53 protein-coding genes and 1 pseudogene (3 of these 54 only partly in view) are annotated in these 56,880 nt (G+C 65.6%); 38 read left to right on the top strand and 16 right to left on the bottom strand.

Annotated features, from left to right (window positions below):
* The 8 genes from pucL to AC4D2R_RS04135 all read right to left on the bottom strand — a co-directional run.
* On the bottom strand, positions 1-659 hold the 5' portion of the coding sequence (gene pucL / locus AC4D2R_RS04170) for a factor-independent urate hydroxylase (protein WP_490937792.1). 298 nt of this gene lie to the left of the window's left edge; only the first 659 of its 957 coding nucleotides appear in the window; it begins with the start codon at positions 657-659; the stop codon falls past the left edge of the window.
* 2 nt (positions 660-661) lie between these two features.
* The gene (uraH, locus tag AC4D2R_RS04165) at positions 662-997 is read right to left on the bottom strand and encodes a hydroxyisourate hydrolase (RefSeq protein ID WP_490937790.1); all 336 of its coding nucleotides are present in this window, start codon (positions 995-997) and stop codon (positions 662-664) included.
* Complete coding sequence (uraD, locus tag AC4D2R_RS04160; RefSeq protein ID WP_490937788.1) at positions 994-1,488, bottom strand: 2-oxo-4-hydroxy-4-carboxy-5-ureidoimidazoline decarboxylase; 495 nt, start codon at positions 1,486-1,488, stop codon at positions 994-996. Before uraD ends, uraH begins: the two co-directional genes overlap by 4 nt.
* 235 nt (positions 1,489-1,723) lie before the next feature.
* A complete protein-coding gene (locus AC4D2R_RS04155) occupies positions 1,724-2,872 on the bottom strand; it encodes a Gfo/Idh/MocA family protein (protein ID WP_490938361.1) in 1,149 nt (382 codons plus the stop codon).
* A 35-nt stretch (positions 2,873-2,907) separates the two neighbouring features.
* Positions 2,908-3,966: a zinc-binding dehydrogenase gene (locus AC4D2R_RS04150; RefSeq protein ID WP_490937786.1), complete on the bottom strand. Its 1,059-nt coding sequence runs from the start codon at positions 3,964-3,966 to the stop codon at positions 2,908-2,910.
* A 172-nt stretch (positions 3,967-4,138) separates the two neighbouring features.
* Positions 4,139-4,882, bottom strand: a complete 744-nt coding sequence (locus tag AC4D2R_RS04145; protein WP_490937784.1) for a ThuA domain-containing protein — start codon at positions 4,880-4,882, stop codon at positions 4,139-4,141.
* A complete protein-coding gene (locus tag AC4D2R_RS04140; RefSeq protein ID WP_490937782.1) occupies positions 4,879-6,168 on the bottom strand; it encodes an MGH1-like glycoside hydrolase domain-containing protein in 1,290 nt (429 codons plus the stop codon). The genes AC4D2R_RS04145 and AC4D2R_RS04140 overlap by 4 nt, the downstream gene beginning before the upstream one ends.
* Positions 6,165-6,965, bottom strand: a complete 801-nt coding sequence (locus AC4D2R_RS04135) for a sugar phosphate isomerase/epimerase family protein (RefSeq protein WP_490937780.1) — start codon at positions 6,963-6,965, stop codon at positions 6,165-6,167. Before AC4D2R_RS04135 ends, AC4D2R_RS04140 begins: the two co-directional genes overlap by 4 nt.
* Before the next feature lie 309 nt (positions 6,966-7,274).
* Between AC4D2R_RS04135 and AC4D2R_RS04130 the strand changes: the two genes are divergently transcribed.
* From AC4D2R_RS04130 to AC4D2R_RS04075, 12 genes are all read left to right on the top strand, one after another.
* Positions 7,275-8,648, top strand: a complete 1,374-nt coding sequence (locus AC4D2R_RS04130) for an ABC transporter substrate-binding protein (protein WP_490937778.1) — start codon at positions 7,275-7,277, stop codon at positions 8,646-8,648.
* A gap of 57 nt (positions 8,649-8,705) precedes the next feature.
* Entirely contained in the window at positions 8,706-9,659 is a 954-nt protein-coding gene (locus AC4D2R_RS04125) for a carbohydrate ABC transporter permease (protein ID WP_490901837.1), read from the top strand.
* Positions 9,656-10,600, top strand: coding sequence for a carbohydrate ABC transporter permease (locus tag AC4D2R_RS04120; RefSeq protein ID WP_490937776.1), 945 nt, complete (start codon positions 9,656-9,658; stop codon positions 10,598-10,600). Before AC4D2R_RS04125 ends, AC4D2R_RS04120 begins: the two co-directional genes overlap by 4 nt.
* Positions 10,601-10,605: 5 nt before the next feature.
* On the top strand, positions 10,606-11,796 hold the full coding sequence (locus AC4D2R_RS04115) for an ROK family protein (RefSeq protein ID WP_490937774.1): 1,191 nt from the start codon (positions 10,606-10,608) through the stop codon (positions 11,794-11,796).
* A gap of 233 nt (positions 11,797-12,029) precedes the next feature.
* On the top strand, positions 12,030-12,929 hold the full coding sequence (locus AC4D2R_RS04110) for a MurR/RpiR family transcriptional regulator (protein ID WP_490901831.1): 900 nt from the start codon (positions 12,030-12,032) through the stop codon (positions 12,927-12,929).
* Between the two features lie 230 nt (positions 12,930-13,159).
* The gene (locus AC4D2R_RS04105) at positions 13,160-14,194 is read left to right on the top strand and encodes an AAA family ATPase (RefSeq protein WP_490937772.1); all 1,035 of its coding nucleotides are present in this window, start codon (positions 13,160-13,162) and stop codon (positions 14,192-14,194) included.
* Between the two features lie 77 nt (positions 14,195-14,271).
* On the top strand, positions 14,272-14,859 hold the full coding sequence (locus tag AC4D2R_RS04100) for a dihydrofolate reductase family protein (protein ID WP_490937770.1): 588 nt from the start codon (positions 14,272-14,274) through the stop codon (positions 14,857-14,859).
* A 170-nt stretch (positions 14,860-15,029) separates the two neighbouring features.
* On the top strand, positions 15,030-15,815 hold the full coding sequence (gene pxpA, locus AC4D2R_RS04095) for a 5-oxoprolinase subunit PxpA (RefSeq protein WP_490937768.1): 786 nt from the start codon (positions 15,030-15,032) through the stop codon (positions 15,813-15,815).
* 28 nt (positions 15,816-15,843) lie between these two features.
* Entirely contained in the window at positions 15,844-16,083 is a 240-nt protein-coding gene (locus AC4D2R_RS04090) for an acetyl-CoA carboxylase (protein WP_490901827.1), read from the top strand.
* Entirely contained in the window at positions 16,080-17,441 is a 1,362-nt protein-coding gene (locus AC4D2R_RS04085) for an acetyl-CoA carboxylase biotin carboxylase subunit (protein WP_490937766.1), read from the top strand. Before AC4D2R_RS04090 ends, AC4D2R_RS04085 begins: the two co-directional genes overlap by 4 nt.
* Positions 17,438-18,340, top strand: a complete 903-nt coding sequence (locus AC4D2R_RS04080) for a 5-oxoprolinase subunit B family protein (RefSeq protein WP_490937764.1) — start codon at positions 17,438-17,440, stop codon at positions 18,338-18,340. The genes AC4D2R_RS04085 and AC4D2R_RS04080 overlap by 4 nt, the downstream gene beginning before the upstream one ends.
* Positions 18,330-19,307: a 5-oxoprolinase subunit C family protein gene (locus AC4D2R_RS04075; protein WP_490937762.1), complete on the top strand. Its 978-nt coding sequence runs from the start codon at positions 18,330-18,332 to the stop codon at positions 19,305-19,307. The genes AC4D2R_RS04080 and AC4D2R_RS04075 overlap by 11 nt, the downstream gene beginning before the upstream one ends.
* A 34-nt stretch (positions 19,308-19,341) precedes the next feature.
* On the opposite strand, the gene AC4D2R_RS04070 is transcribed toward AC4D2R_RS04075, so the two are convergent.
* A complete protein-coding gene (locus tag AC4D2R_RS04070) occupies positions 19,342-20,406 on the bottom strand; it encodes a LacI family DNA-binding transcriptional regulator (RefSeq protein WP_490937760.1) in 1,065 nt (354 codons plus the stop codon).
* Positions 20,407-20,748: 342 nt separating this feature from the next.
* Here AC4D2R_RS04070 and AC4D2R_RS04065 point away from each other — a divergent pair, with 342 nt between their 5' ends.
* The 7 genes from AC4D2R_RS04065 (at position 20,749) to AC4D2R_RS04035 (ending at position 26,385) form a co-directional block, all read left to right on the top strand.
* Positions 20,749-21,804 carry an asparaginase gene (locus AC4D2R_RS04065; RefSeq protein ID WP_490937758.1) on the top strand — a complete coding sequence of 352 codons (1,056 nt, stop codon included), beginning with the start codon at positions 20,749-20,751 and terminating at the stop codon, positions 21,802-21,804.
* A 3-nt stretch (positions 21,805-21,807) separates the two neighbouring features.
* The gene (locus AC4D2R_RS04060) at positions 21,808-22,695 is read left to right on the top strand and encodes a polysaccharide deacetylase family protein (protein ID WP_490937756.1); all 888 of its coding nucleotides are present in this window, start codon (positions 21,808-21,810) and stop codon (positions 22,693-22,695) included.
* Entirely contained in the window at positions 22,695-24,089 is a 1,395-nt protein-coding gene (locus AC4D2R_RS04055) for an MFS transporter (protein ID WP_490937754.1), read from the top strand. The genes AC4D2R_RS04060 and AC4D2R_RS04055 overlap by 1 nt, the downstream gene beginning before the upstream one ends.
* Entirely contained in the window at positions 24,073-24,840 is a 768-nt protein-coding gene (locus AC4D2R_RS04050) for an SDR family NAD(P)-dependent oxidoreductase (RefSeq protein WP_490937752.1), read from the top strand. Before AC4D2R_RS04055 ends, AC4D2R_RS04050 begins: the two co-directional genes overlap by 17 nt.
* Positions 24,840-25,544 carry an SDR family NAD(P)-dependent oxidoreductase gene (locus AC4D2R_RS04045; protein ID WP_490937750.1) on the top strand — a complete coding sequence of 235 codons (705 nt, stop codon included), beginning with the start codon at positions 24,840-24,842 and terminating at the stop codon, positions 25,542-25,544. The genes AC4D2R_RS04050 and AC4D2R_RS04045 overlap by 1 nt, the downstream gene beginning before the upstream one ends.
* 41 nt (positions 25,545-25,585) lie before the next feature.
* Positions 25,586-25,939, top strand: a complete 354-nt coding sequence (locus AC4D2R_RS04040; RefSeq protein WP_490937748.1) for a hypothetical protein — start codon at positions 25,586-25,588, stop codon at positions 25,937-25,939.
* A gap of 140 nt (positions 25,940-26,079) precedes the next feature.
* A complete protein-coding gene (locus tag AC4D2R_RS04035) occupies positions 26,080-26,385 on the top strand; it encodes a GNAT family N-acetyltransferase (protein WP_490937746.1) in 306 nt (101 codons plus the stop codon).
* A gap of 165 nt (positions 26,386-26,550) precedes the next feature.
* On the opposite strand, the gene AC4D2R_RS04030 is transcribed toward AC4D2R_RS04035, so the two are convergent.
* Both AC4D2R_RS04030 and AC4D2R_RS04025 read right to left on the bottom strand, forming a co-directional pair.
* Entirely contained in the window at positions 26,551-27,825 is a 1,275-nt protein-coding gene (locus AC4D2R_RS04030) for an NAD(P)/FAD-dependent oxidoreductase (protein ID WP_490938359.1), read from the bottom strand.
* Positions 27,826-28,052: 227 nt separating this feature from the next.
* Positions 28,053-29,594, bottom strand: a pseudogene (locus AC4D2R_RS04025) (MFS transporter); the annotation flags it as partial.
* A gap of 501 nt (positions 29,595-30,095) precedes the next feature.
* Between AC4D2R_RS04025 and AC4D2R_RS04020 the strand changes: the two are divergent.
* Both AC4D2R_RS04020 and AC4D2R_RS04015 read left to right on the top strand, forming a co-directional pair.
* A complete protein-coding gene (locus AC4D2R_RS04020) occupies positions 30,096-30,965 on the top strand; it encodes a CPBP family glutamic-type intramembrane protease (protein ID WP_490937744.1) in 870 nt (289 codons plus the stop codon).
* Between the two features lie 13 nt (positions 30,966-30,978).
* Entirely contained in the window at positions 30,979-31,947 is a 969-nt protein-coding gene (locus tag AC4D2R_RS04015; protein WP_490937740.1) for an NAD-dependent epimerase/dehydratase family protein, read from the top strand.
* A 54-nt stretch (positions 31,948-32,001) separates the two neighbouring features.
* Here AC4D2R_RS04015 and AC4D2R_RS04010 read toward each other — a convergent pair whose 3' ends face one another.
* Both AC4D2R_RS04010 and AC4D2R_RS04005 read right to left on the bottom strand, forming a co-directional pair.
* On the bottom strand, positions 32,002-32,499 hold the full coding sequence (locus AC4D2R_RS04010) for an SRPBCC family protein (RefSeq protein WP_490937738.1): 498 nt from the start codon (positions 32,497-32,499) through the stop codon (positions 32,002-32,004).
* Complete coding sequence (locus AC4D2R_RS04005; RefSeq protein WP_490937736.1) at positions 32,496-32,837, bottom strand: ArsR/SmtB family transcription factor; 342 nt, start codon at positions 32,835-32,837, stop codon at positions 32,496-32,498. Before AC4D2R_RS04005 ends, AC4D2R_RS04010 begins: the two co-directional genes overlap by 4 nt.
* A 424-nt stretch (positions 32,838-33,261) precedes the next feature.
* Here AC4D2R_RS04005 and AC4D2R_RS04000 point away from each other — a divergent pair, with 424 nt between their 5' ends.
* The 8 genes from AC4D2R_RS04000 (at position 33,262) to AC4D2R_RS03965 (ending at position 43,360) form a co-directional block, all read left to right on the top strand.
* Positions 33,262-35,061: an HNH endonuclease signature motif containing protein gene (locus AC4D2R_RS04000; RefSeq protein WP_490937734.1), complete on the top strand. Its 1,800-nt coding sequence runs from the start codon at positions 33,262-33,264 to the stop codon at positions 35,059-35,061.
* 325 nt (positions 35,062-35,386) lie between these two features.
* Complete coding sequence (locus tag AC4D2R_RS03995) at positions 35,387-36,736, top strand: ABC transporter substrate-binding protein (protein ID WP_490937732.1); 1,350 nt, start codon at positions 35,387-35,389, stop codon at positions 36,734-36,736.
* Positions 36,736-37,629, top strand: coding sequence for a carbohydrate ABC transporter permease (locus tag AC4D2R_RS03990; RefSeq protein WP_490901802.1), 894 nt, complete (start codon positions 36,736-36,738; stop codon positions 37,627-37,629). Before AC4D2R_RS03995 ends, AC4D2R_RS03990 begins: the two co-directional genes overlap by 1 nt.
* Positions 37,626-38,498, top strand: coding sequence for a carbohydrate ABC transporter permease (locus AC4D2R_RS03985; protein WP_490901800.1), 873 nt, complete (start codon positions 37,626-37,628; stop codon positions 38,496-38,498). Before AC4D2R_RS03990 ends, AC4D2R_RS03985 begins: the two co-directional genes overlap by 4 nt.
* Before the next feature lie 49 nt (positions 38,499-38,547).
* On the top strand, positions 38,548-39,630 hold the full coding sequence (locus AC4D2R_RS03980; protein WP_490937730.1) for an ABC transporter ATP-binding protein: 1,083 nt from the start codon (positions 38,548-38,550) through the stop codon (positions 39,628-39,630).
* On the top strand, positions 39,627-40,991 hold the full coding sequence (ggh, locus tag AC4D2R_RS03975) for a glucosylglycerate hydrolase (RefSeq protein WP_490937728.1): 1,365 nt from the start codon (positions 39,627-39,629) through the stop codon (positions 40,989-40,991). The genes AC4D2R_RS03980 and ggh overlap by 4 nt, the downstream gene beginning before the upstream one ends.
* The gene (locus tag AC4D2R_RS03970; protein WP_490937726.1) at positions 40,988-42,157 is read left to right on the top strand and encodes a glycerate kinase; all 1,170 of its coding nucleotides are present in this window, start codon (positions 40,988-40,990) and stop codon (positions 42,155-42,157) included. Before ggh ends, AC4D2R_RS03970 begins: the two co-directional genes overlap by 4 nt.
* A 27-nt stretch (positions 42,158-42,184) precedes the next feature.
* Positions 42,185-43,360, top strand: a complete 1,176-nt coding sequence (locus AC4D2R_RS03965; protein WP_490937724.1) for an ROK family protein — start codon at positions 42,185-42,187, stop codon at positions 43,358-43,360.
* 174 nt (positions 43,361-43,534) lie between these two features.
* On the opposite strand, the gene AC4D2R_RS03960 is transcribed toward AC4D2R_RS03965, so the two are convergent.
* The gene (locus tag AC4D2R_RS03960; protein WP_490937721.1) at positions 43,535-44,269 is read right to left on the bottom strand and encodes a glutamine amidotransferase; all 735 of its coding nucleotides are present in this window, start codon (positions 44,267-44,269) and stop codon (positions 43,535-43,537) included.
* A 124-nt stretch (positions 44,270-44,393) separates the two neighbouring features.
* Here AC4D2R_RS03960 and AC4D2R_RS03955 point away from each other — a divergent pair, with 124 nt between their 5' ends.
* Positions 44,394-44,882, top strand: a complete 489-nt coding sequence (locus AC4D2R_RS03955) for a carboxymuconolactone decarboxylase family protein (protein ID WP_490937718.1) — start codon at positions 44,394-44,396, stop codon at positions 44,880-44,882.
* 110 nt (positions 44,883-44,992) lie between these two features.
* Entirely contained in the window at positions 44,993-46,219 is a 1,227-nt protein-coding gene (locus tag AC4D2R_RS03950) for a helix-turn-helix domain-containing protein (RefSeq protein WP_490937716.1), read from the top strand.
* Positions 46,220-46,279: 60 nt separating this feature from the next.
* On the opposite strand, the gene AC4D2R_RS03945 is transcribed toward AC4D2R_RS03950, so the two are convergent.
* Both AC4D2R_RS03945 and AC4D2R_RS03940 read right to left on the bottom strand, forming a co-directional pair.
* The gene (locus AC4D2R_RS03945) at positions 46,280-48,187 is read right to left on the bottom strand and encodes a glycoside hydrolase family 2 TIM barrel-domain containing protein (RefSeq protein ID WP_490937714.1); all 1,908 of its coding nucleotides are present in this window, start codon (positions 48,185-48,187) and stop codon (positions 46,280-46,282) included.
* Positions 48,188-48,392: 205 nt separating this feature from the next.
* Entirely contained in the window at positions 48,393-49,415 is a 1,023-nt protein-coding gene (locus tag AC4D2R_RS03940) for a LacI family DNA-binding transcriptional regulator (RefSeq protein WP_490937713.1), read from the bottom strand.
* A gap of 188 nt (positions 49,416-49,603) precedes the next feature.
* Here AC4D2R_RS03940 and AC4D2R_RS03935 point away from each other — a divergent pair, with 188 nt between their 5' ends.
* Positions 49,604-50,923: an ABC transporter substrate-binding protein gene (locus tag AC4D2R_RS03935; RefSeq protein WP_490901782.1), complete on the top strand. Its 1,320-nt coding sequence runs from the start codon at positions 49,604-49,606 to the stop codon at positions 50,921-50,923.
* Positions 50,924-50,929: 6 nt separating this feature from the next.
* Positions 50,930-51,910 carry a carbohydrate ABC transporter permease gene (locus tag AC4D2R_RS03930; protein WP_490901780.1) on the top strand — a complete coding sequence of 327 codons (981 nt, stop codon included), beginning with the start codon at positions 50,930-50,932 and terminating at the stop codon, positions 51,908-51,910.
* Entirely contained in the window at positions 51,907-52,815 is a 909-nt protein-coding gene (locus AC4D2R_RS03925; protein WP_490937712.1) for a carbohydrate ABC transporter permease, read from the top strand. Before AC4D2R_RS03930 ends, AC4D2R_RS03925 begins: the two co-directional genes overlap by 4 nt.
* A gap of 147 nt (positions 52,816-52,962) precedes the next feature.
* Positions 52,963-53,883, top strand: coding sequence for an aldose 1-epimerase family protein (locus AC4D2R_RS03920; RefSeq protein ID WP_490937707.1), 921 nt, complete (start codon positions 52,963-52,965; stop codon positions 53,881-53,883).
* 115 nt (positions 53,884-53,998) lie between these two features.
* The gene (locus AC4D2R_RS03915; RefSeq protein WP_490937704.1) at positions 53,999-56,392 is read left to right on the top strand and encodes an FdhF/YdeP family oxidoreductase; all 2,394 of its coding nucleotides are present in this window, start codon (positions 53,999-54,001) and stop codon (positions 56,390-56,392) included.
* A 128-nt stretch (positions 56,393-56,520) separates the two neighbouring features.
* On the top strand, positions 56,521-56,880 hold the 5' portion of the coding sequence (locus tag AC4D2R_RS03910) for a YciI family protein (protein WP_490937702.1). Its footprint extends 18 nt past the window's final position; the window shows 360 of its 378 coding nt (coding positions 1-360); the start codon lies at positions 56,521-56,523; the stop codon falls past the right edge of the window.
* Position 56,880, top strand: a 1-nt sliver of a protein-coding gene (locus AC4D2R_RS03905) for an RNA polymerase sigma factor (RefSeq protein WP_490937700.1). The gene runs 1,304 nt beyond the window's last position; just 1 of its 1,305 coding nucleotides falls inside the window; its start codon straddles the right edge of the window (only 1 of its three bases is visible, at position 56,880); its stop codon lies off the right edge, out of view. Before AC4D2R_RS03910 ends, AC4D2R_RS03905 begins: the two co-directional genes overlap by 19 nt.

Raw genomic sequence — 56,880 nt, 5'->3', positions numbered from 1 at the left:
GTGTACAGGGCGTTGAAGTCGACGTCGAGGGTGTTGTACCGCCACCGGGCCGTAACGTCCGTGGCAAGGATGCGGTCCGTTGTCTCGGCGAGGGTGGTGTAGCGGTCGCGCGGGAATCCGGAGAATTCCGAGCCCGTGGACTTCAGGACGGTGAGGTCCTGGATCCCTGCGACAACATGCCTCCGCTCCCCCTCGACAACCAGCACGGCTGTGCGGGTTTCGGACTTGTTCCGGGAGAAGGCGTGGTCGTGGTCGGAGATCCGGTCCCAGAAGTACTGCTCGGCCGACCATCGTCCGCCGCTCACCCAGTCGAAGTTCGAGGTGAAGTGGTCGGCGAGGCGCATCAGGAAGGCCTCGGGCGAGCCGATGCCGTCCTTGGCGAAAGCGTAGACCGTGTTTTTCTGGGTGTCGGTTGCCACAACGTGGGAGTTGTTCCCCTCGGTGTGGGCGGACTCGAAGTCACCGTGCAGCTGCGAGGTGACATTGAGGTCCTCGATCGTGTGGCGGGCGGTGTCCCTCGTGATCCTCACCAGCCGGACCTCGGCCTTGCCGTACTGGTTCTGCCCCAGCACGATGCGTGCCGGCTCCCCTGCGCCCGGGATTGTGCCCTGCGCTGCGTTGCGACCGGTGGTCGGTGAAGTGGTGCTCTGAGACGTCATTGTCAGCTCCCTCGATAGGTTGAATAGGCGAACGCACCCAGCAGGAGGGGTACGTGGTAGTGCTCGGTAGGACTTGTGACGGTGAAGGTCAGCGCCACTTCGGGGAAAAAGGTCTCAACCCCTGCCGCGGCGAAGTAGGCTCCGGTGGCGAAGTCGATCCGGTAGGTCCCCCCGCCAAGCTCGGCCGGCCCCAGCTCCTTGATGCGCCCGTCGGCGTCGGTGGTTCCCTGCGCTAGAGGTTCCCAGCCCGTGCCGTTCCGGCGCGAGAGGGTGGCAGAGATGCCTGCGGCCGGCCTTCCGGTTCCGGTGTTGAGGACGTGCGTTGTGACCTGGCTCATGGCGTGACCGATCCTTCAAGGCGCAGGAGCGCGATTTCCCGAAGTTGTCCGGCAATCACCGGAAGTTCTTCGTCGGGTGTGTGGTCGAGGCGGGCCTTGAGGCTCGCGAGGATTTCCGGGGCGGAGCGTCCGGCCGCCCGGATGAGGAAGACCCTGCCGAACTTCTCCTCGTAGGCGCGGTTGCCGGCGGCAAGCTGCGCCGCGGTGTCCGCCGACGTGTCGACGCCCGACTGTTCCCGGCGTGAATGGCCGGCCTCCGCCGAGGCACCGGAGGGACGTTCGCCGATACGGGGGTGATGCGCAAGGGCGCCGTCCATCTCGTCGGCGGACCAGTCGGGGGCGGCGGTGGCGGCCAAGGCGCTCAGCGCCGCAGTCGTCGGGAAGGGCCGGGCCTCGAGGATTTCGTTCACCCAGCGGGGCACGTCGCAGCAGGTCCGGAGCAGTTCCGCGGCGGCGTCGGCGGGTGCGTCATTGAACTCGTTTAAGCGCATGGTCGGGTGTCAGCTTTCCTGGTTCCTCCGCTGCAGCGCTGAACACCCTTGACCATCGACGGAATCGACTTGATTCGATGTTTCTGCAATGCGGAACTATTTTTTCATAACCACTGTAACCCCGCTCACAGGGAAGCTGTCAACAGTCCTTTTCCATTGCTTTGAAGCTGGCCCCGACGAGGTCGAGTCGGCCCTGCGCGTTCGCCCGCCCGCGCAGGGCGCCTCGTGGGCGGTGTTAGTGCTGCGGCCCCGGCACGTCGACCCACCTGCTGCTTTCAGCGGCACTGTCCTGGACTGCGCCGAGGACCTGCTGCACGTTTAGTGCGTCGGCGAAGGATGGCGAGGGCTGGCGGCCCTCGGCGACAGCCCGGACAAAGTCGGCTGCCTGGTTTGTAAACGCGTGGTCGTACCCGAGTCCGTGTCCGGGCGGCCACCAGCCCTCGAGGTAGGGGTGCCCGGGTTCGGTGACCATGATGCGGTGGAATCCGCGCTCATTCGACCGGTCTTTTGCGTCGAAGAAGGAGAGGTAGTTCATGTTTTCGAAGTCGAAAGCGAGCGAGCCCTCGCTGCCGTTGATTTCAAGTCGCATCGCGTTCTTCCGCCCCAGGGCGGCACGGGTCACTTCGAAGACTCCAACGGGGCCGTCCGTGAAGCGCGCGCTGAAGAGCGCGGCGTCGTCAACGGTCACCGGCGCCACGGCCCGACCGCCGTCCGCGCCGGTGTTTCCCCCGCCGGTCGGGCGCTCCGTCACGAACGTCTTCAGGAGGGCGCTGACACCGGTGATCTGCTGGCCGGTGACCCACTGGGCGGCGTCAATGAGATGCGAGCCGAGGTCGCCCAGGGCTCCGGAACCCGAGAGGCTCTTGTCCAGCCGCCAGCTTGTCGGAGCGTTTTCATCACTCAGCCAGTCCTGAAGGTACTGCGCGCGGATGTGGCGGATCGTGCCGAGGCGGCCGTCGTCCACCATGCGCTTGGCAAGCGCGAGGGCCGGGGTCCGGCGGTAGGTGAACCCGCACATGGCGTAGACGCCGTTCAATGCTGCCCGTTCGGCAGCGGCGTTCATTTCCTCCGCCTCTTTCACCGTGTTGGCCAGGGGCTTTTCGCACAGGACGTGCTTGCCGGCGTTGAGTGCGGCGACCGCGATCTCGGCGTGGGTTGCGCCAGGGGAGCAGATGTCGATGAGGTCGATGTCGTCCCGCTCGATGAGTGCGCGCCAGTCCGACTCCGTTGACTTCCACCCCAGTTTCGCCGCGGCGGCGCTCACGCTGCGCTCGTTGCGGCCGGCGAGCGCCGTGAGCTCCGGTTCAAGCGGCAGGTCGAAGGCATGGGGAGCAGTCCGCCAGGCGTGGGAGTGGGCCGCGCCCATGAACGCGTGCCCGACCATCCCGATCCGCAGGGCAGGCTTCACGGCCGGATCGCTCACTTGCCGTCCTCGAAACTCAGGACAACCTGCAGGGCGTCCTGCGGTGTCTTGTCGAGCATTTCGAAGGCTTCGGCCGCCTTCTGGACCGGCAGGGTGTGCGAGATGAGTTCCGTGAGGTGGAGGCGGCCTGCGCTGGCGAGGTCGATTGCCGTGCGGTTCAGCCGGTAGCGGTCCCAGCGGTGCTGGAGTGCCGGTGCGACACCGGAGATCTGCGAGGAGATTACCTGTACCCGGTTGTGGTGGAATTCCTCGCCGAGGAACAGTCCCTTGCCTTCCCCCTGCATGAACCCCGCAGCGCAGACGCGCGAGCTGTAGGCAACGGCGCGGATTGCCTCGTGCAGCGCCCTGTAGTTTCCGGTCACTTCGAGGGCGACGTCGGCGCCGCGGCCTCCGGTGAGGTCGCGGATGGCGGCTGCGGCGGATCCGTCGGCGGGGTCAAGGACGATGTCGGCGCCGAGCTCCTGGGCCAGGGCGCGCCGGCTGGCAATGCCGTCGACTGCGATCACGCGGGCACCGTTGAGGCGGGCGAACTGGGCCGCGATCTGGCCGGGCACGCCGAGGCCGAAAACAGCGACGGTCTCGCCGATGTGGATGTCGGCGTCGAGGACGACGTTGAGCCCGATCGCGCCAATGTGGGAGAACATGCCGATGCGGGGGTCAGCGTGTGCGGCGAGGATCCGCTGAGCTGCGAAGGCGGCGTCCTGCACGGTTTCGGTGCGGTGGCCCCAGGTGCCCCAGATGCGGTCTCCCACGGAGATGCCGGGGGTTGTCGCCGGAACGTCCTTGCCGAGCTCAACAACCTCACCGACCTCCTCGTAGCCCCAGCCGTTGACGGGGTACTCGACCTTCGCCTCGCCGTCGACGAACAGGCGGAGTTCGGGATTCCACGTCTTGTAGAGGGTTGGCATGCTGCCGCGGTACGCGGTGAGCTCGGTGCCGGCGGAGATGCCCGAGTAGAGGGTCCGGATGCGGACGTCGTTTGGCCCGAGCGGCCGGGCCTCCTCCTCGACAAGCTCGGCATTGAACGGGGAGGTGAAGCTGACCATCTTTGGCATTGGATTTCTCCTGGGGTTGCGGGGTGATGCTGGTGCGGCGGCTGCGGCCCGGGTGGGGGTTCGGTCTCGGGTGGGCGTTAGGTGCTGCGCCGTTCGGTGCAGTGCCGTTCCGGGTGGTGGGGGTCGGGTGGCTCGGTGGTGCGGCAGATCCGGGTCGTACGGCGGGGCGGGATCAGCCCTGTCTGAAGTGGTGCTGGTTGATCGAGTGGACGACTGCGGGAGGGTTCCGCGGGCCTGCCGGCCGCGCCCACTGGGCGGCGTTCGCCAGGACCTTCAGGATCTGCGGCTGGTGGTAGACGGGGTACTTCTGGTCCCCGGGGCTGAAATAGAAGATTTTCCCGCGCCCGCGGGTGTAGGTCATTCCGGACCGGAAGACCTCTCCGCCTTCGAAGGCGCTGATGAAGACAAGCTCCTCCGGCGCGGGGACGTCGAAGACTTCCCCGTAGGTCTCGTGGGCGGAAAGGACGAGGGGGCTTTCGATGCCCAGGGTGATGGGGTGGTGCGGCGTCACTGTCCACACCAGCTCCCTGTCGCCGTCGTTCCGCCACTGCAGGGAGCAGGTCGTTCCCATGAGGTCCTTGAAGATCTTCGAGAAGTGCCCCGAATGAAGGACGATCAGTCCCATTCCGGCAAGGACATGCTCCTTTACCCGCTGGACGACGGCGTCGCTGACGTCGTCGTGGGCCTTGTGTCCCCACCAGAACAGGACGTCGGTGCCGGCAAGCACCTCCTCGCTGAGCCCGTGGTCCGGTTCGTTGAGCGTGGCGGTCCGGATCGAGGCCCCGGGCAGGATGGCGCCGAGGCCGTCCTTCAGCGCGCCGTGGATCCCGGAGGGGTAGATCTCTCGGACGGGCTCCTCCTCGCGTTCGTGGAGGAACTCGTTCCAGATTGTCAGGGAAAGCCGCTGCCCGGTCATGTCTGCGGTTCCGGGGCGTTGGTGGCGTGCAGGTCGAGGGCGAGCGCTGCCGTCCAGCTGAACCGCCGGGTTCCGTGTCCTTCCCCGGTGAAGGGGTCGACGTATTCGCTGAAACCGCTCGCCAGGGCCGTGCGCTGGATGTCCCCGGCAAGGGCAAGCGCTTTGGCGCCCTCGCCCTGTTCGCGCAGGGCGGTGGCGATCATCCATGCCGTGTTGAACCAGGAGGGGCCGCGCCAGTACCGCGAGGTGTCGAAGGTGGGGGCGAGGAGGTCGTGGCTGGGAACCATCACCGAGGTGCCAAGCCTGAAGTGCGGGGAGGAAAGGGTCTCGAGAAGTTCCTGCCGGTGCCCGATTCCGGGAACCAGCAGGGGAAGCAGCCCGGAGACGGTGCGGTAGGGCTGGAGGGCCCCGGTGACCTCATCGCGGGCCGTGTAGCAGCCAAGGGAGGCATCCCACAGGCCCTCGAACGCCGCGGTGAGCTCGGCTGCCCGGCGCAGGTGCACCGAGAAATCGGCGCCCAGCTCATCGGCGATCTCGGCGAGCGCGAGTTCCGAACGGATCCACAGGGCATTGTCGGCAGGATCGGTCACCCGGAAGGGCGAGGACTCCGGGGTGTCATCTGCGTCGTGGTCCCGGTAGCGCGCTGCGAGGTAGAGATACTTGCCGTATTCGGCGTTGCTGGGCCGTTCGGTTTCATCGGCGTGGAGCAGGTCGGGCCGCGGGATGGTCTCGAGCGGTGCCGCGGGAAGTCCATTGAGCGGCTGGTCCCAGTATGGGGAGTTGTCCATTCCGCTCTCCCACGGGTGCGCGACGTAGAACAGTCCCGACGACGAGGATCGGCGGGCTGCGAGGTAGTCGTGCCAGCGCACCAGGCGGGGGTAGCTGCGTTCGAGGAAGGTCCGCCGCTGTGATTCAGCGGGGTCGGCGCGGTGGACCAGCAGGGCCGCCCAGGCGTGGTTGGGCGGCTGGATCAGGCCGGTGGTGGGAACCGCCGGGGATCCCGGAATTTCGTTGGAGCGCCAGAAGGACGCGCCGGGTGAGTACTGGTCGTCCTTATGCGGGTTGTAGACGATCTGGGGCAGGCGGCCGTCCTCCCACTGGGCGCCGAACAGGGAGTCGAGCTCCTGCTGGGCCCTTCGAGGCGAGACGTGGCGCAGCCCGATCGCGATGAACGCCGAGTCCCAGCTCCACTGGTGGGGGTAGAGCCCGTGCGCCGGGACGGTGTAGCCGCCGCGCCAGTTTCCCGCAAGGACGGTGGTTGCCGCTGCGGCAAGGTTCCCGCTCACAGGTACCGCCGGATGAAGGGGGGAACGGCGGGGAGGGCGATCTCGGCCTTGTCCGAGAGCCGGCTTTCGAGGGCCAGGGGGCCGTCGTATCCGATGGCCTGCAGGGTTGCGCCGATCAGGGCCCAGTCAACGTGGCCGGCTCCGGGCTCGAGGCGGTTCGAATCGCTGAGCTGGACGTGGCCAATGTGGGGCGCTGCGCGGAGCAGTGCGGCGGCCGGATCGGCTTCCTCGATGTTCATGTGATAGGTGTCGGCGCCAATACTCACGCCTTCGCCGCCGATTGCCTCGATGAGCGCGGCGGCCTGGTCGAGGCGGTTGACCAGGTAGTCCTCATAACGGTTGAGCGGCTCAAGGAAGAGCGACACTCCCAGCTTGTGGGCGTACGCGCCCAGTTCACCCAATGCGTCCTCAAGGACCGCCTTGTCTTCGGTTTCGCTGCGGGGAGGCTCGAAGGGCGGCAGCCGCCGCGAGAACAGTCCGTACGAGGCCGGTGTCATTGCCCCGCGTCCGCCGAGCTCGGAGATGACCTGGAGCTGGTCGCGCATCTGGGTCCTCGCGTCCCTGCGGCGTTCCGGGTCGAAATCACAGATGAAGTGGAGCATATCGACACACACGGTCGGCATGACGACGCCGGCCCTGGCCGCGGCCTTCAGTTCGGGCAGGCGGCTCAGGAATTCTCCGTTGCCCTTGCCGCGCAGTTCGATGCCGTCATACCCCCAGGACTGCGCGACGTCCCATTTTTCGATCATCGTGGTTCCGGGGAGGTGTTGTTCTTGGACGCAGATCAGGTTTGGCATTCGATTCCCGATGGTAGAAACGGTTGGCGCGCATTGCGGTGACGTAAAAGTCTGGGCACGACCCTACGCAGAACGTTCGAGCATTGCAACATGGTTCTGACGATTTTCGTACATAAACATCACCGTGCTATCCAGTACTGACCCAAATAGTTCCGGGATTACGTCTTGCCATCGGCCAAAACCCGGTGTTAGATGAAGCCTGTGCTCCACGGTCATTGGATCAGTCGATGGCGACCCGGTCGAGCACTACTTCAGCGGCGTGATGAGCGCGATCCCTGACCGAAAGAGAGAATCATGCTAAATCGACGAATGGCGGCCGGGTCTCTGCTGCTCACCTCCCTCCTTGCCCTGACCGGCTGTGCACCCTCGAACAACGCCTCGTCGGATGACAACGTCCTGACGGTGTGGACGACGGAAGACGTCGCCGGTCGGGTGGCGGCCCAGCAGGCCATTCTCGACAAGTTCGCCGAAAGCTCAGGCACCGAGGTTGAACTCGTGGCCATCGCCGAGGACCAGCTGACCTCGGTGCTCTCCTCGTCGGCAGCGGCCGGAGAGCTCCCCGACGTCATCGGTGCCCTTTCGCTGAATGGAACGAACCAGCTCTATACCGATGGGCTTCTCGACAGCGCGGCCGCTGCCGAGGTGGTGGAGGAGCTCGGGGCCGACACCTTCTCTCCCCGCTCCCTCGAACTGACCTCCGCCGAGGGGGAACAGCTCTCCGTCCCGAGCGACGCGTTCGCCCAGCTGCTGTTCTATCGGGAGGACCTTTTCGAAAAGGCAGGCCTTGAGGTGCCCGACACCTACGAAGCCATCGAAGCCGCCGCGAAGGCCCTGAACTCCGACGAGATGGCCGGCATCGTTGCCGCAACAGCGCCTGCAGACTCCTTCACCCAGCAGACGTTCGAGCAGTTCGCCCTGGCGAACGGCTGCGAGCTCGTCGACACGGACTCCAACGTCAGCCTGGACAGCAGCCAGTGCAATGAGGCATTCAGCTTCTATTCCGACCTCATCCGTGACTATTCGGTTCCCGGCAACCAGGACGCCGACACGACGCGCGCCAGCTACTTCGCCGGCGAGGCAGCGATGACCGTCTGGTCGTCCTTCATGCTGGATGAGCTGGCAGGACTGCGCAATGACGCCCTCCCCACTTGCCCCGAGTGCGAGGACAACCCCACCTTCCTTGCGGAGAACACGGGAATCGTCAGCACCATCCAAGGCCCCGACGGTGCGGAGGGAGCCGGCTACGGCGAGGTCGTCTCGTGGAACATCCTCAACGACGCCTCCCCAGCCGCCAAGGACCTCGTTGCATTCATGATGAGCGACGGGTATGAGGAATGGCTCGGCGTCGCACCCGAGGGCAAGCTGCCGGTCCGCATGGGCACGGCCGAGTCCCCCACCGAGTACACCGATGCCTGGAAGTCCCTCGAAGCCGGAGTCGACACCCGCGCGCTGCTCTCCTCCGTCTACCCCGCCGAAACCCTGAAGGACCTCACCGAAAGCACCAACCAGTTCAAGCGCTGGGGCATCCCCCAGAATCAGGGCGCCCTTGCCTCAGCCGTAGGAGGCCAGTTCATCGTCCCGCAGGTCCTCTCGGCAATGGTCGGTTCGGGCACCAGCGCCGAAGACGCCGCCGCCCAGGCCCAGGAAGAAGCCGAAGACCTCAAGGCCGACCTGGGCGAGTAGCCCCCACACCCACAAGTGCGGGGGGCCTCCGGCCCCCGCACGCTTCAAGGAGCGCTTATGCCCGCCACGACTCTCCGCAGACGGACCCTGTCACAACGCGACGCCCGCACCGGCCTGGTGCTGATGTCGCCCACCCTCATCATCGTCCTCGCCGTCGTCATCCTCCCGTTGATCTGGTCGACGGTGATTGCCTTCCAGAAGCTGAGGCTGCTCGACATCGGGACGGCCAGCCCGTTCCAGCCCCTGACCTTCGCGAACTTCGAGAGGGTGCTCACCTCAAGCGCCTTCTGGGAGAGCCTTGGCACGACGCTGATCTACACGGCCGGTTCGGTTGTGTTGTCCATCGGGCTCGGCCTCATCGCGGCGATGGCCGTCCGCCGGCCCTTCCGCGGACGCACCCTCGTCAGGGCCGCGTTCCTCCTGCCCTACGTGGCCCCGGTCGTCGCAGTGACCTTCGTGTGGCGCACTGCCCTCAACCCCCAGTTCGGCATCGTCAACGAGCTGGGCCAGTCGGTGTTCGGGTGGGACGAGCCGATACCGTTCCTCTCCGAAGCCCAGCGGTCACTGGAGTTTCTTGGCGCCGAATTCCCGATCCCCACAGCACTGCTCACCGCTATCGCCTTCGAGGGGTGGCGTTACTTCCCGTTCGCGTTCCTGTTCCTGATGGCGCGGATCGAGGCAATGTCGTCCGAAACCGAGGAGGCGGCACTGGTTGACGGGGCGAGCCCGCTCCAGAGATTCCGCTACATCATCCTGCCCCAGCTGCTCCCCGTGATCGCGCTGCTCGCGGTCCTGAGGACAATCTGGACCTTCAACGAGTTCGACGACATCTTCCTCCTGACCGGAGGCGCAGCCGGAACCGACGTGGCGAGCGTGCGGGTCTACGAATTCCTGACAGTGCAGCGCAATGTCGGCGCCGCGGCGGCGCAGTCACTCGTGCTGGCCCTTGTCCTGGTGGCGTTGCTCACCGTCTACATACTCATGATGCGCAAAAGAGGAGAACGACTGTGAGTGCACTCACCGCGCCCGGCGCGCAAACGAACGCCAAGACCTCCCCCGCTCCCGCCCGCCGGCGCCGTCCCCCGCTGAACCGGGATCGGATCGAGCGCAGCGGCTTGCGCATCGCGCGCTGGGTGGTCATCTTCGGCCTTCTCGCCGTGACGGTACTTCCCTTCTACTACATGATCCTGCTCTCGGTGCGTCCCATCGAAGCGCTCCTGCGCAACCCGAGCTCCCTCTTCGTCGCCCCGGCCGAGTTCACTGTCGCCGCCTATCAGCAGGTCCTTGCCTCGACGGAGGCCGGCGGCCAGGGCTTCGGCACGTTCCTCGCCAACAGCGCGTTCGTCTCGATCAGCGCAGTCATCCTCTCGCTCGTCGTCGCGATTCCCGGCGCCTACGCGATCGCCCGTCTGCCGTTCTTCGGCCGGCGGCAGGTCAATGCCCTGTTCCTCGCCGCTTACCTCTTCCCGGCGATCGTCCTGGCCATCCCCCTGTTCGTCCTGTTCACCCGGCTCGGCCTGCGCGGTTCCCTGGTAGGATTGGTGCTCGTTTACATCGCCCAGACGGTGCCCGTGGCGATCTACATGCTGCGCAACTACCTCGAAACGGTTCCCGTAGCCGTCGAGGAAGCAGGCCTCGTCGATGGGCTGACCCGCCTCGGAGTGCTCCGCCGCATCAGCCTTCCCCTCGTCATGCCCTCGATCATGGCCACCGGGCTGTTCATCTTCATGATCGCCTGGAACGAGTTCCTCTTCGCCCTGCTCTTCCTTGTCGAGCGGCGCGAAAGCTGGACTGTGTCGCTGGGCCTCTCGCAGCTTTCGGGCAGCGCCGAGATTCCAACTACTGTGTTGATGGCAGGGTCCGTCGTCCTCACCCTGCCGATCCTGATCTTGTTCTTCTCCACTGAACGGCTGCTGACCGGCGGACTTACGGCAGGCGCCGAGAAAGGATGATCCCTTTGGCCCAACCGGCCCCGGCATCCGCAGGTGCCATCCTCGAACTCGTGCGCTCCGGCCAGGTCCGCACCCGACGAGAGCTGCAGGACCTCACCGGCCTTTCCCGTTCCACGCTCTCGCTGCGGATGAGCCAGCTCCTTGCTGCCGGATACCTGCGCGAGACCGGACAGGTATCCGGGACAACGGGAAGGCCGGCGAAAATTCTCTCCTTCGACGAGGACCGGCAGCTTGTTGTGGCCGTTGACCTTGGCATCTCCGGCATCCACATCGCGCTGATCGACGGCGGCGGCCAGATCCGGATCCATGCCCGCAGCGACCTCCCGATGAACACCGATCCCGAGGAGGCAACCCGCTACATCGCGCGGCGGATTGGCGAGCTTGTCGACCGTGCGGGCAACGCCCTGCAAGACATCGCAGGCATCGGGGTGGGCATCCCCGGACCGGTCCGGTTCGAGAGCCAGCGCCCCAACATGCCGCCGTTGATGCCCGGGTGGCACGACTTCCCCCTTGCCTCACGGCTCAGCAGCATCCTGGGGGTTCCGGTCTGGGTAGACAACGACGCGAACCTGATGGCCCTGGGCGAAGCCCGTGGCCATTACCCCGGAGCAGCGAGCATGCTCTTCGTCAAGGTGGGCACCGGGATCGGGGCCGGGATCATCCTCAACGGCCAGCCCGAGCGCGGAATCTCAGGCGGCGCGGGCGACATCGGGCATGTCCGCGTTCTTCCCGACGGGCAGGAGGGGCAGCTGTGCACCTGTGGTGCAACGGGGTGCCTTGCCACCGAAGCCAGTGGCGGCGCGCTTGCCCGCAAGCTCCGCGCCGAAGGCCACGACACCCGCACCACGCAGGATGTGCTGCGTCTTCTCGCCGCGCGCGACAGCGCCGCGCTGGCATTCGCCGAAACCGCAGGACACCTTCTCGGCGAGGTGCTTGCCACCTCCGTTGCGCTGCTCAATCCCGCGGTGATGGTCCTCGGCGGGGCCATCCCGGCAGCCTGCCCGACCTTCGTGGCGGCGGTCAAGGAGTCCGTGTACAAGCGGACAGTCCCCCTGGCCACCCGTGAACTGACGATCGCCACCAGCGCGCTGGGCGAAGACGCCTGCCTCCAGGGTGCCCGCCACATGGTCATCAACCAGACATTCTCGGCCGGGGCCGTCAATGCCCGCCTTGCGGCAGCGGCAACGGCTGGTTAGGAAGACGCCCGCCTCCCGCCCGGCCGGAAAGTCGGGGCCGGGGGTATCGGCGCGCCGTGTTCCGCACAACCGATCGCCCACGCGAACACGCCGATCATCAACAATTTTCATATGCCTGTACTCTGGTGAAAAGTTTCTTCAGCGGGGGCCGCTCGGGCAATTGGGAGGCTGTGCCGCCGTCCGATTGCCGCGGCGCTATGGTAGGAGTCCCGCCGTCGCCCGAGAGGACCTTCATGAGCAGTGCGCACCAGCTTCTTCCCGGCGAGGGGCCCGACGAAATCTCGGCTCGCATCCGGGCAAAGCTGCCGGGGATGCCGCCCGCCGCCCAGAAGATCGCCCGGTTGATCCTCGAGGACCCGGACCGGGTTGCCGGGTCGACGATGTCGAGCCTTGAGGAGGCCCTCGGGGTGAGCGGGGCGAGCATCGTGCGGGCAGCGAAGGCGCTTGGCTTTTCCGGCTACCCGCAGCTGCGGCTGGCCCTGGCAGCAGCGTCTGGACGGCGTGCGGCACCGGAGGTCGTCACCGGAACCGTGTCGAGGGACGACCCCATCGAAGACGTCATCGCCAAACTGGCGCATGCCGAACAGCAGGCGATCCGGGAAACTGCGGCTCACCTCGACCCGGCCGTGGTTGAGGCCGCGGCGGCGGCGCTCGCCGGAGCCTCACGGTCCCTGAGTTTCGGCATGGGAGCCTCGGGCCTTGTCGCCGCCGACCTCCAGCAGAAACTCACCCGCGCCGGATTCATCTGTCACAGCCCGGCCGACAACCACCTCGCCCTCACCGAAGCAGTGCTCCTCGGTTCCTCCGGTGTTGCGGTTGCCGTCTCCCATTCCGGGGAAACCCGCGAAACGCTCAGCACCTTCGAGGCCGCGGCCGGGGGCGGGGCGGTAACGATCGCCCTGACCGGCGCCGAGAATTCGACCCTCGCCCGGGAGGCGGACTTCGCCCTGATCGCCGCCGGCCACGAACGTGGCCCGCGCCCCGGTGCACTCTCCAGCAGGATCGGCCAGCTGCTTGTCGTCGACTGCCTGTTTGTCGCGCTCACCCAAAGGACCTTCGACTCAAGCGATGCGGCAATCCGGACAACCCGCGGCATCATCGAAGCGCGAAGGGCCGCGCGCAGCGAGTCCTGAGCGCATCCCCTGAATGCGGCATCTTTGCCGGCGGGACCGGCTGCCGTGCCGCTGTCGCGCCCCTGTCGAATACACAACTCGATCGGGAAGCTCGATGGAGGAGGGAGTACTAGAGTGAGACGCACCTACGAGCCCGAGCCATCCTCACCGCAAGCCATGCCGACCAGCACACCGATCCAACGACCGTGAATCTCTCATCCGCGGTCCACTAGCCGTCACAGGAGGAACGCATGGCTGCCAGCCGCAATCCGCTTGACGAACTGCGCGAAACGCTTGGCCATCTGGCGGAGCAGCTCAGGCTGCCGGGTTCGGAGCGGGTGGATGACCTGGCAGGTGAGCGCTTCGGTGCGCGACCCGGGCCGGCCCGGCCGCTCTCTGAGGTGCAGGCCGAGCTCGACGCGCTGGTCGGGCTGGAGACAGTGAAGGAACAGGTAAGGGCGCTCGTCGCGCTGCTACAGGTCCAGGCCCGCCGCAAGGCGCATGGCCTGCCGGAGGTGGCCACATCACAGCACCTGGTGTTCCTCGGAAATCCGGGCACCGGCAAGACCACGGTGGCACGGCTCCTCGCCGAGATGTACCGCGCGGTGGGCCTGCTGCAAAAGGGCCATCTGGTGGAGGTCGACCGGTCGGGCCTGGTCGGGCAGTACGTCGGCGAGACCGCCATCAAGACGGACCGGGTGATCCGGCGGGCGCTGGACGGCGTCTTGTTCATCGATGAGGCCTACTCTCTTTCCCCTGAGGATGGCCGGATGGATTTCGGACCCGAGTCGATCGAGGTCCTGCTCAAGCGGATGGAGGACCACCGCCACCGCCTCGTGGTGATCGTGGCCGGCTATCCGCGGCTGATGGAGTCGTTCCTGCTCTCGAACCCCGGCCTGCGCTCCCGGTTCGCGCGCGAGATCACCTTCCCCGACTACTCGGTCGAGGCGCTCCAGACGATCTTCAACCAAATGCTGGCCCAGCACGAGTACATGCTTGAGCCCGGCGCGGACCAGATGCTGCGCCGCATCCTCGCCGGTGTCCACGCCGGCGAGGACTCCGGAAACGCGCGCTTCGCCCGCACATTGTTCGAACAGGCGCTCAACCGGCAGGCGCTGAGGCTCTCCCTCGACGAGGACCGGAGTCTTGACGCTCTCGACCGTGACGACGTGATGACGCTTACCACGGAGGACATCGTTGAGGCAGCGTGGGCCCTGGGCGAGGAACCAGCGCCGGAGACCGAGCCGGTGCCCGAACCGCCACGATGGTGGCGCTGGCTGACCTGAAAACGGTCATCGACCGGGACTTTTCCTGCCGGGATACCCACCCAGCAGGGGCGTATCGATAACTTGAAGGAAGCACCATGACCGCCACCTACACATTCGACGTCTTCTCAAGCCTCGACGGCTACGCCGCGGCCGGAGGTGATTGGACGGGCTACTGGGGCAAGCAGGGCCCCGAACTGCTCGACCACCGCCTCGCGTTGTACGAACAGGAACAACGGATGGTTTTCGGCGCCACCACATTCCGCGAATTCGTGCAAATGCTCGCCTCGAGCACCGAGGAATCCGAGGTGCGGGATCCATGGGTCACCCGGATGTGGAACACGCCGGCGACGGTGGTGTCGACGACGTTGCAGGACCCCCTCGACTGGCCGGACGCCACGGTGGTGAACGGGGACGCCGTCGACGTCGTCGCCCGGCTCAAGGAGCAGTCGGATGTGCCATTGCGCTCGCATGGCAGCCTTTCGATGAACCGCGCGCTGATGGCCGCCGGTCTGGTGGACCGCGTCCAGGTGACACTCTTTCCGGTTATCACCGGCCAGACCGGCCTGAACCCGGTCTTTCAGGGTGCGGCTGACTTTGACCTGGACCTCGTGGAGCATCGGACCCTCGACGGTCGCACCCAGGAACTCATCTACCGACCCACCCTGCACCCCAGGGTCCCCTGACGGGCCCGTACGGCCTCCTTGCCGTGGGCGCCGCCTTGGGTCGCGAAGCAGCCAAGGGATTGCGAAGGGACCCTCCCCTGACAAGGTGCTGAAAACAGCACATCCGCACCAAATTTTCAAAGAACCCAACCCCCTGTCACGGCGCGGAATGCGGGTTTATCGTGTGTCGCATGACTGATGCACCAGATGGCGTCACTCAGGCAGTGACGCCCACAATCAATTCCGACATGGGCGAATCCCTCGGCATCCACTCCTTCGGCAACGACCTCGCCCTCATGGACACCGTCGACGTCATCAACCTCGCGTGCGGGTTCCACTCAGGGGATCCGGACGCAATGGCCGAGACAGTGTCTGCCGCCGCCGGGCGGGGGCTCGGCATCGGTGCGCATCCGGGGCTTCCGGACCTGGTGGGGTTCGGCAGGCGGGAGATGAAGCTGACCCCCAACGAGGTGGAACACCTGATGCTCTACCAGGTGGGGGCCCTCACGGCCTTCCTGCGCAAGGAGGGCGCCGAGCTGAACCACATCAAACCCCACGGTTCGCTCTATGGCATGCTCTCCCGCGACCATCACCTGATGCAGGCCGCCGGAAAGGTAGCGGCCCTCTACGGCGTCCCGTTCTTCGGCATCGCCGGTTCGCAGCACCAGATTGTGTGCGAAAGCCTCGGCGTCCCCTTCGTCGGCGAACTTTACGTTGACCTCAACTACGGGCCGGAAGGCCAGCTGCTCATCCAGCGGCGGCCCGAACCCACCGACCCTGCGAAGGCCGCCGCCCGCGTGCGCCGGGTCCTCGAGGACGGGCTCGTTGAAGCCTCCGACGGAACCCTGCTGCGGATCAAGTTCGACAGCATCTGCGTCCACTCCGACGCTCCCAACGCCCCCGAGGTCGCTGCCGCCGTACGCGGCGTGCTCTCTCCCGAAACCGCCTCCACCGCCCCAGCATCCAAGGACACCTAAACGCCCCACCGTTGGAAGGACTCATCGAATGGCTGACATCATTTCCCCGCTCCCCGGAATCTTCTACCGGAAGCCGGCCCCGGACAAAGAGCCCTATGCCAACGAGGGGGACCGCATCGAAGCGGGGCAGACGGTTGGGATGGTCGAAATCATGAAGCAGTTTACTGAGGTCCGCAGCGAGGTCGGCGGCACCCTTGAACGGTTCGCGGTCGACGACGCCGGCACGGTGAATCCCGGCGACGTCATAGCGGTTGTGGCAGAACAATGACGATGAAGAAGCTGCTCGTCGCCAACCGGGGCGAAATCGCCGTCCGGATTATCCGCACCGCCCGGGAGCTCGGGCTGCGCACAGTGCTCGCGGCGAGCGAACCCGATGCGAAGTCGTACGCCGCGGAGCTCGCCGACGAGGTCGAGGTCATCGGCCCCGCTGCCGCAACCAAGAGCTACCTCAGCACCGAGGCCGTCCTCGCGGCGGCGAAGACGACCCAGTGCGACGCCGTTCATCCCGGGTACGGCTTCCTCTCGGAGAACGCCGCATTTGCCCGTGCGGTGGGCGAGAGCGGAATGACCTGGATCGGCCCGTCGCCCGGCGCCATCGAACTCATGGGCGACAAGTCCCGCGCCCGGCAGGCCGCCAAGGACGCGGGCGTGCCCACCTTCCGGGGCAGCGACGGCGTCCTCGTCCCTGCCGACGACGTGCTCGCAATTGCCGCCGAGGTCGGGTATCCCCTCGTGGTCAAGGCCGCTGCCGGCGGTGGCGGGCGGGGCATCCGGCTCGTCACGGCGGAAGCGGAACTCCTTTCAACCGTCGACATGGCCCGGGCCGAAGCACAGGCGGCCTTCGGTGATTCGTCGGTCTACCTCGAGCAGTTCGTCACTGCCGCCCGGCATGTCGAGGTCCAGATCCTTGGCGACGGCGAGCGCGTCATCCACCTCGGAGACCGCGACTGCTCCCTGCAGCGGCGGCAGCAAAAGGTCGTGGAGGAAGCGCCCGCGCCGGAAATCCCCGAGGCGGTGCGGACAAAGATGCTTGCCTCCTCGATCGAGCTGGGAAGGCAGTGCCACTACCGGGGCCTCGGCACGGTCGAGTTCCTCTATGACCCCGTGTCGCACGAGGCGGCGTTCATCGAGATGAACACCCGGCTCCAGGTTGAGCACCCGGTCACCGAGATGATTACCGGACTCGACCTCGTGCGCGAACAGATCCTCGTGGCCCGGGACGGCACCCTGCGCCTCACCCAGGAAGACGTCCGGTTCACCGGCCACGCCTTCGAGTTCCGGATCAACGCCGAAGACCCCCAGAACAACTTCATGCCGAGCCCCGGAACCCTCACTCGGCTCGACTGGCCGGGAGGTCCGGGCATCCGCGTCGACGCGGGTGTGGTCTCGGGATCGACTGTTGCCCCGTTCTACGACTCCCTGCTGGCCAAGCTCATCGTCTGGGATTCGCGGCGCGACGAGACAATCACCCGCTCCCTGCGTGCCCTCGACGAGCTCCGGATCGAGGGTGTGAAGACAACGCTTCCACTGCTGAAGGCGGTGCTCGGGCGCCGCGAGGTGCGGGACGTTGAGCACTCGACGAAATTCATCGAAACGACGCCCGACCTCCTTGGAGTGAGCCCATGACCGAAACAACAGTCCAGCGCACCGACGCGCGGTACACGTGGGGAGGAGACGAGTTCCTCTTCGTGGAGATCGCCGAGGCGATGAGCCTTGCCGCGAACTTCAAGGCAAACGCAATGGCCACCCTGCTCACCTCGCGGAACCTCGACGGCGTGACCGACATCTGCCCGGCGAACGCCTCCCTGCTCATCCGCTTCAACCCCGACGTGGTCCACCCCACCCGGCTTGAGGCAGTGGTGCGGGAGGTTGAGGACGAAGTGGCGCACATGGCCCACCAGACCCTCGACACCCGGATCATCGAGGTCCCGGTCTGGTACGACGACCCGTACACCCGCGAAACCGGCGCCCGGTTCCGGAAGGGCCACCAGCGTCCGGAGGGAACCGACCTCGACTTCGCCGCCGAGGAGAACGGCCTTTCCTCCCCCGCCGAGTTCATCCGCCGTCACCACGAATCCCCCTGGCTCGTCTCGATGGTCGGGTTCGTGGCGGGCCTTCCCTTCATGTTCCAGATCGTCCCGCAGGAGCAGCAGCTCGAAGTGCCCAAGTACCTCAGCCCACGCACCGACACCCCGGCGCTGACGGTGGGACACGGCGGCTGCTTCGCGTGCATCTACTCGGTCCGCGGGGCCGGTGGCTACCAGATGTTCGGCCTCGCCGCCGCCCCGATCTTCGACCCGGGGCAGCGCCTTCCCGACTTCGAGGACTTCATGATTTTCTTCAGGCCGGGAGACATCGTGAAGTTCCGTTCGGTCAACCAGGAGGAATACCGGGACATCCAGGGTCAGGTGGATGCCGGCCTCTACCGGTACCGCCAGATCCCCGTCGTCTTCGACCTCCAGCGGGCCCTCGAAGACCCAACCGCGTACAACAACGAGCTTCTGGAGCACCTTCATGGCCATTAGGATCGCGGAACCCGGCCTGGCGACGACGGTCCAGGACCGCGGGCGGCTCGGCTACTACAACGTCGGCATTCCCCAGGGCGGCGCGATGGACCAGCTGTCAGCGGAAATGGCCAACGCGCTCGTTGGCAACTCCGCCGCCGAGGCGGTGCTCGAGTGCACCTACCTCGGGCCTAAGTTCACAACCGACGTCGAAGCCGTCGTCGCCGTCGCCGGCGCTCCGGTTGATGTGTTGGTGAACGGGGAACTGCGCGAGCAGTTCTCGCGACTTGATCTCGCCCCCGGCGACGAGGTGTCCTTCGGGATGCTGCGCGGCGGCACCCGCTACTACGTGGCCATCCAGGGCGGGTTCGATGTCCCGGTGGTCCTGGGCAGCAGGTCAACCTACACCCTGGGTGCGGTCGGCGGCTTCGAGGGAAGGGCGCTGAAGGCCGGTGATTCCCTGCCCGTCGGCACCGTCGGCAACGGGAGGCGTCCGCCCCTGACGACGATCGATGAGTCGCTGCGGCCCACCTTCGGGAAAGAGGTCACGGTCCGCGTACTGCCCGGGCTCTACGACCACCGGTTGACTGAGGAGGGGCTCGAGACGCTTCTCACGGCAACATGGACCCTCACCCCGGTGGCTGACCGCACGGGGCTGCGCTATGCGGGCCCCGACATCCAGTGGAAGCCGCGCAACCAACCCTTTGGCGCGGGCTCGGATCCCTCGAACATCGTCGACGCCGGCTACGCGGTCGGATCGATCCAGATCCCTGGCGGCAAGGAACCGATCGTGCTGCACCGCGACGCGGTCTCCGGCGGCGGTTACGCCATGGTCGCGACGGTGATCAGCGCCGACATGGACCTGCTGGCCCGCAGCGCGCCAGGCACCAAGACCGCCTTCCGTGCAGTGAACCTCGATGAAGCGCTCGCTGCACGGGCCGAGGGCAAGCAGGCACGCTCGCGGCTCTGGGGCGAATCGGAAGCCTGAACCGGGCCGGGCCACCATATCCCGGGGCAACCCTTCAGCCTGCGAAGGCGCGCTGCGCGGCCGGCTGGGGTACGGCGGCGCTGCTCTCACGGATGCACAGTTCCGGTTTCAGGCGGACCGATTCAACCTCTTCCCCACTGATCACCAGGCGCAGCATCTCCACGGCCCGGCGGCCGATTTCAAGCATCGGCGAGCGCACCGAGGAAAGGGGAATGGGAAGCTGCTCCGCCAGCGACGTGTCGTTGAAGCCGACGACTGCGATGTCGCGCCCCACCACCAGTCCATGGGACCGGAAGGCACCCATGGCGCCGATCGCTGCGAAGTCGTTGACAGCGAAAACGGCCGTTGGCGGCCCGTCCGCGTGCCGCAGGATCGTCTCGGCGGCTTCCCTGCCGCCCTCGGTGTCGAACCTGGACCACACCACATCCTTGTCGGGAAGGGTTCCACCGAGTTCGCGCCACCGGCTGCTGAAGCCGAAGGTGCGGTCGACGGCGGTGCTTGCGTAGGGCTCTCCGGCAATCACGGCCACCCTCCGGTGACCGCTGTTCCACAGATGCTCGGCCACTAGTTCGCCGCCCATCACGTCGTCGCAGGTCGATGAGGGGAACTCCGGGTGCCTGCGGTTCATGAGGACGAAGGGGATGTGGCGGGCGCGAAGCTCGTGGATGAAATCGCTGTCTGCGTGGACGTCACCGAGGATCAGGCCGTCAACCCTGCGTGCCAGCATGATCTCGGCCTTGCGCCGCTGCTCGTCAACCCGGTCGTGGGAGTTCATCACGAATGTTGAATAGTCGCCCTCGGCAGCCGCCTCCTCAACGCCTTCGTACATTGTGGCAAGGACGAGGTCCGACAGCCGCGGCACGATCACACCAAGGGCCTTTGTCCTGCGGGTGCGCAGGCTTGTCGCCTGCGGATCCGGGGAATACCCGAGGTCGCGGGCGAGCTTGCGCACCCGCTCCGCCGTGGCCGACGACGCCGCCCCCCGCGCGACGTCCGACGAGGAGTGAAGCACCCGGGAAACGGTTGAGGGATGGATGCCCAGCTCGGCGGCCAGGTCCTTGAGCGTGACCGGGCGGCGGCCTGTTCCTTCAGCGTGCATCAGCGACTTCTCCCCTTGCTGAACTCCATTGTTTCAAGCATGAAAACTCTCAAAGCATTTTGTTGACGAGACCCAGCTCACATCCTAGTCTTTTTCCAAGCGCAACCCAAACGATTGGGTAGAAACGGTTTGGTTTGCGTTGTGCCGTTCCGGAACGGTCGCCGGGCCACAGCCTGTCCCTTCGTTCGGCACCGCACCACCGCATTACCGCATTACCCCAAGCCGTGCAGTCCCACCGCTTCCGAGGTAAGCCAACCCCTCAAAGCCAGGAAATGTTCTTAGTAACGCCCCTTACCCAAACGATTGTGCAACAGCCGAGACGCGTACCAAGCTGAGGTGAAAATGAGTAAAGTTGACGAGCCGCACGTGGTTCTTCTTGCCACCGGCGGAACGATCGCATCGCGCCGATCCGCCGAGGCGGGCGGAGCGGCCCTCGCCGAAGATTCAGGAGAAGTACTCCTGTCGAGCGCTGGGGCCCGGAGTGCCCCGGTGCGCGTAGTCGACGTCATGACCAAGGGTTCCTACCTGCTGACCTTCCTCGACATGCTCCGCATCTGCGCCTCAATCCAGGAGGCGCTGCGCAACCCCCGCGTCCTTGGGGTTGTGGTGACGCATGGCACCGACACCACGGAGGAGACGGCCTACCTCGCCCACCTCCTCCATGCCGACCCGCGGGCTGTTGTCTTCACCGGAGCACAGCACGCGGCCGATGCCGAACGCCCCGATGGGCCGAGCAACCTGCGCAGGGCCCTTGCCGTCGCGGCCTCCCCCGCTGCCGCAGGACAAGGGGTGCTCGTCAGCTTTGCGGGAAGCATCTTTCCCGCAGCCGGGGTGCGGAAGGCCCAGACAACCAGCTCGCAGGCCTTCGCGAACCCCGACATCGGCGCGGCGGGAACCGTCACCGAATCCGGCGACGTCGCCCTCCGCGCCGCCACCCCGCCGTTTGAGCCCCTGCCGCTGCCTCCGGCCGGCGCCGAGCCGCGCAGGGTCGATGTCGTCGCCTCCCACCCGGACGCCGACGACATCCTGCTGCGGGCAGCGCTGGCGGCCGGTGCTGCAGGAATCGTGCTTCAGGGAACCGGCAACGGCAACGCGAACCCGGCAATCTGCGCGGCGGTGGCGGAAGCGGTGACGGCAGGAACCGTCGTCGTCACGAGCACCCGCGTGCACGCCGGACCGATCGTGCAGGTGTACGGGGCCGGCGGCGGGAAGGACCTTGGGGCGGCTGGGGCGATCCCGGCGGGCCTGCTCAAACCCTCCCAGGCCCGGATCCTCCTGCAGCTGCTCCTCACCCTAGGCATGTCGCCGCCCGAGATCGCCGAGCAGTTCTCCCAGCGCGGCAGCCTCCTCCAGCACCCAGTTCCCCATGCTCCGTCATTCACCCCCACGAAAGGTTGAATCATGAAAAAGGAAATACAAGTTGCGTTCGGAGTGGACGTCGACGCCGTCGCAGGAATGCTCGGATCCTACGGCGGGGAGGACTCCCCCTGCGACATCTCCCGCGGGCTGTTCAGCGGCGAGATCGGAGGCCCGCGCATCCTGCGGTTGTTCGAGAAGTACAACCTACCCTCGACGTGGTTCATCCCCGGCCACTCCCTCGAAACCTTCCCGGAACTGGCCGACATGGTCGTCGAGGCGGGGCACGAGATCGGGGTTCACGGGTACTCCCACGAGAACCCCATCGCCATGACCCGGGAGCAGGAGACCGCCATCCTCGACCGCTCGATCGAGCTCATCGAAAAGGTTTCGGGACAGCGGCCCACCGGCTATGTGGCGCCGTGGTGGGAGTTCTCGCCTGTCACGAACGAAATCCTCCTCGAGCGCGGCATCAAATACGACCACTCGCTGATGCACAACGACTTCTCGCCCTACTATGTGCGCGTCGGGGACACCTGGGACAAAATCGACTACTCCCAGCCCGCCGAGACGTGGATGAAACCCCTTGTCCGCGGGCAGGAGACCGACCTCGTCGAGATTCCGGCCAACTGGTACCTCGACGACCTCCCGCCAATGATGTTCATCAAGGCGGCCCCGAACTCGCACGGGTTCGTGAGCCCCCGCCACCTCGAGGAAATGTGGCGCGACCAGTTCGACTGGGTCTACGCCGAAATGGACCAGGCCGTCTTCACGATGACGATCCACCCCGACGTCTCGGGCAGGCCCCAGGTCCTCCTCATGCTTGACCGCCTCATCCAGCACATCAACTCCCACGAGGGTGTCAGCTGGCACACGTTCGACCAGATTGCCAATTCGTTCCTCGCACGGAGCCCCCGAAAGGAAACCAACTAATGTCCGCTCAAGAGGCAGGCGTCGACCTTTCGACGCCGACGGGAGACGAAAAACGCCGTTTCCCTTCATTCACCAAGAAACAAACGACGACGGCGACCGTCCTCGCCCTGCTGGCCTGGACCGTCGCGGTCTTCGACTACGGCCTGTTCGGCACCCTCCTCCCGGCCATGCAGGAGGAGTTCGGCTGGACTGCGCCGGAGGCGTACGCCATCAATACCTGGATCGCCGTCGGTACGGCCATCGTCTGCTTCGGCATCGGCCCGGTCATCGACCGGCTCGGGCGGCGCAAGGGCATGATGGTCACGGTCGGCGGCACCGCCGTCGTCTCCGGCCTCACCGCCGCGATCCCCACCGGGCTCGGCTTCCTGAGCAACGGCCTGCTCATCTTCGTCCGCTCCTTCGGCGGCCTCGGCTTCTCCGAACAGGCTGTCAACGCCACGTACATGAATGAGGTGTACCAGGTCACCGAGGATGAGAAGAAGCACAAGCGCCCCGGCTTCCACTACTCGTTCATCCAGGGCGGCTGGCCACTGGGGTTCCTCCTCGCGAGCGCCCTCGCCCTCGTCTTCCTTCCGATCTTCGGCTGGCGCGCCCTCTACCTGATGGCCACCCTTCCGGCCTTCCTCATCGTGTTCCTCATCTCGAAGAAGCTCAAGGAAACCCCCCAGTTTGAGCTCCATCACCGGCTGACCGAGCTTGAGAAGTCGGGCAAGACCGAGGAGGCGCACGCCCTGGCCCGCAGCTTCGGCGTCGAACACTCCTCCACGGCTCCCCTGAAGCGCATCTGGGAACCGGAGCTGCGGCGGAACACCATCGTTTTCTCACTCGCCTGGATCCTCAACTTCTTCGGCATCGCGATCTTCAGCGTGCTGGGCACCTCGGTTCTCGCAAACGCAAAGGGCGTCGAGCTTTCGACGGCATTCTGGCTGCTGATCGTCATCAACCTGCTCGCCTACTTCGGCTACGTGTTCCATGGTTGGATCGGTGACAAGATCGGACGGAAGCGCACCATCATCGGCGGCTGGATCATCTCCGGGCTTTCGTTCGCTGTCATGCTGAGCCCCCTGGTGGCGAGCCCGTTCCTGATCATCCTGACCTACGGCACGGGTCTGTTCTTCCTGGTCGGCCCCTACGCGGCCATCCAGTACTACATGGCCGAGTGCTACCCCGTGAGCTGCCGCGCCACCGGCCTCGCCTTCATCGGCGCGATGAGCCAGCCGGGCACCATCATCGGCGGCGCGCTGTTCACCATCGTGGCCACGGCCGCCGGCACCGGCGCCGCCGCACTCTGGGTCGGAGCCCTGGGCACCCTGCTCTCGGGCTTCATGATGATGGGTGCCAAGCACGTCGACGCGGTCATGCGGGAGGAGTCACCCCATGACATCCCAGCCTGAGGTCGCAATCATCACGGGTGCGGCGAGCGGCATCGGCCGCGCCCTGGCGGTCAATTACGCGCAGCGCGGGGTCGTGTCGATCATCGGCACCTTCCCCGGGGATCCCCACGATCCCGAGCAGACCCTCGACCAGGTGAAGCACGCGGGCGGAATGGGGATCATCCACGAGGTGGACGTCCGCTCCACCGAGTCGGTCGATGCCTTCGCTGAGCGCGCCATCACCGAGTACGGCAGGCTCGACTACGCCATTGCCAATGCGGGAATCCTGCGCAACGCACCGTTGCACGAGCTGTCGGACGAGAAGTGGGACGACATGCTCAATGTCGACCTCACCGGGGTGCTGCGCACCCTGCGGGCCGGCTCGCAGCAGATGAACGACGGCGGCGCACTGGTAGCGGTGTCCTCAATTGCAGGGGGCGTGTACGGGTGGGAGGAACACGCCCACTATGCGGCCGCGAAGGCGGGGGTGCTGGGGTTGGTGCGGAGCGTCGCCGTCGAACTTGGACCCCGGCGGATCCGCGCCAATGCGGTGATTCCGGGGCTTATCGAGACCCCGCAGTCGCTCGATCCGGTCAACTCGCTCGGCCCCGAGGGGCTCGAGCGGGCCGGCAAGGACATCCCGTGGGGCCGGGTGGGCCGCCCGGAGGAGGTTGCCAGTGTCATCGGCTTCCTCACCTCGGACGCTTCCGTGTACATCACCGGGCAGGCGCTCATCGTTGACGGCGGCCTGATCGTCAAGATGAGGGCCTGATGGATTCCTTCGAGGGACGCGGGGTCGTTGTGACAGGTGGCGGCAGCGGAATCGGAGCCGCCATCGCCGATGCCTTCCGCTCAGGTGGAGCCCGGGTGGCGGTGCTTGACCGTAGGCCGGCACCCGGCTCCATCCCGGTGGACGTGGCCGAAGAGCAGAGTGTCTCCGACGCATTCGCCCAGGCCCGAAAGGACCTGGGCAGGGTCGACATCCTGGTGAACAGTGCCGGCCTGCTGACCGAGTCACCGCTGCAGGAGATGAGCCTCAAGCAGTGGAACGAGACGATCACAGTGGATCTCACGGGCGTCTTCCTCTGCTGCAGGGAGGTGCTCGGTGAAATGCGCGAACAACGGTGGGGCCGCATCATCAACATCTCCTCCCAGCTCGGGATCAAGGGCGGAACCGGCCTAAGCCACTACAGTGCGGCGAAGGCCGGCGTCATCGGCATGACGAAGTCGCTGGCCCTTGAGGTGTCCGGCGACAACGTCCTGGTCAACTGCATAGCGCCGGGGCCGATCGAGACTCCGCTCGTCGACGGCATCTCCGAGGAGTGGAAGGCCGCCAAGCGGAAGGAGCTCCCGCTTGGGCGCTTCGGCACGCCGGCGGAGGTAGCACCCACAGCCCTGCTGCTTGCGAGCGACCCGGGCGGGAACCTCTTTGTCGGCCAGACGCTCGGGCCGAATTCCGGCGACGTCATGCCCTGAGAGGAGCAGTTCGGATGTGCGGAGCGTGCGGCAGGACCGTCGTGGCCGATGAACTGCTGGGGCCGGTGCGCACCCAACGCCAGCAGTTCATCGTCGCCTCCACCATCTCTGCGCTGTGCGCGCAGCTTCCGGGTGTCCCCGGCGTTACCGCTGCCGGGGACACCTGGCTGCTGCGCTGGCCCACCGGCACCGTCCGGCAGTGCAGCACCGTGGGCGAAGTCTGGGCTGCGGTCGTGGCCGGGGCAGCGGCAGGCAACGGCACCCTCGGGCGCCTGCGCGACCTGCTTTCGGCCGAGCGGCAGAACGCCGAAGGCCTCCCCCGCGTGGTGATCGACGCCGGCCTTTCCTCGGTGCTGGAGCGTCTTCCCGAGGCGCAACCGGACGTCGCCGGTTGAACTGGTGGCGGTGGGCGCCCGCGCGGGAGGAGAAACCGGCACGGCTGAGCCGGTGCCGGGCTCCGGGCCGGACCGGAACCGGGCGTCGTTGACCGGGTGGTGCTGGAGTGAAAAACTTGCGGAGACGCTGAGGAGGAACGATGAGCAGCGCACATGCGGAAGATCAGGCGGAACTGACGGTTCGGGACGATCCGGAGAAGCTCCGATTCACTGCCTCGATCGGTGAGGAGGCCGTGGGAATCGCCGCCTACGAGATTGAAGACGACCGCATCGTGTTCACCCACACGGTCGTCGACGAGGAGCTGGAGGGCCGCGGGGTCGGAAGCACCCTCGTCAAAAGCGCGCTGGACGAAGCGAGGGCTAAGGGGCTCAAAGTTGAAGCGAAGTGCTCCTTCGTCCAGGCCTTCATGGACAAGAACCCCGACTACCGGGATCTGATCCGCTGAGCCCCGCCCCCGGAGCTTCCCGGCGCGGCTTCCGCAGCCGAAAGCGCTTTCCGCATTCGAAAACCACGGGCGCACCCGATATTCCGGGTGCGCCCGTCGTTTTCTGATGCGCCCGTCGTGAAGGCGTGCGTTCGACACCCCCGAGAACCTCCCAGGTGATCGCGCTCAGGCCCTGCCCTTCAGGATCAGGTACCAGTACACCTGAGGGAGCACCCTGCGGTCGGCAACCCACGTCAGGCGCCGCTCCCGCGCGAGATTCACCCATCGGGGCACGGTGGGCATTGGTTTGTACTTGTCGTCAAACTCCGAGAAAACAACGGTGGAGCGGGAAACGGTAAACGGGCACGCCGAATAGTTGTTGTATTTCGCCTTCGGGGTTTTGCCCTTCAGGGTCATCTTCAGGTTCTTCGCCAGCACCGTAGTTTGTTGGCGCAAGGCGGCCCCGGATTTCGAGTTCCTTGTCGCAGCGGCATCGCCGAGGGACCAGATATTGGCGTAGCGGGCGTGCCGGAGGGTCAACGGATCAACCTCGACGAACCCCTTGGCATCCCCGACGGCCGGCAGGCTCGTCGGCTTGAGCCAATCCGGGGCCGACTGCGGCGGCACCGCATGAAGGACGTCGTAGGAGATCCGCTCGGTCTCGGCGCTGAACAGGTTGCGGATCACGACGCTGCGTCCCTCGGGGTCGACTTCCGCGAGCTCACTGTCGTAACGCACCTCGATCCCGTATTCGGCGATCTTCCGGTTGAGTTCTTCATCGACGATCTCCATGCCGAAGACGGTGGGAGTGGGGACCACCAGCACCACGCGGATGTCTTCGAGCACACCCTGCTCCCGCCAATAGTCGCAGGCAAGGTACATCGGTTTTTGGGCAGCTCCTGCGCACGTCGCCGGGCCCGGCGGCTGGGTGAACACCACCGTTCCCGCCCGCACCTTGCGCAGCAGTTCCCACGCCTTGGGAGCGAGCTCGAACTCGTAATTCGAGACGCCGTACGGTGAGGCCATGGCTTCAGCCAGCCCGGGAATCGAATCCCAGTCCTTTTGGATGCCCGGGCACACGACGAGTTGCCCGTATCCCAGCCGCACGCCAGAGCCGAGGAGAATCGTGTTGGCATCATGGTCAACGTCGACCGCGCTGTCCCGGATCCACCGCACCCCGCGCGGGGTGGTCGAGGCCTGGGAGCGCACGGCCTCGTCGGGTTGGGCCGTACCGCCGGCGATGTGCGAGAAAAGCGGTTGGTAAAGGTGGCGGTCGCGCGGCTCGACAATCGCCACGTCCTTGACTCCGTATCGGCGCAGCCGTGCGGCAAGGGAGATGCCCGCGTTTCCGCCGCCGATCACCACGACCTCATGGTGGTCCCCCTCGCGTGCCGACGATGCGTCGCCGGCCTTGGGCCTCGCCCGCCGAACCGGCACTGGAAGCTGGGAGATCCGTGTCATGAGTCCCATTCAGCAGTCTCTTTCCTGCCGGCGCCGTGCCGGCCGTCGGTGCAGCGGATACCTGTTCCACGCTTGGAGTCCGGCGAACGTGCCAAACCGTTCCCGGAAGAGCCCACCCGGGCGGACCGGGCGTGGCTCGACCCTACAGGCGCCGGCTAGGCAGTGACAGGCCAAACGGGTACTTGAATATTGCCTCAGGTGCCCGGAAGGGTGCTCACCTCCGGGCCGGACGCCGTTGGGGTTTTCACCGTCCGGGATCCGGAAGGCACGGCATCGGGCGGAACGATGTCCACCGTCCGCCGCAGGGCCTGCTCGCGGATGAGAAGCACGCACACAAGCGCGACGACGGCGACTGCCGCGGTGACGAGGAAGATCAGCGCGGTGCTGTCACCGTAGGCCGCGCGGACGATTTCTGCGGCGGGCCCGGGCAGGTCGAGCGGATCGAGTGTCCCGGTTCCGGTTGGCGTTATGCCGGCCGCCCGCAGCCCATCGGCCGTGCGTGCGCCCACCTGGTTGCCGAGGATGGCGCCAAGTACCGCGACGCCGGCCGCGCCTCCGAGGGACCGGAAAAACGCAACAGAGGCACTGGCGGTGCCGACATCCTTCAGCGCAACGGTGTTTTGAACCGCGAGTACGAGATTTTGCAGCATAAGGCCGAGTCCGAGGCCGAACACAAAGGTGTAGACGCCGACGAGCCACAGCTCGGTGAGGTGGTTGATCGTTCCGGCGCCCCCGAGTCCCGCGATCAGGAGGATGGCACCAGCAATGAGGAACCGCTTCCATTTTCCGTACTTGGTGACGAGCCGACCCGCACCGACCGAGCCGATCAGGTTGCCCGCGATCATGGGCAGGGTGAGCAGGCCGGCCTCGGTCGGAGTCGCTCCGCGGGCCACCTGGTAGTACTGGCCGAGGTAGGTGGAGGAGGCGAACAGCGCGATTCCGACGGCGATCGAGGCGATGATGGCCAGCGCCGTCGTGCGCTCGGAAATGATGGCGAGCGGGATGACCGGGTCGGCAACCCGCCGCTCGACTGCCAGCAGCAGCAGGAGCAGGATCAGGCTTCCACCGACCATTGCCGCGCTCTGCCACGACCACCACGCGTAGTAGCCCTCCTTGCCTGCGAAGGACACCCAGATGAGCAGGAGGCTGACGCCTGCGGTGAGCAGGACGGAGCCGAGCCAGTCGATGCTGACGCGGCGGGGCGTGTGCTCAAGTTTCAGCGTGACCTGCAGGAGCACGAGGGCGACGACGGCGAGGGGAACGCAGACAAAGAAGGTCCAGCGCCAGCCGAGGGCCGAGTCGACGATCAGGCCGCCGAGCAGCGGTCCACCGGCCGTTGCGACAGCCATGACTCCACCGAGGTATCCGGAGTAGCGTCCACGTTCGCGGGGCGGAATGATCGTCCCGACAACGGCCATGGCCAGGGCTGTCAGGCCGCCCATTGCGACGCCCTGGACCACCCGGGCGGCCAGCAGCAGTGGAATGGCGTGTGCCAGTCCGGCCACCACCGAGCCTGTGACGAAGATGATGATGCTCAGTTGGACGAGCAGCTTCTTGTCGAACAGGTCGGCCAGCTTGCCCCAGATCGGTGTGGTTGCCGCGTTGGCGAGCAGGGCTGCGGTGATGACCCAAGCGAAATCGGTTTGGGAGCCATTGAGGTCGGACATGATCGTGGGCAGCGCGTTCGCCACGATGGTGCTGCTGAGGATCGCCGTGAACAGCGCGGCGAGCAGGCCGGTAAGGGCCTGGAGGATCTGCCGGTGGGTCATGGCGATGGAGTTGTGAGTGCCGGAGGGGGTCGTCGTCGTGGGGTCTTTTGCCATCAGCGTCTTGCTTCCAGTGTTGTGGAGTGGTGGCGGCCGTCATTGCCCGACTGAATAGTTGCTTACAGTAACTATAAGGTAACCGAGGAGATGCGGTCAACGTCGGCATGGAAGGGCCCGAGCGGTGACGGGGACCGAAGACGGAGGCATGGGTGGGGAGGCCGGGGTGAGGGGCCCGGGTGAGGAGGCGTCTAGGGCCAGCGGCCCGAGGCCGTGACCTAGGGGAAGGGCAGCCTCGAGGGACCCCGGCGCCTGTCGGAGGCCTGCGGGCCGTCTGGAAGGGCCATCGGCTCCCCGTCGAACCGACGCCGCCTCCGAAAAGTCATTCACCCACCGCACTGGCGAAAGTATTCTGGTGCTGTTCGTCGGTTGCAGGCAGGCACGCGTCGCGGTTGGGAGAGGCAGCCTGTCCAGAGCGGGGCCCGTCCCCATCAGTGGAGTGCCGGTATGACCGAGATGATCAAGCGCCATCCGATCGCCGTGCTGCTGGTGTGGTTTTTCACCGCAGGGCAGCTGGTTGCCTTCCTCCCCCGTATTGCTGCCGCGCAGGGGGTTGAGCTCTCAGCGCCTCTCTTCGTCGTGGCAAGCAACCTCATCGGACTCCTGCTGCCGGCGCTTGTGCTCACCCGGCTTTGCGAAGGGCGCGCAGGGGTCACAGCGCTCCTGAACCGGATCCTTATCTGGCGGCTGAACGCCTGGTGGTACGTCTTCGCCGTCGTCGTCGTTCCGCTTGGAGCTTTCGCACTTTCACTCGCCCTCGCCGGTCCACCAGAAGCCTCCGGGGCCGTTCTCGCCGCGGCACTGGTTCAGGGACTGCTGCTGCAGACATTTCTCGGCCTGGTCATCAGCAACCTCTGGGAGGAAGTGGCCTGGGCGGGTTTTGTCCAGGTGCGGCTGCAGCAGCGGCACGGCACACTGCGCGCAGCACTCTTCACCGCTCCCCTATTCGCCCTGCAGCACGCCGCCCTCGTTGCGGGCGGCTCATTGGTGACGACGGTCGTACTGCTCCTCGTGCTCACCCTGCTCGCCATCCCCTTCCGGGCGGCAACGGGCTGGCTCTACAACCGCACCTCAAGCCTGCTCCTCGTGGGGTTGTTCCATGCAGCCGGGAACGCGGCAGCCGTGCGGGGGTGGCCCGGCGACGGGATGCTTCCCCTGCTTTACCCGACCGAGAACTTCGGACCGATCCATCTTCTGGCGTCCGCCGTCGTCGGCCTTGTCGTTATCGCGGCGACCCGGGGACGGCTCGGCAGCAGGTCCCGGCAGGGTGGGCCCACAACGGTACCGGGCACAGAGGCGGCAAGCCGGCAAGGGTGAGGGAGCGACGGACATGGATCCTGCGGAGAAGGTACACGTTGTCATCGGCGCCACGGGCGGCACAGGCAGCGCGCTGGTTCGGGAGCTCGTGAGGCGGGGAAGGCGCGTGAGGGCGGTGAGCCGCGGGGGTGCCGCCGACGTCCCCGACGGCGTCGAGGTCCGAGCCGGCAATGCACTGGACGAGGCCGGGATGATCGAGGTGTGCCACGGTGCGGGCGTCGTCTACAACGCGGTGAATCCTCCTCTGCACCGTTGGCGTGAGGACTTCCCTGTAGCCGTTGACGGCGTCCTAGCGGGGGCCGAAGCTGCCGGAGCGCGAATGGTGTTTGTCGACGACACCTGGATGTATGGGCGGGTGGCTGCCCCGATGACGGAGGATCTGCCGTACCGTCCGGTCAGCGACAAGGGAGTGCTGCGGGCCTGGCTCGCGGAGCGGGTGCTTGCCGCCCATGCGCGGGGAAGTGTCGCAACAGTGATCGGCAGGGCGACCGAGCTGTACGGCCCGGGGGTGGAATCACTGGTGGGGTACAACCTGTTCGGCGCTGCGGCATCCGGGCGAACGGGCTTATGGGCCGGGGCCTTCGATCAGCCGCTCGCGCCGACCTTCATTGGTGATTTTGCCGTTGCCTTGGCCGACCTCGGCGAGCGCGAAGCGGCACTGGGAGAGGCTTGGCACGTCCCGACGCCTCCCCCGGTGACCGCGAAGGAGTTCATCGACCTCATCTCCACCGAGGCCGGACACCGCCTGCGCGTGCGCCGGATAAGGGCGGGCGTGGGCAGGGCCCTGGGAGTCGTCTCGCCGGTTGCCCGTGCGGGCGCCGAAACCCTCTACCAGTTTGATCAGCCCCACAGCGTTGACGCCTCGAAGTTCCTCAGTCGGATCGGACCGGGACAGATCACCTCCTATGAGGAGGGAATCCGCCGGACCCTCGCCTGGTACCGCACCGCTCCGCGTAGGAGCCTGCTTCCCAGAGGTAACTGAGGGAAGCAGGCTCCTACGCTTCGCCGGTGCGGCTCGGGTTGGTGGTGCGGCTCATCACTGGCTGTCGGCGTGCTGCTGCAGTCCGGCAAGCACCTCGTCGAGGCGTTCGTTGCCTTCAACGACGCCGCCCTCCATGCCGTTCTCGATCATTGCATCGCGGGCCTCGAGCGTCGGGTACACGGCGTGGGCGACGGCGCGGGTTCGACCGCCCTCAAGTTCCTCGAAGGTCACGCTCTCGATGCTGACGTAGCCGGGGGCACCGAGGAACTCGAAGGTCTGGATGATCCGCTCAGGAGGCGTCGCCGAGTGGAAAACTCCGCGGAACGCGTACGCCGTCCCATCGGCATCCCGGTGCACGAAGGACCAGGACCCACCGTCGCGCACGTCGAACTCCCCCAGTTCCATGGTGAGCCGGGACGGGCCAAGCCACTTCACTACGAGCTCGGGGTCACTGTACGCGCGGTAGACGAGCTCGCGCGGGGCGTCGTACTCCCGGACGATGTCGATGAACGGCTGGTTCGGCACTGCTGTGATCTTTGTTGGGTTGCTCATGATTCCTTCTCCTTCAGAGTGTCGAGCACTTTGTCGAGGCGGCGGAACTGCCGCTCGACGTTGAGCCGATGGGCGTCGATCCAGCTGGTCAATGCCTCAAGTGCAGCCGGATCGAGGTGACAGGGGCGTCGTTGCCCCTCCCTGGTGCGGGTGATCAATCCTGACTGCTCGAGCACCTGGATGTGCTTCGAGACGGCCTGCTTTGTGATGGGGAACGGTTCGGCGAGTTCGTTGACGGTTGCGGGACCACGGGAAAGCCGGGCGATGAGTGCCCGACGGACGGGGTCGGCGAGGGCAGCGAAGGCTGAGTCGAGCTGTTCCTCAGATTCTTGCTCCATGATCCACCTATCGGTTGATCAACCAGTTGGTTGATAATGCAAATCTAGTCCTGCTCCAAGGGCTGGTCAAGAGTTTTCATGGGGAATTTTGGTCGGGGTCCCTCCCTGCCCCCTGGAGCGCGGTGGCTCTCGACCCGGCCGGAGAACCTGTGTCCGACTGGTTTCTCAAAAGCGGGTGGACGGGCACCGTGATGGCCACGCGGCGAGCGGGCGACACGGGCAAAGCACCGCTTCATTGGCGGACCACCAACCTTGCCTAACGGATGACCGAGCGGCAGCGTGCGTACCAATGATCGTGCGGGTGGAAGGTGCCAATCAGCGGAGGATCGGCGAACGCATGAGGCCGTGGGTTGTCATCCTCCACTTGTCCTCCACAGGCCCCCATTCGGTCACTTATTCGAACCCGTGTTCGATAAAATGAGGTATGGCTACGGCACCGGTTGAGCAGCAGGGGGACGCCCCGGCGTTTCTCTCAGCGGTGCACGCCGAACTCCGGGAGTTTGCCAACGATTTCGCCGCACGGTTCCTCCTGCTGGGCGGGAACGAGGTGGCCGAAACGGTCGACGGAATCGAGGCCTTGTCGAGGATTGTCGAACACCTGCAGGTACTTGGAGCCCACGCTGTGCAGAGCTTGGGCCTGGCGTCGACCGGCGAGCGGACCGAGTGGCCCACCCCCTCGATTGGGACGACCGGCTCCGCATCCATCACCGGGATCGCCGGCATGGCTCACCCCACCAGCTTGGCCAGCACGGTCAGCACGGTCAGCACGGTCAGCACGGTCAGCACGGTTACCTTCGTCGACCCAGAAAGCTCAGCCACCCTGACCGACACAGTAAGCCCAGCAACCTTGGCCGACCCAGTAGGCTCAGCCACCCTGACCGACGCAGTTAGCTCTGCCACCCTGGCCGGTCACGCCTCACCACTCGAGGGAACCGGATCCCATCGCGAGTTTCGCAATACCGCCGATTTCCTTCGCGCGCGTCTTCGAATCAGCCGGAGCGAAGCTAATCGACGACTGAGACTCGCAGAAAGCACCCGGCCACGGCTCCTGCTCGGCGGCCAAACAGCAGCGGCGCCTCTTGAAGTTCTTGGCGAAGCCTTCGGCGCCGGGAAGGTCAGCGGGAGGGCTGCTTCGCTCATCAGGGATGCGGTGGAAAGGGTCAGGCCCGTTGCTGAATCACGCGAGCTCGATGCAATGGAGCGTCACTTGACGCGTCAGGCGACGGAGAGCGACGAGGACATCCTGCGGGTCGTGGCTCGGCGGTGGGAAAGCACCCTCGACCAGGATGGGCAGGAACCATCCGAGAAGTTGCTGCGCGCACGGCAAGGGGTTTTCCTTCGCGGTCGACGCAACGGACTCCACTACCTGGAAATCGGCGCGACCGACGAACAGTTTGAGCATCTGGCCACCGCGATGAACGCAACAACGAACCCCCGATCACGAGCTGCCACACGCAAGGTTGATTCCGAGCACTCCTCCGGTGCGGCAATGGCCTCCCAATGGAGCAGCCTCCAGGCTGAGGTTATTTCCGGCACGGACGGCACTCCTACACATACACACGGCGAGGATGGTGACAGCGGGAATACCGGCAGCACCACCTCTGCACCCGGACTCGACGACGGTTCGACCCGGGCGCAGCAGTTACTCGAAGGACTAGTGGGCGCGTGCAGGATCGCACTGGCAGGGGATGGTCTTCCCGCGGCCGGTGGCCACCGCCCCCAGGTCATGGTCACGATCGACTACAGGACGCTGTTGGGCGAGCTTGGGCAGGCCGGTGACGCCGTGTTTGCCGAGCAGATTTCAGCACGAAGCATCCGCCGGCTTGCCTGCGACGCCGACCTCCTCCCTCTGGTTCTCGGCGGCAAGGGCCAGATTCTCGATGTCGGACGAAGCCAAAGACTGTTCCCACCCCACTTGCGGCGTGCACTGGTCGCCCGCGACAAGGGGTGCGCCTTTCCTGACTGCGCCATTCCCGCTACCTGGTGCGAAGCCCACCACATCGTTCCGTGGGAAAAGGGCGGCACAACGAAGCTCAGCGACGGAGTGCTCCTGTGCTCGCGCCACCACCACCTGATCCACGAAGGGTCCTGGACGGTGCGGTCGAGGCACGGCATTCCATGGTTCCTGCCTCCACACCACCTGGACCCAGGGCAGAAGCTTCGACGCAACGGGTACTGGTCGGCCGGCGACTCCACGAAAGCCGCGCAGCTCCAATTGGAGTGAAGGTTCTCCTGCCTTAGCGATCTGTCATGTCACGCGTTGAAGGACGGCTCTGGGATCTCTCGATCGACCTGCTGGGGAGACAGCCGGCTCTTCCACCCGTTCCGTCAGTCCTTCCAGCCCCACAGCCCCTGCCAGCCCCGCCGCTCCTGCCAGCCCCGCCGCTCCTGCCAGCCCCGCCGCTCCTGCCAGCCCCGCCGCTCCTGCCAGCCCCGCCAACGCTGCTGCCCCCCCCCCCCGCAGCCAGAGTGTGGCGCTTGACACACTGAAGCTTTCGTCTGATGCTTAGACAGAAGATGCAACGAAGCGCTTTTGATCGGAGCCATCAGTGAAAAACACCCCTCCCCCACTCCTGCAGCACTCCGTCTCACGGCGCAGTGCACTACTGGGAGGGCTTGGTGCAGCACTCTCGATCCCCTTCCTCTCCTCCTGTGCCGGATTCGACACCAGCGGTGCCGTCGCCGGCAAGGGAACCGTCGGCTTCCTCTCGACCCAGTTCACGCCGGTTGAAGAAAAGCAGCGCTTCGAAGAGGTCCTGAAGAAGACCCTGAGCGTCCCCGTCGCCTATAACTCGGTCGACCCCGGTGTCTTCACCTCCACCATCCAGACGCAGACCCAGGCTGGCAATGTAAAAACCGCCCTCCTGGGTGGGCTTCACGGTGAACTGGCTCCCCTGGCCGACTCCCTTGAAGACGTCGACCAGCTCCTAAGGGACCTCTCCGGCAGCGGCTTCAACAAGGAGATCCTCGAACTGACCAAGGTCGGCGGCACAACCTCGAAGTACGTCCCCTGGATGCAGGCAACGTACGTCGTCGCCGTCAATAAGAAGGCCCTCGAGTGGCTTCCCAGCGGTGTCGACGTCAACGACCTGACCTACGAGGGCTACCTGAAGTGGGCGCAGGCCGCCAAAAAGGGGGCAGGAAGCCCGGTCTTTGGAATGCCCGCCGGCCCCAAGGGGCTCCACCACCGCTTCTATCAAGGGTTTCTCCTCCCAAGCTTCACCGGCGGCCAGATCACAACGTTCCGCAACGAAGACGCCGTGACCGCGTGGGAGTACATGAAGGAGTTGTGGGATGCCACGGTCCCTGCCTCAACCAACTTCGACGCGATGCAGGAACCTCTGGCGCGCGGCGAGGTGCTTGTCGCCTGGGACCACGTTGCCCGGTTGATCGACGCCCCGGCCGACAACCCCGACGAGTGGCTGATGGTTCCCGCCCCCCGCGGGCCGAAGGGGCGCGGCTACATGCTGATCGTCGCCGGCGTCGCCCTTCCCAAGAACGGGCTGGAGCGGGACCGGGCGGAGCAGGCAATCCGCGGGCTCGCCGAACCCACAACCCAGATCGAGACGCTGCGCAGCAACGCCTTCTTCCCGGTGGTCCAGACAGAACTTCCTACGGACCTTGCGGGTGCAATCGCCCTTGAAGCCGCAGCAGTAAAGCTGCAGCAGCAGTCCCCCGACGCACTCCTGGCCCTTCCCCCGGTGGGTCTCGGCCCCAAGGAGGGCGAGGTGTCTCAGATCTTCAAGAACTGCTTCCAGAAGATCTGCCTCAACGGCTCGGCCGTCCAGTCAACGCTGGATGACCAGGCCAAACAGCTCAACACCATCCTGCAGGAACTGAACGTCCCGTGCTGGGCTCCCGACCCCGTCTCATCCGGCGAAAAGTGCGAGGTAGCGTAATGACAGTCGATTCACCCCCGGCCCCGGTCCAACTGGACACGCCCGCCCGTCCCCGCCGCATTCCACCGGCGGTCATGCTCATCGCCCCCTCGATCGTCTTCATGGCGCTGCTCCTCGGCTGGCCGGTCATCCAGGGTGTACTCCAGGCCTTCCGTGGCGACGAAGGCTTCACCCTCGAGTTCGTGAACCGGATGGTCGAAGACCCATACTTCTGGCCCGCCGTCCGCAACACGCTCTTGCTGATCGTGGTGATGATTCCGCTTCAGTTCGCCTTTGCCATCACCATGGCGCTGCTTCTCCGGTCGAGTCCACGCCTCGACAAGGTCCACTTCTTCGTCTGGGCCATCCCCCTGGCACTGAGCGACCTTGCCGCCGGCCTCGTCTGGCTCTCAATCTTCAACGACCGCGGATACCTCAACTCGGTGCTCGCCTCCATCGGCATCGACACCATCCCCTGGCTCGCCTACGACAACCCCACCACCCTTTTCCTCTGCGTCCTCATCGCCGAGGTGTGGCGGTCGACGTCGCTGGTGCTGGTCATCGTGGTTTCAGGACTTCAGGGAATCCCCAAGGACTACGACGAAGCCGCCCAGGTGTTCGGGGCGACGTTCTGGCAGCGGCTGCGCCACGTCACCCTCCCCCTGCTCAAACCGAGCCTCCAGGTAGCACTGATCCTGCGGACGATCCTGGCGTTCCAGACCTTCGCCGTCGCGCAGGCGCTCACCGGACAGAACTTCCCGCTGGTCGTGGGTGAGACCTACCGCTGGTACACGGCCCTGCAGAACCCCAACGTGGCTGCCGCGCTTGCACTGGTCATCCTCGTAGCGTCAATGCTGATCTCCATTTTTTACCTGCGGGCTCTCCGCGACAAAGGGCAGGAAGGCACCCGATGACGACGACACGCACGCTCGACGCGATCCCAGCACCGCCTGCGGTCGACGAAGCGCCGCTGAAGCGGCAACGGCGGAACCGGGCACTGCTGCAGGCAGTCTGCGTCCTGATTTCACTGTTCATGCTGATCCCGATCTACCTGATCTCCCTCGCCGCCCTCTCCACACGCGAGTCACTCAACGAATTCCCGCTGAGCCTGCTGCCGACAAACCTCTCCTTCGAGACCCTCGGCGCGTTCCTCGGCTCCACCGGAATCGTCGGAGCCTTCGGCAACTCAATGATCGTCGGCATCGGAACCCTGCTGATTTCGGCCCTGATCGGGGTCCCGGCGGGCTACGCCCTGGCCCGGTTCGCCTTCCCCGCCAAGGAGCCATACCAACTGTTCCTCCTGTTCACCCGTGCGCTGCCCATCGTGGTCCTCTCGGTCCCCCTGGCCCGGCTCTTCCTCACCGTTGACCTGTACGACACGACCTACGCGGTCATTCTGCTCCATACGGCACTGGCACTGCCGACGACGATCCTCATCTCCGCGAGCGTCTTCCTGAGCGTACCGATCGACGTCGAAGAAGCGGCCCGCGTCTTCGGCTGCACGCCCGCCGGTGCCTTCCTCAGGGTCGTCATGCCAATGGCACTGCCGGGTCTCGCTGCTGCCTCAATCTTCACCTTCGTCATGTCCTGGAACGAGGTGCTTGGCGCGTCGATCCTCACACTCGATCACCGCACCCTTCCGGCCCAGGTGCTCACCTCGCTCTCTGACTCCCCCTTGGCGTACCGGTTCGCCGGTGGGTTCGCACTTGTGATCCCTTCGATCATCTTCATCGCGTTCATGCGCCGCTACCTGACCAATATGTGGGGCTCAACGATCCGCTAGCCCGGCAGCACCCCTCCCAGCCAACTCAGAAGAATTGAAGGAGCCGATCATGGCGGACATCACCATCGCCCACCTCGTCAAGACCTATCCCGGCGGCACCGAACGGGCAACCGACGACGTGTCGCTCGACATCAAGGACGGCGACTTCACCGTGCTGCTCGGCCCATCGGGCTGCGGCAAGACGACCCTCCTGCGCATGCTCGCGGGCCTCGAACTGCCCGATTCCGGCTCGGTTGCCGTTGGCGGCAAGGACGTGACCTACCTACCGCCGAACAAGCGGAACATCTCGATGGTGTTCCAGTCGTACGCGGTCTTCCCGCACCGCAAGGTTCGCTACAACATCGGTTTCGGGCTGCTGATGGCGAAGAAGCCCAAGGAAGAGATCGAACGCAAGGTCCAGTGGGCCGCGGACCTGCTGCAGCTCGGCCCGTACCTTGACCGCCTTCCTGCCCAGCTCTCCGGTGGCCAACGCCAGCGCGTCGCCGTGGCACGGGCTATCGTGATGGACGCCGACGTCCTGCTCATGGACGAGCCGCTTTCGAACCTCGATGCGCTGCTGCGCCTGACGTTCCGTTCCGAACTGAAGAAGATCGTCAAGGACCTGAAGACGACGACCGTCTACGTCACCCACGACCAGAGCGAGGCACTCTCTCTCGGCGACCAGGTGGCGGTGATGCGCAAGGGACGCATCGCCCAGCTGGGCGACCCGCTCGATGTCTACGACGCTCCCGCTGACCGCTTCGTTGGAGGCTTCATCGGTTCCCCGCCCATGAACTTCATCAACGCCGCCGTCTCCGCCGACGGCGATGCGCTCATCGTCGGTGACCAGCGGCTGCGGGCGCCGTCGCTCCTCAGCTCGTTCTCAAGCTCCGACGTCGTCTTGGGCATCCGCGCAGAGAACGTCGGGGTGGACACGCAGCGGTCCTCCGGTGATCTTCCGGGGCGGGTGCTCGTCGTCGAACCGATGGGGTCCTCAATCCTGCTGACCGTCGAAGTGGAAGGCCAGACGATCAAGGTCCAGGCCCCGCCGACCTTCCGCACGTCGCCTGACGCAACGATCTGGTTGACCTTCTCGTCGAACAGCATGCGCTTCTATGACCGTGAAACCGCAATTGCATTGGTGGCAAAATGACATTCGATACCCTCAGCACCGAACAACTCCGCAGCACGGCGATCGAGGTGCTCCGGCTGAACGACCTCGGCACGATGACCACCGCCGCGCCGAATCTCTACCCCCACCAGTGGAGCTGGGATGCCGCCTTCGTGGCAATCGGCCTTGCCCGGTTCGACGTACCCCGCGCCATCACCGAGATGCGGACCCTCATCAACGCCCAGTGGACAACCGGGATGATCCCGCACATCGTCTTCAGCGACAACGACACCGGCTACTTCCCCGGCTTCGACCGTTGGGGAACGGCCGGTGCCGCGGCAAGGCCCGCAGCGGTGAGGAGCAGCGGCATCTGCCAGCCGCCGGTTCACGCGATCGCCCTGCGGCACATCCTTGACCGGGCACGCGAAAACGGCGGCACGGACCAGGCCGAGGCAGAAAGCTTCCTGAGCGAGTCCTTCGACGGCTGGCTCGCCTGGCACCGCTGGCTTGCCGCAGTCCGTGACCCTGACAGCGTTGGCCTCATCGAAATCCACCACGGCTGGGAATCCGGTTTCGACAATTCGCCGCGCTGGGACGGACCCTACTCGCGCGTTGAACCCGGACCGGTTGCACCCTTCACCCGCCGGGACACCCTCCACGTCTCCGACGTCAGCGAACGCCCCGACGACGCGGAGTACACGAAGTACCTGTGGCTCGTTCAGCAGATGGCCTCCGTCCAGTTCGACGACGACGCCGTCCGCGGCATCATCGACTTCCGGGTGCGGGACGTATTCTTCTCCGGGATCATGGCCGCCTCAAGTGACGTCCTCGCCGACCTCGGCGACGAGCTGGGCCGCAGCGTTGAAGCCCGCGAGCTGAGGGAACTGGCCCAACGCTTCCGGGACGGCGTGGCCTCGACAATCGATCCGGCAACCGGTCTCGCCCGCGACTACGACGTACGGGCAGGGCAGTGGATCTCCACCGACACAGTCTCCGGCTTTTCCCCGCTCATCGCTGGCGGCGACCCTGTCCTGCTGGACCGGCAGCGGGAAATCCTCCTCGGTCCGGAGTGGATGGGCTACCCGGACCTGCGCTTCGCGCTGCCTCCATCAACCTCTCCCACCAGCCCCGCCTTCCGCCCCCGGACCTACTGGCGCGGCCCGGTGTGGCCCTTCCTGAACCTGCTCTTCGGCTGGGCGAGTGCGCGGGACTCCCAGGGCGCGCTCTATGAGGGCCTGCGCTCGGCGTCGTTGGATCAGTTGGCGGACCTGAAGTTTGCCGAGTACTATCATCCGCTCACCGGCGAACCCCTTGGCAGTTTTGCCCAGGCCTGGACCGCAGCGGCAGCACTCGAGTGGATCGGTGCCGCCGGCGTCGAGTTCCCCGCGACCGGATCCCGGTGAGCCGGACGGTGGAACGCGTCCTGATTGCCTGTGACAAGTTCAAGGGATCCCTCAGCGCCAGGGAGGTCGGCGCGGCACTTGAGCGGGGAATCAAGGCCTGCCAGCCGCAGCTGCTGGTGAAGTCGATCCCCATCGCCGATGGCGGGGAAGGCACGCTTGAGGCCGCAGTCAGTGCGGGCTATATCCGGGTTGCCGTTGCGGCGAGCGGACCAACCGGAGACCGGATCACGGCGTTCTTCGCATGGGACCCGTCGACGCAGACCGCCGTCGTGGAGATGGCACAGGCCTCAGGACTTGCACGCCTTCCCGGCGCCCTTCAGCCACTGACGTCGTCCACCTACGGAACGGGCGAACTCGTCCGATCGGCTCTCGACCGCGGGGCACGCCGCGTCATCCTCGCGGTCGGAGGTAGCGCTTCGACCGACGGCGGAGCCGGATTCCTTTCCGCCCTCGGAGCCTCGATCACCGACGAGGACGGACGAAAGCTGGCGCCGGGCGGCGGAGCGCTCAACAATGCCGCCGCCGTCGACCTCACCGGCCTCGACGCCCGGCTCGGCGGCTGCGAGTTCGTGCTCGCCACCGACGTCGACAATCCGCTGCTTGGGCCCCGCGGCGCAGCGGCCGTCTATGGACCGCAGAAGGGAGCATCGCCGTCAGACGTCCTGTGGCTTGAGGCAGGCCTCACCCGCTTCTCAATAGCGGTGCGCCAGGCAACTGGAAACACGCGGTCGGCACACGACCTGCCCGGCGCCGGGGCCGCGGGCGGGCTCGGCTTCGCTGCACTGGCCGTCCTCTCGGCCCAGACCCGCCCGGGAGTTGAGGTGGTGATGGACTTCACCGGGTTCACCGCCGCACTGGCCGAACTGAGCGTCGACGACCTCGTCATCACCGGTGAGGGCTCGCTTGACACCCAGACCCTCAGCGGGAAGGCGCCCGCCGGGGTGGCCCTCGCGGCATCGCGCCGAGGGATCGGCGTTGTGGCCGTCTGCGGCCGTAACCTGCTCGACGAGGACTCGCTCAATGCAATCGGGATCCACCGAACGTATGCGCTCACCGACGTCGAGAGCGACCTGCGCCGCTGCATCGATGAAGCCGGCCCGCTCCTGGAACAGGTGGGTCAACGCATCGCCACCGAAACCGCACTGACGCCGCACCCAATACAGTAGGCTCAACGGCCGCGGCGAAAGGACAGAATGACAGCGGAGAGAATTCCCGCGGGACGAGGCGGCGCAACCTCCCACGGCCATCTGCTTGAACTCATCCGCTCGACCGGTGGGCTCTCCCGCCAGCAGCTCCTTGCCGCCACAGGCATGTCCCGCGCCACCCTTTACGAGCGCCTCGACGTCCTGCTGCGCCGGAAGTTCGTCTATGAGGCCGAATCCCTCGGGGCGACCGGTGGCCGCCGCTCACGGAAGATCCGGTTCGACGACCGGGGCCGGGCCATCCTCACGATGGCGCTGGGACAGACCCACGCCACGGTGAGCGTGACCGACACCGAGGGACGCGAACTGTGCACACGAACCGTCAGCCACCGCATCAGCGACCCCTCAACCGTCGTTCTCCCGCCCCTGATCGCGATCGGCAAGGACCTCCTCTCCCGGTGTGAAGCGGAAATCCTCACCGGCGTTGGAGTGAGCCTGCCCTCCCCTGTCGCTGCCGACACGGGATACGTCATGCACCCCACCACCATCCCCGGATGGCCGCGGGATGCGGTGGTCGCGGCCGTCTCCGATGCCTGGCCTGTGCCCTTCGTTGTCGAGAATGACGCGCGAGCAGCTGCGCTGGGCGAAAGCAGGACCGACGCCGAAACGGTTGTGTACGTGAAGGTTGCGACAGGCATCGGCTGCGGGATCGTTGTTGACGGTTCAATCCTCCGCGGAGCCCATGGCGCTGCGGGCGACATCGGCCACATCCGCGTCGCCTCCGACGGCCCGGTCTGCAGCTGTGGCCGCCACGGATGCCTTGCCACCTTCAGTTCGGGGCGGTCGCTTGTCGCTGCGCTGAAGGTTCACGGTCTCACAACTCTCGACGAGGTGAGCTCCGCCGGCCGGGCCGGTGATCCCCGGACAACGCAGGCACTCGAGGTTGCATCCGAAGTGCTGGGCCGCGCCCTCGCCACAACTGTTGCGACGATCAACCCGGACCGCCTCGTCCTCGGCGGGAGCATCGGGGTCCTTCCCGCCGTTGTTGACGCGGTGCGCCGCCGGGTCCTTGAGGACGTCGTCGAACGTATCGGCGAGGGGCTCGCCGTCGACGCCGGATTCTCAGGAGACGAGGCTGCTACCCGAGGGCTTACCACGCTCGTGATGCGCAAGGTTTTCGCACCCGATGCCGTGGACGGGCTCCTGCTCGACTACTCGCCTGCCTGACTCCCTTCTGCGGCCGACCCGGTCCGTCCATCCCACACCAGCCAGCGACGACCAGCCAGTCAGCAGCACCGACCGGGCAGCGTAGGCCGGCAGCAGCAGACGCCAGCCGGGCAGGGCCCGGCAGCGTACGCCGGGCAGCCACACCAGTCCGCGCTGCCTCGCCGCCGGACGCGGTCAGTCGACCGCGTAACGGCGCACGAAATTGCGCAGGATGCGCGCCGGCTGGTTCACCCGGGCCTGCCGCGCCCGTTCCATGTAGTCATGGGCCTCTTCGGGCGGGAAATATCCGGCGTTGCGGTAGATGTGGATGCGCTGCACCAATGCCTCGTTGTCGAGTTCGGGGTGGAACTGCGTCGCGTAAAGATTCTGCTTAATTCTGAACATCTGCACCGGGCAGTCCGGCGACGAAGCCAGCGCCACTGCGCCGTCTGGAAGCGTGGCACAGGCCTCCTTGTGGCCGACAAAGGCCATGAACTCTTCCGGCATCCCCTCCAGCAGGGGGTCCGCGGATCCCGCCTCGTTGACGGTGATCGTCGTTGCGCCAACCGGCTCTCCGAAGGTGCGGTCGATCACCGCCCCCTGATGGCGCCCCAGAGTTCCCACACCGTAGCAAGCCCCGAGGAACGGGAAGTCGGATTCGACAACCTCATCGAGCAGGACGCCGATCTCCCGCTCCACCCGCCGCTGCACATCGGACTTCTGCTCCTCCGGGTCTGAGGAATTGAACGGACTTCCGCCAACGAAGATGCCTGAGTATCTGGACAGGTCAATAGCCGGAAGCGGCGCTTCCTCGACCCGAACCCGATGAAGCTCGCTCCGCTCAAGACCCCCGAAACGCAGGAATCCCTCATACTCACCTTCGGCAGCGGCGTCGTCGGCCCGCGTGGCCAGCAATAGAAACGGTTTCACCCTCAGATGGTACTGCGGTGCTGCCCTCGCGTGCGGCGGGATGAAAATCCGTACCTCAGGCGCTGACATACTGGTACCCATCACGGAAACACCGTTGACCCAAACATCCCGGAGCAGATCCCTTGTGAATTCCGCAACACCGAACCACACGCGTCACTCCGTCTTCCTGGACAAGGAGGATCCCGCGCTATTCAAAGCGCTCAACGCTGTTGCGCTAAGGGCCCGGGAATCCGCCGAGGCGGCGGGCATCAGCCGGGAACTGACGGAACTGGTGAATATCCGGGTTTCCCAAATCAACGGATGCGCCTACTGCCTCCAGCGCCACACGGAGGCCGCACTTGAAGCGGGCGCGACTCGACAGCGCGTCGCCGTACTTTCGGCATGGCGGGACACGGAGCTCTTCACCGCCGGGGAGCGCTCCGCACTGGCCGTTGCCGAGGCTGTCACGGAACTGCCCGGATCAGTCGAACGCGACAGGGAATTCGCCGAGGCCCGTCGCAATTTGAGCGACGCCGAATTCTCGGCGCTCAGCTGGATTGCAATAACAATCGGAGCCTTCAACCGCGTTTCAATGGTCAGTAAACATCCCGTCCGTCCACCGGCAACCCCATAAAGTTTCATTTCCGAAAACCGGTATAACCGTGTCGCATGCTTGGCAAGTCTGCGGATCAATAGACTGTCACGGTCAAGAACCTTGACAAGTTGCCAGCAGGAAGTTGAACAGTGAATTTTGGGGACCAGCTAAAAAGCGCGCGCATTGCGAAGGGATTAACCCAAAGCGACTTGGGGGGATCGCGGTATTCCCCGAGTTATATTTCGTTGCTTGAGCGGGGCCACCGCCGTCCCACGTCCGCGATGGCACTCCATTTCGCAGCCACACTTGAGCGCGATGCCGACGAAGTCCTTGGCTGGATGGGACCGGAGCCGGTTGATGACAGCGGGGCCCTCGCCGCGGCAATGATGCACGCTCACAATGCGTGGGACATCAAGGACTACGAGCTCGCAGCCTCCGAAGCCGAGTACGCGGCAAGTCTTGCCCGCGAGCAGCAGAACACCGCGGCCTGGTGGCAACTTTCGAACATGCAGGCCGAGGCGTATGTTCTGCTGCGCCGCATGAACGACGCCGAAGCAGTCTTTAGGGACCTCCTTGCCCAGCCGATCAGCAATGAGTGGCCTGAACTGCGAGCCACGGCGCTTGGCGGGATATCGGTGATCAAACGCAATGCAGGGGACCTTGAGGAGTCGGTCGCCCTTGCCCGCCTTGCTGTTGATGAATCGGCATCGCTTCCCGAACACTCGGTGACCAAGATGAAATGCTGGTTCATCCTCATCGCGGCGCTTTCGGTCAAGGGAGACATGGATGAAGCCTGGGAGGAGGCCGCGTCCTTCACCGCCCTGGACAGCGTCCCCGAGGTTCCCTCCCCGATGATCGGGCGTGCGGGCTGGGTCATCGGCAACATCGCGTTCCGCCGGGGCGACGTGGAGACCGGTCTCGCCCAGCACGCGATCGCCGCCAAACACCTCTGGCCCCAGACCGATGTCCACCTCTGGGCCCACTTCAACCGGGCAAGTGCCAGTGCCCGCCTGATCGCCGGGATCGCCGACGCCGCAGTCGAGCAGTGCCTCGCGAATGCCGAGCTCGGTTTTCGCATCACGAGCAGCCCCCAGGAGCAGGCCGAACTCCTGCTGGCCCAAGCGCACTTCCACACCCTCCGTGGGAACTTCAGCAAGGTCCTGCCGCTCCTGAAGCAGATCCAGGAACAGGATGAGGAACTTGAGTTTGAAGCAGTCGGGCTGATGGAACGCCTTTGGGCAAAATACCATGTGAGCACCGATGACCTGCCCCGGGCCCGGCAGCACTTCCTGCAGGCCGCCAAGCACTACTCCGATGCCGGGAACTCGGAGACCGCCTCGGAAATCCTCAGCGAGCTGCTCGAAGTCAGCCCCTGAACGCTTGGCAATCAGGTGCCGAGGAGGCCTCCACCGGCGAATGCCGGCGGAGGCCCGGCTCTAGGACCGGGGGGCTTCGGCAGCGGGACCGGCCTGCTGCTGCGGGATCAGCCACTCCGGCTCGGGCATCGCGTCCTCGCGGGGCTCATCAAGGCGCCCCGTCACCATCTCCCGGATCGCAGCGATCGGCAGCTTGGGCTTCCGGTTCTCGTCTGTAAGCCCGTTTGCCTCCTGCATGGTGTCGGTCAGCTGCGTGTAGCAGAAGCCGGCGAGCACCGGGCTTGCATGGAGTGCGGAAAACAGTCCGCCGACGCGCTCGGCGAAGATCTCCGGTGACTCAGTTGTTGAGTAGCCCCAGGTCTCGATCGTGCTGTTCGGGGCGTAGGTGACTCCACCGAATTCGGAGACCATCACCGGTTTGCCCGTGCCGCCGGTGGGCAGGACCATCAGGCGCCGTCCGGCCGGACCCACGCCGTCGACAAGTGCCTGGACTGCGGCGGCGTCCTTGTAGTTCGCCGCGAGACCGTCATGGGTGGTCGTGTAGTCGTGGATCGTCAGGAGGTCCGAGTCCGTGTGCTCCCAGCCGTCGTTCGAAACGACCGTGCGGGTGGGGTCGAGGGCCTTGGTCAGGTGGTAGAGCGCCTGCACGAAGTGCTGCTGGGCAGGTTCGTGGGAAACGTGCTGCACGCCCCAGCTTTCGTTGACCGGAACCCAGGTGACGATGCTCGGGTGGGAGCGGTCCCGCTCGACGACGCTCATCCATTCGCGTGCGACGCGCTGGACGGCGGTCGTTGAGAACTCGAAGGTGCTTCCCATCTCGCCCCAGATCAGCAGGCCGAGCCGATCGGCCCAGTAGAGGAAGCGCGGGTCCTCGACCTTTTCGTGAAGCCGGGCCGAGTTGAAGCCCAGGTCCTTGATGAGCTGAACCTCGTCACGGATGGCCCGCGAATCGGGCGCCGTGAACAGCGAATCGGCCCAGAATCCCTGTTCGAGAACCGAGCGGACATAGTAGGGCCGGTCATTGAGCAGGAAGCGGCCACCGGCCTCACCCACGCTGCGCAGGCCAAGGTAGGACCAGATCTCATCAAGGAGGTCACCGTTCTCATCCCTGAGAACGACCCGGGCGTCGATCAGCCGAGGGTGTTCGGGAGACCACAGCAGCGACTCGTACGCCTGGCCGTTGCTTTGGTGCGCGAGGAAGCTTGACACGGCGAAGCGCGGCTGGTCGGTTGAAAGCTGCTGGGAACCGAGCGGCCGTCCCCGGTAGCTGAGCTCAACCTGGACGCTGACCTGCCCGCGGGGGCGCTCGGAGAGCTCGACGTCGAGCTGAACCGACCCGGCCGGCACGTTCGACTGCCAGGACAGGGAGCGTACGTAGGTCTCCGGGACAGTCTCGAGCCACACCCGCTGCCAGATGCCCGTCGACCGGTGGTACCAGATCACGTGCGGGTCTTCGAGCCAGTCCTGCTTGCCGCGGGGCTGGGAGACATCGTGGGGGTCATCCTCGGCCCGGACGACGAGGGCGAGCTCCCTGCCCGTTCTCGCGTGGGCGGTGATGTCGAAGGAGAAGGGAGTCTGGCCGCCCTCGTGGGTACCCAGAAGCTGCCCGTCCAGCCAGACCGACGCGCGGTAGTCAACAGCGCCGAAGTGCACGATTACGCGGCCGCCGTCCCCTGTCCAGCCGCTTGCGGCGAGGTCCTCCGCCGTCAGGGTCCGCTTGTACCAGACGACGGGGTGGTAGCCGGTGTCACCGATGCCCGAGCGTGAGGACTCGGGAGGGAAGGGCACGATGATCGACCGGGAGAAGTCCGTTGCACCGGAGAACCAGCCTTCCTTCCGGCCCCGATCCGAGTCGTCGTGCTCGAAGCCCCACTCGCCCGAGAGGTCGTGCCAGGAGCTGCGGACCAGCTGTGGCCTCGGGTAGTCGCCGTCTTGGGTGCTCGCGCTGAAGGGGATCGAGTTAAGCATGGCGCAATCTTTTACCAAATTTTCAACGCTGTAAAGTTGGGGATCAGATCGCAGCGGACGGTCGGCCTTTCGAAGCCAAGCGGCCCGGCAGGACGACGCGCGGACCGGCCTGGGCCGGCAAGGGGGGAATATTACCCAACACGCGAATGGGGCCGGACAGGACGGGCGCGGGCCGGCCAGGCCCGCCCGCCTGGGCTTCGGGCCCCTAGCGCCCGGCGGCTACGGCGGGCGCGCTCTCGCGGATTGTCAGTGAGTGCGGAACGATCCGGTGCCTGCCGATGCCCCGGAACCCATCGATCCGCTCGATCAACAGCTCAAGCGCGGTCTCCGCCAGTCCGCATTTGTCGGGAGCCACCGACGTGAGGCTTGGCGTGGTGTAGCGGCCGATCGCCGTGTCGTCCCAACCAAGCACGGCAATGTCGCCCGGTACGTCGACTGCCGCGTCATTACAGGCACGGAGGGCCCCTGCTGCGAACTTGTCGTCGCGGCACACCACTCCATCGATCGCGATCCCGCGCTCCAGCGCCTCCCGCAGCGCAGCGCTGCTGGCTTCCGGCGAGAAGTCGGGAACCGACAGCACCAGATCCGGGTCGAGCTCCAATCCCGCCTCGATGAGTCCCTGCTGGTACCCGAGCAGCCGCTTATCCGTTGAATATGTGATGTCGCCGGCAACCACCCCGAGGAAGGCGATCCTCCGCCGTCCCTGGCGGTAAAGGTGGTCCACAGCGCCTGCAGCGGCGCCGACGTTGTCGATCATGACATGGTCCGTCGTCACCGGCATGTTTGCCTCCCCCAGCAGGACCAGTGGCGTGTCGTGATGGAGTTTCGCGATCGCCAATGCGCCCATGCGTACGGGGTGGAAGATGATTCCATCAACCAGTCCGGCTTCGCGGTCCTCGAGGACGGCGTGCTCGGCATCGAGGTTGCCGAGGGTTTGTTCGATGATCACGCGGTATCCCCGGCGTGAGGCTTCCTCGGCGATCGAACGGGACAGCTCCGAGAAGTAGGGTTGATCGATCTCCGGGATGGCCAGGGCGATCATTCCCGTCTTTCCGGTGACGAGCCGGCGCGCCGTCAGGTTGGGGCGGTACCCGAGTTCGTCGATCGCCGCCTGGACACGGGTGCGGAGTTCGGGGGCGACATGGGGATAGTCGTGGACGACATTCGATACGGTTTTGGTTGAGACGTTTGCGAATTCGGCCACATCGGCAAGGCGCACGCGCTTCATTGGACTCCCCTCTTCCGACTCAATAATCCTAGTTGAGACGTCCGCCGCTTCCGACCATTCGGTAGACAGACCAGTTTACAGCGCTGTATCTTGATCGGACGCCTAGGAGCCGCGGCGGTTGGTTGCGGCGCAAGGAGTTACTGGGGAGCGCACCGAGCGCCGACCGATGTTTTTCACCGAGGAGGACGATGATGACCTATCCCAAGCGGTTCATTCGCAACCGCATTTCCGCAGTCACCGCCATCGGCGTGACCGCCGTTCTGGCCCTGAGTGCCTGCGGCGGCTCGGGCCCCCAGCAGGGAGCGGGTGCTGCCTTCACCGGTGAGTACACCGGCCCCGCGGTCGAGCTCGACTACTGGAACGGCTTCACCGGCGGTGACGGCGCATTCATGGAAAAGATGGTCGACGAGTTCAATGCCGAACACGAGAACATCAAGGTCACACCGAACACAATGAAGTGGGAAGACCTTTACCAGCGCCTCCCAGCGGCAGTCACAGCGGGCGAAGGCCCCGACGTCGGGGTCATGCACCTCGAGCAGCTTTCAACGAACGCGGCACGCAACGTGATCGTCCCCGTCGACGACCTCGTGGAGAGCCTTGAACTCACCGGTGACGACTTCACCGAAGAGGTCTGGAACGCAGGCGTCTACAAGGAAGCCCGCTACGGCGTGCCCCTGGACGTCCACTCCCTCGCCATGTACTACAACACCGAGCACTTCGAAAAAGCCGGAATCAAGGAAGCGCCCACCGACGCCGCATCCTTCGAGGCGGCGCTGGACAAGCTCAAGGCAGCCGGGTACGACAACCCGTTCTGGATGCCCGCACGGTGGCCGGCCCACCTGATGAACCTCTCGCTCCTGTGGCAGAACGGCGGCGAGCCCTACGATCCCGAAAACGCGAAGGCCACCTTCGACTCCCAGGCGGGCGTCGACGCACTGAGCTGGCAGACATCGATGATCGAGGAAGGCTACAGCCCCTCCAAGGTCGCCCTCGATTCCCAGTACGTTGCCTTCAAGAACGGCAAGACCTCGATCACGTGGGACGGCATCTGGCAGCTCAACGACCTCGAAGCGGCCGGCGTACCCTACGCCGCCGCACCGATCCCGACCATCGGCAAGACCGATGCCGTTTGGGCGAGCGCGCACAACTTCTTCCTCCCCCGCCAGGCCAAGCCGGACCAGAACAAGGCCGACGCCGCCAAGGTCTTCATCGCCTGGATGAGCGAGCACTCCGACACCTGGGCAGGATCGGGAATGATCCCCGCCCGTGAGTCGGTACGTGCCAGCGGCGTCCTCGACGGAATGCCGCAGGAAGCAATCGCCGAGAAGGTCGACTCGATGAGGTTCCTCCCCTCCGCTCCCGGCCTGGGAACGGTGCAGGCCGAAACCCTCGAAGTTGCAGTGAACAACGCCGTCCTGGGCGAGCAGAAGCCCAAGGAAGCGCTGACCGAGGCTGCGAAGAAAGCATCAGCTTTGATGAAGGAAAACCAAGCCTCGTTTGGAAAATGATCGACAATGACACCTAAACCGCAGCTGGGCGCCCTCTCACCGAAGAGGGCGCCCGGTGGCCGGCCGGCCACCATCGAGACAAGCCCCAACAAACCCGTCGCGAAGCAGGCTCCAGCCACCCCGTGGCTGTTCCTTGCCCCCTATCTCCTGCTCTTCATCGGGTTCGTGCTCCTGCCGATCGTTTTCGGTCTGTGGATCAGCCTCCACGCCTGGGATTACACCCTCCCGCTCAAGCCTTTCGTTGGGCTGGCCAACTACGCCGCCCTCTTCGATCCGAACTCGGTCCACTTCGCCTCCTTCTGGAGCTCGATGCGCGCCACCGGAATCTTCACGGTCTTCAGCGTTCCGCTGCTCCTGACCATCCCCCTCGCCGTCGCCCTGCTGATGGCCAAGAAGTTCCCCGGACGCAACTTCTTCCGCGCAGTGTATTTCGCGCCGTATGTCCTTGGTGTCGCAGTGATTTCGGTCCTGTGGCGGTACCTGCTCGACAACAACATCGGCCTCGTGAACTACTACCTCGGCGTGATCGGCCTGCCCGACGACATCGCATGGACGACGTCGACCCCGGCGGCCTGGGTTGCCCTTGTCGGCGTCACGGTGTGGTGGACCCTCGGCTTTAACGCCGTCATCTACCTCGCCGCCCTCCAGGACATTCCTGCCGAACTTTACGAAGCCGCACAGGTCGACGGCGCCAGCAAATGGGGACAGTTCGTCAACGTCACCCTTCCGGGCCTGCGCCCCGTACTGTCCTTCATCACGATCGTCACGCTGATCGCGTCGGTGAACATGTTTGGGCAGTCCTACCTGATCACCCTCGGCGGTCCGGGCCGCGAGACACGCACCGCCATCTACCAGATCGCCGAAACCGGCCTGCGCAACTTCCAGATGGGTAACGCGGCGGCGATGAGCTACGTGCTCACGCTGTTCCTGATGCTGCTGAGCCTGATCGTCTTCTGGCTCTTCCGTGAAAAGAAGGACGCGAAATGACCCAGCTCACCGAAACCGGAACCGGCACCGAAACCGAAACCCCGGCGCAGCGCCCGAACGTCCGGACCAAGTCCCCCGCTGACCGCCGCAGGGGAATCCTCCGCCTCGTGTTCCTCAGCGTGGTTGCGCTGGTGTTCATCAGCCCGCTCATCTTCATGATCATGACGTCGTTCAAGACCCGCGAAGATGCAACCGGCATCCCTCCGAGCTGGATTCCCAGCCCGTTCACCCTCCAGGCGTACGAGGCGATCCTCGCGCCCGGCAGCAGCACGCCGGTGCTGCGCTGGTTCGTCAACAGCATGGTTGCGGCGCTGCTCCACTCGGTCCTCGTCGTTGTCACTGCCTCCCTGGCGGCGTACCCCCTCGCGCGAATGAACTTCCGCGGCAAGAACATCGTGTTCGGCGTGATTGTCGCAACCCTGCTCGTGCCGCCGGTCATCCTCGTGATCCCCAACTACCTGATCGTCAGCGACCTCGGCTGGCTCAACTCGTTGGTCTCGATCGTCGTTCCAACGGCGGCTTCGGCGTTCGGCGTGTTCTTCATGCGCCAGTTCTTCGGGGCGCTCCCCGAGGACCTCGAAGAGGCCGCGCGCCTCGACGGCGCCAACCGCTTCGAGATGTTCACCAAGATCATCCTGCCGCTGGCGAAGCCGGCAATGGCCACACTGGCCCTCCTGGCGTTCCTCACCAACTGGAACGATTTCCTCTGGCCGGTCTATGTGCTCTTCAGCCCGGAAGTGCAGACGCTCCCCGCTGGGCTTTCGACACTCCAGTCCGCCAACGCCGTGCGGTACGACCTGCTGATGGCCGGGGCCGTGATGGCCAGCGTCCCGGTTCTTGCCCTGTTCGTGTTCCTGCAGCGGTTCATCATCGAAGGGGTCTCCCGCTCCGGTGTGAAGGGCTGACGTGAAGGGCTGACGGAAAGGGCTGAATCCGTTCCATAAGTTCCACCCGGCAGCCCCAACCGCACTCCCCGACAGCTCCCCCCGACACGTTCGTCGAGGGGAGCTGTCCCCATTTCCGGCCCGCAGCCGGTTACCCTGAAAAGGCCTATGGAAAACCTCAACACGCTCCCCCAGTCCGGCCGCCAGCACGCCCTCCGCCACGGCAGCTATACGGCAACGATCGCCAGCACCGGTGCCACCCTGCGTACCCTGCGCTTTGATGGCCGCGACCTCGTGCTTCCCTTCGCAGCCGAAGAGGTCCGGCCCTACTTCCGCGGCGCGCTCCTGGCCCCGTGGCCCAACCGCGTTGTGGACGGCACTTACACCTTTGACGGCGTCGACCACGCCCTGAGCATCTCCGAACCCCAACGCGGCCATGCCCTCCACGGGCTGGTGGCCTGGCAGGACTGGACGTTGGAGAACTCGACCGAGTCCGCGGTGCGCCTCCGCACCGACCTTGCGCCGAGCGTCGGCTACCCCTTCCGCCTCGCACTCGGCGTTGACTACTGGCTCGATGACGACGGACTTCACACAACGGTGACCGCCAGCAACACCGGGTCCTCCCCCGCTCCGTATGGGACAGCACCGCACCCGTACCTCCTCGGCGGCGAGGGCGTTGTTGACGACTGGCTGCTCTCCCTTCCGGCCGATCGGTTCCTGGCGGTCACCGAAGACCGCCTGATTCCCACAACCCTCACCCCGGTCAACCCGGAGTTCGACTTCCGGACCCCACGCATTGTCGGTTCGACGTTCATCGACCACGCCTTCACCGGCCTTGCCTACGACGACGGGCGGGTCACGGTGAGCGTCACCGGCACCGACGGCCGCGGTGCCGCAGTGACCTTCGGCGAGGACTGCCAGTGGGTCCAGGTACACACCGCCGACCAGCCCAACCCGGCAATTTCACGGCTTGGGATGGCCGTTGAACCGATGACCTGCCCGCCCGATGCGTTCAACTCGGAGACGGACCTCATTGTGCTTCAGCCCGGGGATTCGCATTCGGCACGGTGGTCGATCCACGCGGTGTAAACCCGAACAAAGAAAGTATTGCGGCGCCCCCTTCCGCCTGCTAGTCCTGAGGGACGAGGTCAGTGCAGCAGGGAGCCCGGCAGCAGCGTAGATGCCGGAAGAAGGGAAGTGCACGATGGTCCGCAGCAACCCCAAGGTCAATGAGCCCGACGAAAAGAACGTCGAGGTCAAGGATCACCCAAAGGACTGGGCGGCGGGGATACCCGGGGTTTATTACTCGATGAAGCCCGCCCTCGAACACATGGGCGTCGACCGGACACGGAAGACCCTGCTGGCGATGAACCAGAAGGACGGCTTCGACTGCCCAAGTTGCGCCTGGCCCGACCCGAACCACCGCAAGGCCTTCGAGTTCTGCGAAAACGGGGCGAAAGCGGTCACCTGGGAAGCCACACCCGTCGTGATCTCCTCCGATTTCTGGGCAGAGCATTCGGTCAGCGAGCTTCTCGGGATGACCGAGTACTGGCTCGGCATGCAGGGAAGGCTCACCGAGCCGGTCTATAAGGCCGCCGGCGACGACCATTACCGGCCCGTCAGCTGGGACGCAGCCTTCTCGATCGTCGCCGCAAAGCTGAAGAGCCTGGACTCACCCCACGAGGCGGCGTTCTACACGAGCGGGCGGACCTCAAATGAGGCGGCCTTCCTGTACCAACTGTTCACCCGCGCCTATGGCACGAACAACCTTCCCGACTGCTCGAACATGTGCCACGAGTCCTCGGGCTGGGGCATGGGCCAGACGATCGGGATCGGCAAGGCGACAATCACGTACGACGATTTCGCGCGCTCGGACCTCATCATCATTCTCGGCCAGAACCCGGGAACCAACCATCCGCGCATGCTCACGGCCCTCGAGGAAGCCAAGGAGTTCGGGGCGGAGATTGTGGCAGTGAACCCGCTGCCCGAGGCGGGGCTGCGCCGCTACAAGAACCCGCAACGGGTCAAGGGGATCGTCGGCCGGGGAACCGAGATTGCCGACCAGTTCCTGCAGATCCGGCTGGGCGGAGACATGGCCCTGCTGCAGGCGGTGTCGAAGCGGGTGCTCGACGCCGAGGCGAAGAACCCCGGCAAGGTCCTTGACCATGAGTTCCTGGCGGAGCACTGCGAGGGCCTCGAGGACCTGAGGGAGCACCTGTCCCAACTCGACGAGGATGCGGTCCGCGAAGCGACGGGGCTCCGCAGCAAGGAGATTGACGAACTCGCTGCCCGGTACCTGAGGGCGGAGCGGGTGATCATCACGTGGGCCATGGGCATCACCCAGCAGAAGAAGGCAGTGCCCACCATCAAGGAGATCATCAACCTGCTCCTGCTGCGGGGCAACATCGGGAAGCCGGGCGCCGGGGCCTCCCCAATCCGCGGCCACAGCAATGTCCAGGGCGACCGCACGATGGGTATCTGGGAGCAGATGCCTCCGGCCTTCCTCGACTCCCTCGGTGAAGAATTTGGATTCGATCCTCCCCGTGATCACGGAGTGGATGCCGTTGACAGCATCCGCCAGATGCGCGACGGCCGGATCAAGGTCCTCGTTGCCCTCGGCGGAAACCTGGTCTCGGCGATTTCCGACACCACCGTGGCCGAAGCGGCGATGCGCAACCTCGACCTTTCGGTGCAGATCTCGACGAAGCTCAACCGCTCCCACCTGATCACGGGTGAGGAGGCGCTGATCCTCCCGACGATGGGAAGGACCGAAATCGACGTGCAGGAGACAGGGCACCAGTTCGTCTCCGTCGAAGACACGGTCTGCGCGGTCCACCCCTCCTGGGGAACGGTGGAACCGGTCTCGCCGAACCTGCTCTCCGAGCCGGCGATCATCAGCCGGCTGGCACACGCGGTGCTCGGCGACAAGATCAACGCCGACTGGGCCGGGTTCGAGAAGAACTACGACCTCATCCGCGAGCACATCTCGCACGTCGTCGAGGGCTGCGACAACTACAACGAGCGGATCCGGCAGGACGGGGGCTTCGTGCTGCCCAACGGGCCGCGCGATTCGCGGACCTTCCGCACCCCCACGGGAAAGGCGGTGCTGACGGTCAACGACCTCGAACCGATCGAACGCCCACCAGGGACGCTGATCCTCCAGACCATACGCTCCCACGACCAGTGGAACACGACGATCTACGGGCACAACGACCGCTACCGGGGCATCAAGAAGGGCCGGCACGTTGTGTTCGTCAGCCCCGAAGACCTCGCGGAACTCGGTTTCGAGGACGGCCAGTACGTTGACGTCCATGGTGCGTACCAGGACGGAACCGAGCGGGTGCTGCGGAACTTCCGCCTGGTTTCCTACCCCACCGCACGGGGGTGCGCCGCGGCCTACTATCCGGAGGCGAACGTGCTTGTACCCCTGGATGCGGTGGCCGAGGGAAGCAACACCCCGACGTCGAAGTCGGTGCTGATCCGCCTTGAGGCAACAGCGGCCCCCAACGGCGATGCGGTCGCTGCCGGGTCCGCTGCCGCCGACTCAAACGGGGCAGGGCAGGCGTCGCCGTCGCCGTCGAAGCCGGTGCCTGCTTGAGGAGCGCCAGGCAGATGGGGATTCCTAAAAATTCGTGAAGCCGGACTGTCGATCGGGAGCCGCCGAGATCGTTCATGTAGTGTCCGTCGGCCCGACGGACACTACACAAACGCAGGAAGGACAGAACGATGCGGTACTCATTGCTCCTGAATAACCTTGAAGCCGACGACGCCGGTGTCACCGAAGAGGAGATGGCGCCCTTCCGCGCCGCTTTCGATGCGTACGCGAAATCCCTCGACGCCGCGGGAGTACTCATCTCGGCGGACATCCTCCAACCCGCAGCGTCGACGACCACCGTGACCCTCCGCAACGGAAGCCTCGAGATCCAGGACGGACCGTTCGCTGACACGAAGGAAAAACTCGCCGGAACGTTCCTCATCGATGTTCCCAACCTCGACGCCGCCCTGGCGTGGGCCGAGAAGTGCCCCGGAGCCCAGTACGGAGTGATCGAAATCCGGCCGTCGGCAATCGTCTTCCGGGACGGTCAG

The sequence above is a fragment of the Arthrobacter sp. TJ-217 genome, assembly GCF_058269255.1.
This window is presented reverse-complemented; position numbering and strand designations above follow the sequence as displayed.

Coding starts and splice junctions, on each gene's coding strand:
- AC4D2R_RS04110 (WP_490901831.1), top strand. CDS start 12,030: ATGAGCAGTGCGCACCAGCTTCTTCCCGGCGAGGGGCCCGACGAAATC.
- AC4D2R_RS03965 (WP_490937724.1), top strand. CDS start 42,185: ATGACAGCGGAGAGAATTCCCGCGGGACGAGGCGGCGCAACCTCCCAC.
- AC4D2R_RS03940 (WP_490937713.1), bottom strand. CDS start 49,415: ATGAAGCGCGTGCGCCTTGCCGATGTGGCCGAATTCGCAAACGTCTCA.
- AC4D2R_RS04105 (WP_490937772.1), top strand. CDS start 13,160: ATGGCTGCCAGCCGCAATCCGCTTGACGAACTGCGCGAAACGCTTGGC.
- AC4D2R_RS03920 (WP_490937707.1), top strand. CDS start 52,963: ATGGAAAACCTCAACACGCTCCCCCAGTCCGGCCGCCAGCACGCCCTC.
- AC4D2R_RS03980 (WP_490937730.1), top strand. CDS start 38,548: ATGGCGGACATCACCATCGCCCACCTCGTCAAGACCTATCCCGGCGGC.
- AC4D2R_RS03945 (WP_490937714.1), bottom strand. CDS start 48,187: ATGCTTAACTCGATCCCCTTCAGCGCGAGCACCCAAGACGGCGACTAC.
- AC4D2R_RS04015 (WP_490937740.1), top strand. CDS start 30,979: ATGGATCCTGCGGAGAAGGTACACGTTGTCATCGGCGCCACGGGCGGC.
- AC4D2R_RS04010 (WP_490937738.1), bottom strand. CDS start 32,499: ATGAGCAACCCAACAAAGATCACAGCAGTGCCGAACCAGCCGTTCATC.
- AC4D2R_RS04080 (WP_490937764.1), top strand. CDS start 17,438: ATGACCGAAACAACAGTCCAGCGCACCGACGCGCGGTACACGTGGGGA.
- AC4D2R_RS04155 (WP_490938361.1), bottom strand. CDS start 2,872: ATGGTCGGGCACGCGTTCATGGGCGCGGCCCACTCCCACGCCTGGCGG.
- AC4D2R_RS04020 (WP_490937744.1), top strand. CDS start 30,096: ATGACCGAGATGATCAAGCGCCATCCGATCGCCGTGCTGCTGGTGTGG.
- AC4D2R_RS04090 (WP_490901827.1), top strand. CDS start 15,844: ATGGCTGACATCATTTCCCCGCTCCCCGGAATCTTCTACCGGAAGCCG.
- AC4D2R_RS04000 (WP_490937734.1), top strand. CDS start 33,262: ATGGCTACGGCACCGGTTGAGCAGCAGGGGGACGCCCCGGCGTTTCTC.
- AC4D2R_RS03985 (WP_490901800.1), top strand. CDS start 37,626: ATGACGACGACACGCACGCTCGACGCGATCCCAGCACCGCCTGCGGTC.
- AC4D2R_RS03925 (WP_490937712.1), top strand. CDS start 51,907: ATGACCCAGCTCACCGAAACCGGAACCGGCACCGAAACCGAAACCCCG.
- ggh (WP_490937728.1), top strand. CDS start 39,627: ATGACATTCGATACCCTCAGCACCGAACAACTCCGCAGCACGGCGATC.
- AC4D2R_RS04045 (WP_490937750.1), top strand. CDS start 24,840: ATGGATTCCTTCGAGGGACGCGGGGTCGTTGTGACAGGTGGCGGCAGC.
- AC4D2R_RS03935 (WP_490901782.1), top strand. CDS start 49,604: ATGATGACCTATCCCAAGCGGTTCATTCGCAACCGCATTTCCGCAGTC.
- AC4D2R_RS04055 (WP_490937754.1), top strand. CDS start 22,695: ATGTCCGCTCAAGAGGCAGGCGTCGACCTTTCGACGCCGACGGGAGAC.
- AC4D2R_RS04150 (WP_490937786.1), bottom strand. CDS start 3,966: ATGCCAAAGATGGTCAGCTTCACCTCCCCGTTCAATGCCGAGCTTGTC.
- AC4D2R_RS04145 (WP_490937784.1), bottom strand. CDS start 4,882: ATGACCGGGCAGCGGCTTTCCCTGACAATCTGGAACGAGTTCCTCCAC.
- AC4D2R_RS04035 (WP_490937746.1), top strand. CDS start 26,080: ATGAGCAGCGCACATGCGGAAGATCAGGCGGAACTGACGGTTCGGGAC.
- AC4D2R_RS04135 (WP_490937780.1), bottom strand. CDS start 6,965: ATGCCAAACCTGATCTGCGTCCAAGAACAACACCTCCCCGGAACCACG.
- AC4D2R_RS03915 (WP_490937704.1), top strand. CDS start 53,999: ATGGTCCGCAGCAACCCCAAGGTCAATGAGCCCGACGAAAAGAACGTC.
- AC4D2R_RS04085 (WP_490937766.1), top strand. CDS start 16,080: ATGACGATGAAGAAGCTGCTCGTCGCCAACCGGGGCGAAATCGCCGTC.
- AC4D2R_RS04070 (WP_490937760.1), bottom strand. CDS start 20,406: ATGCACGCTGAAGGAACAGGCCGCCGCCCGGTCACGCTCAAGGACCTG.
- AC4D2R_RS04065 (WP_490937758.1), top strand. CDS start 20,749: ATGAGTAAAGTTGACGAGCCGCACGTGGTTCTTCTTGCCACCGGCGGA.
- AC4D2R_RS03930 (WP_490901780.1), top strand. CDS start 50,930: ATGACACCTAAACCGCAGCTGGGCGCCCTCTCACCGAAGAGGGCGCCC.
- AC4D2R_RS04030 (WP_490938359.1), bottom strand. CDS start 27,825: ATGACACGGATCTCCCAGCTTCCAGTGCCGGTTCGGCGGGCGAGGCCC.
- pxpA (WP_490937768.1), top strand. CDS start 15,030: ATGACTGATGCACCAGATGGCGTCACTCAGGCAGTGACGCCCACAATC.
- AC4D2R_RS04130 (WP_490937778.1), top strand. CDS start 7,275: ATGGCGGCCGGGTCTCTGCTGCTCACCTCCCTCCTTGCCCTGACCGGC.
- uraH (WP_490937790.1), bottom strand. CDS start 997: ATGAGCCAGGTCACAACGCACGTCCTCAACACCGGAACCGGAAGGCCG.
- AC4D2R_RS04100 (WP_490937770.1), top strand. CDS start 14,272: ATGACCGCCACCTACACATTCGACGTCTTCTCAAGCCTCGACGGCTAC.
- uraD (WP_490937788.1), bottom strand. CDS start 1,488: ATGCGCTTAAACGAGTTCAATGACGCACCCGCCGACGCCGCCGCGGAA.
- AC4D2R_RS04050 (WP_490937752.1), top strand. CDS start 24,073: ATGACATCCCAGCCTGAGGTCGCAATCATCACGGGTGCGGCGAGCGGC.
- AC4D2R_RS04075 (WP_490937762.1), top strand. CDS start 18,330: ATGGCCATTAGGATCGCGGAACCCGGCCTGGCGACGACGGTCCAGGAC.
- AC4D2R_RS04060 (WP_490937756.1), top strand. CDS start 21,808: ATGAAAAAGGAAATACAAGTTGCGTTCGGAGTGGACGTCGACGCCGTC.
- AC4D2R_RS04125 (WP_490901837.1), top strand. CDS start 8,706: ATGCCCGCCACGACTCTCCGCAGACGGACCCTGTCACAACGCGACGCC.
- AC4D2R_RS04005 (WP_490937736.1), bottom strand. CDS start 32,837: ATGGAGCAAGAATCTGAGGAACAGCTCGACTCAGCCTTCGCTGCCCTC.
- AC4D2R_RS03990 (WP_490901802.1), top strand. CDS start 36,736: ATGACAGTCGATTCACCCCCGGCCCCGGTCCAACTGGACACGCCCGCC.